Source organism: Planotetraspora kaengkrachanensis (assembly GCF_016862895.1).
Lineage (GTDB): Bacteria > Actinomycetota > Actinomycetes > Streptosporangiales > Streptosporangiaceae > Planotetraspora > Planotetraspora kaengkrachanensis.
Genome location: NZ_BONV01000002.1, coordinates 339,437 through 395,102, shown reverse-complemented (window position 1 = coordinate 395,102; position 55,666 = coordinate 339,437). Strand labels below are relative to the sequence as shown.

Below are 55,666 nucleotides of genomic sequence, written 5' to 3'. Positions count from 1 at the left end.
GGTATCCGTCGGCCTCCACGGGGGCGGAGTTCTTCGGGCCGCAGAGGGCGACGTAGACGAACAGCACGCCCATGACGGCGACGCCGGCCCACATGGCCTGCTGCCAGCCGTCGACGAAAGACTGCTGGGCGGCGTGAACCAGGTCCTGTGCGTGCGAGCCTGCACCGCCCGCGGCCTCGACCGCGTTGGCGACGCCTTCCCGTGCGGTGTCTGCGGAAGCTTGCGGGATGCCGTGCAGTCTGTCGTCGATGGCGCTGCGGTAGCCGGCGGACAGGAGAGAGCCGAGCATGGCGACACCGAGCGCGGTGCCGAACTCGCGGGTGACGTCGTTGAGGGCGGAGGCGACGCCCTGCTTCTCGCGCGGCAGGGAACTGGTGATCGCTTCGGTGGAGGGCGTCATCGACAGGCCCATGGCAATGCCCATGACGAGCATGCCGGGAAGGACGGACAGGTAACCACCGTCGACAGAGACGAAGACGGCCATGAGGGCCAGACCGATGCCGCCCAGCGCGATTCCCACCGTCATGGTCGAGCGGGCGCCGACGCGGGCCACCAGTTTGGGGGCCAGACCGGACGTCATCATCATCGTCACCGCCATGGGCATCTGCGCCACCGTGGACGCCAGTCCCGACCAGCCGAGCACGGCCTGGAAGAACGGGAAGAGGACCACGGCGATACCCGCCTGCACGCCGAAGACCACCAGCAGCGTGATCGAGCCGCCGGCCAGGCCGCGCTCATGGAACAGGCGTACGTCCAGCAGCGATGCGTCCCGGCGGTGCAGCTCCCAGACCACGAAACCGGCAGCGGCGACGAGGCCGACGGCAAGGCTGATCAGCGTCGCGGGTGCGGTCCAGCCGTGCTCCGGCCCCTCCTGCAGGACGAAGATCAGCCCGACCACCGCGACGGCCGACACCAGTACGCCGACGGTGTCGAAGGAATGGGCGGACCTCTCGCGGGAGTCGGGAACCGACTTCAGCGTCGTGGCCAGGGCCACGACGACCAGGACCACGGGCAGGACGAACAACCAGCGCCAGTCCGCGACGTCGACGAGGAGGGCGGACAGGAACATGCCCAGGATGCCGCCGCCGCCGGCGACGCCGGTCCACACACCGATCGCCTTTCCGCGCTCCTCCTCGGGGAAGGTGGAGGTGATGACGGCGAGAGTGATGGGCATGATCATCGCGGCGCCGACACCGCCGGCCGCGCGCGCGGCGAGCATCAACTCGGCGGTCGGGGCCAGGCCCGCCGCACCGCTTGCGACGCCGAAGACGACCAATCCGGCGATCAGCATCGGCTTGCGGCCCAAGCGGTCACCGACGGCGCCGAGCGGCAGCAGCAGCGCGGCCAGGGCGAGGGTGTAGATGTTGACGATCCACAGGACCGTGCTCTGCGAGGCGCCGAACTCGACGGCCAGATCGGTCTGGGCGACGTTCAGCCCAGACACTGACGCGACGACGGCCATCAGCGCAACGGAGACCGAAATCAGGATCGAGCGCAGCTGATGGGCATCCGGCGCATCATCGCCACTCGCGTCAGCGACGGTCGCCTGCGGGGACTGGTTCCTATTCATGGATTCCTCTCAAAAAGGGCATGCGGATTCAGCGCCGGAGCATGGCCGGTCGCGTTTGGATGAGGGCGGCCGCGCATGCCGCCTGGTGCGGCCGCGCGGTCGGCCCGGGTGTCGTGTCAGGCGGTGATGGTGTCGCCTTGTGCTGCGGCGAGCGCCACGTCAGTCGGGCAGGTCCTCCACCCTTGGGTGTGGTCCTGCCGTTCTGGACCACCTACGAGGACCGTAAGCCGACGTTGCGTTGAAGGCATACCATCTTGCCTATGACGCAAGATGATGGCGACCTGGACGGCCTCGTGCGCAAACGCATCCGCGCTCTGCGAGTGGCGCAGGGCTGGTCCCTGGAGGAACTGGCCACCCGCGCCAATGTCAGCCAGTCGACGCTCTCCCGCATCGAGAACGGTCAGCGCCGCCTCGCATTGGATCTGCTGGTCACCCTCGCTCGCGCCCTGGACACGTCCCTGGACCAGCTGGTGGAGACCGCAACCGACGATGTCGTCACCAGCCCGATGATCGACGCGACCCACGGGCTGATGCGCTGGCCGGTCAAGGGCGACCCGGGCATGAGCGTCGTGCGCCAGCGGATGACCGAACCGCCCCCGGACAATCCCGCGCGCATGCGCGCACACCCCGGCAGGGAATGGCTCGTCGTCCTGTCCGGTACCGCGATCCTCATGCTCGGCAACCGCCGCTTCCGCGTCGAGACCAACCAGGCCGCCGAGTTCCCCACCATGCTCCCGCACGCCATCGGCGCCGAAGGCGGCCCCTGCGAGATCCTGGGCATCTTCGACCGCGACGCCCGCCGGGGCCACCAGCGCGACAGCGGCGGCAAGAGTGCCGGCGGCGACGGAGAATCAGACGGCTCCCGCGCGTGACCTCCCGCTCTCGGCAGGCGTTTTGCGTGTTCGGCACCACGGATGGCCATCTGCTTGCGGATACGGCAAGCGATCGTGCTGCCCACGCATGATCGTCCTAGGGTGAATCCATGGCCCACGAACACCCGCACACGCCCCACCAGGGCGCGCGCCACGCCCCCCAGGGCGTCGCCGACTCCGGCAGCCAGGCAGAGATCCTCGACCTGGACGCGGAAGTCCTCTCCGAGCACATCGCCGCCATCACCGCATGGCTGCCCGTCGAGGCGGCCCCGCACGAGATCGTGGACCTGGGCTGCGGGACGGGCGCCGGCACGTTCGTCCTCCTCGACCGCTTTCCCGAGGCGCACGTCATCGCCGTCGACTCCTCAGCCGAGCACCTTCACCGCTTACGGGAGAAGGCATGCGCCGAGGGGGTGCAGGAGCGAGTGCACACCGTGCAGGCCGATCTTGACGCCGCCGACTGGCCTCACCTCGGCACTCCAGACCTGGTGTGGGCCTCTGCCTCGATGCACCACATGGCCGACCCCCACCGCACCCTGCGTACCGTCCACGACGTCCTCGCGCCCGGCGGGCTGTTCGCCGTCGTCGAATTGGCAGGCTTCCCCCGCTTCCTGCCGGACGACGCCCCAGAAGACCGGCCCGGCCTGGAAGAACGCTGCCATGCCGCCGGCGAGCGCCGCCATGCGGAACACATGCCCCACCGCGGAGCCGACTGGGGACCCATGTTGACCGCCGCCGGATTCGCGATCGAAGGCGAACGCACCCTCACTGTCGACATCGAGGGCTCCCGCAGCGCTGCCGTCGGCCGCTACGCGCTCGCCACCCTGCGGCGCCTGCGCGACAGTACGGCTGACGCACTGTCCACCGACGACCTCGCCGCGCTCGACCGGCTGCTCGACACCGACAGCCCTCATGGCATCCTGCGCCGCGGCGACCTCGCAGTCCGCACTGAACGCACCGTCTGGGCCGCACGCCGGTAACGGCTGAACCCAGGCCGCCGGCGACGGTCAGGGCCGGCCGGCGTTTGCGCGCCACGCGGTGTGGTCCGCCCGCTGAGTCACACGAAACCGCCTCGTCATGCGTGGAAGGTCGTGGTCGACTCGAGCACGGCCCGCTCGATCGCGACCCGGTTCACCGGCGCGGCCTCGTCGGCGTAGCCGGTCGCGCCATGGTGCTGGGCGAAGCGGACTATGGCCGGCACGCACGGGCAGCGGCAGAGGTCTCCTTGAACATGCTCTGCCGGGCACGAACTGACGAGGAAGACGTCAGCGGTGAACAGTCCGACGGCCGTGTGGGTTCAGGCGGCCCGGTAGCGCGTGGCGAGCTCGGGGCTCTGCGCCCCGAAGGCGGCGAGGTCGGCTTGGAAGACCGCGTCCAGGAGGCCGGCGTTCTCGACGCCCGGGGCGCAGACGGTCTCGCCCAGCTCCAGGCCGCGCAGGCTCGCGGTGACGACGTCGTCGGCCGTCATGCGGGGCACCCTGCTCATGTCGAGGCCCTGGCGCTCGTGGAACTCGGTGGCCACCACGCCCGGGCACACGACCTGGACGTTGACCCCCGTGCCCTCGAGTTCTGCGCTCAGGGTCTGGGACATCGCGACGAGATAGGCCAGGCTCCCGCCGTAGACGGCGCGGCGGGGCATCTGGGAGTGCGGGGCGGGACCGCTGAAGGCGATCATGCCGGCCACGTTGATGATCGTGCCTTCGCCGCGCTCCTGCATGCCCGCGACCACGGCGCGGGTGAGCATCGTGGGGGCGAGGACCTTGACGCTGACGAGTTCCGCGGCCTTGTCGGCGGGAAGCTCGGCGAGCGGCATGTAGTGGGCGACACCGGCGTTGTTCACGAGCATTGTCAGCGGCTCGGTCGCGCAGATCTCGGCGACCGTGGCCATGCCCGCGGCGGTGGACAGGTCGGCGGCCACGGCCTTGATCTTGATGTCGGGGTGCGAGGCGGCGAACTCTTCAAGCCGTTCCAGACGCCGGCCCACGAGCACCAAGTCGTAGCCGTCGGCGGCCAGGCGTTCGGCGAAGGCCTGGCCGATTCCGGAGGTGGCACCGGTGACGAGTGCGAGCTTGCTCACTGTTGTTCCTTGTCTATTGGAGATCAATTGGAGTCCGTGAGGCAGGGGTGCGGCCTACCGACGGCCCGGGAGCATCGCGAGTGCCTGCGACCGCTGGGCGACCAGCTCGTCGTAGGTGCCGTCGCGCTCGGCCCACCGGTGCATCAGCACGCCCTTGACGAGGATCTCCTGCGGAGTGGGGTCGGCCTGGAGCAGGTCCATCACCTCGGTGGCGAACTCGGCCAGTTTCAGCGCGCGGGGGTTGCGCCGTGCCTGCTCAGGCGTGGTGGCGACAGCCGGGGGGACGAGTTCGCAGACCTCGATGCCGGTGCCGTCCAGTTGCGCGCGCAACGCCTCGGAGTAGGCATGCACGCCGGCCTTCGAGGCGGCGTAGGTCGGCATGACCGGGAACGGCAGGAACCCGATGCCCGAGGTGACCGTGATGATGGTGCTGGTGCCGCGTCCGATCAGGTGCGGGGTGAACGCGTCGATGACGCGGACGGTACCGAGGAGGTTGATGTCGATCGTCTTCTCCGCGGCACTGAAGTGCGCGGGATCGCGCAGGTCCTCGGGGATCATGACCCCGGACATCGTCACGATCGTGTCGAGGCCCGGGTGCCTGTGGAGGATCGTGTCGCGGGCACGGTCGACGCTGTCCTGGCCGGTCACGTCGATGGGAACGGTGGCGAACCCTTCAGCCGCGAGTCGGTCGAGCAGGTCGGTTCGTCGGCCGCCGACGATCACGGCGCTGCCGGCCGCGGCGAAGCGGCGAGCGAGTTCAAGACCGATTCCCGAGGTGGCGCCGGCGATGAAGACGGTGCGGTTGGTGATGTCCATTTGATTGCTCCTGCTCAGGGCACCGGCGGCGACAAGCGGGTCTCCGGTGCGGCGACGCCTTCAGTGTCGGCCTGCTCTCCGGCCGGAGGCAGTACCCCCGTCTTCCGGGGTCCCAGCAGGGCCCCCCTTGGCTCAGGGGGCCTGAAATACGATGCTCAGATGAGCGACGACAACCGCGCCAACCTGCTCGGCGGTTACCTCCGTGCCCGGCGGGCGCTGGTCACTCCGGAGCAGGTCGGGCTTCCTGCGGGTGCGAATCGCCGCGTTCCCGGGCTTCGCCGTGAAGAAGTCGCCATGCTCGCGGGCATCAGCGGCGACTACTACCTGCGGCTGGAGCGCGGCCGCGACAAGAACCCCTCACCCCAGGTCCTCGAATCGCTCGCACGGGTCCTGCACCTTGACGATCTCGAAAAGGAATACCTCCTCGGCCTGGCCGCCCAGCGCCCGAAGCCGCGGCGGCGCCCGAAGCCTGAACGCGTGCCCGAACGGTTGCACCAGCTCCTGGCGAGCGTGCAGGTTCCCGCGTTCGTGGAAGGGCACGCGTTCGACGTGCTCGCATCCAACCAGCTCGCGGTCGCGCTCTCTCCGCGCCTTCAGCCCGGGCACAACCGCCTCCGATCACTGCTCCTCGATCCTGAGGAGCAGGCGTTCCAGCAGGACTGGACGCGTTCCACGGAGGAATTCATCGCCGCCTTCAGAAAGACCATCGGCGACGACATCGACAACCCGAGATTCGTGGAACTGGTGGGCGAGCTGGCCCTGTCGAGCGAGCGGTTCCGAACCCTCTGGGCGCGGCACGACGTCCGCAGCCTCGAAGGCGGCACCACTACCGTGAACCATCCCGTCGTCGGCGAGCTGCGCCTGCACCGAGACAAGCTCCCCGTCGACGATCTGATCCTGGTCCTCTACTACGCCGACCAGGGGAGCGAGAGCGATGAGAAACTACGCCTCCTCGCCTCCATGGCCCAGACCACAGCCCAGACCACAGCCCAGACCACGCCACTCCGCCGTCGGACGCGAAGTGCGGAGCGCAGGCCCGGATGACGTCGATCAGCTCCGGGTGGCGAGCAGCGGCGTAGATCTTCTTGGCCTCCCGGTAGGGAAAGAGCGCAGGTGGCGCCTCAGCTGGCCTCCTCCAGTTCGGGGTGGGGACCGCTGTCGGACATCAGGCGCAGAAACGATCGGATGCGGGTGTTGGCGGGGTTGCTGAAGAACACGCTCGGACTCTGCTCTTCGAGGATGTAGCCCTTGTCCATGAACACGACCCGGTCGGCCACTTCGCGTGCGAAGGCGATCTCATGGGTGACGATCACCATCGTCATCCCGTGGGCCGCGAGGTTCTTGATGGCCTGAAGGACCTCGGCGCGTAGCTCGGGGTCGAGGGCGGAGGTGGGCTCGTCGAAGAGGATCACCTCGGGTTCCATCGCGAGTGCCCTGGCGATCGCGACCCGCTGCTTCTGGCCGCCCGACAACCGTGCGGGGTGCTCGTCCCGCTTGTCGGTGAGCCCGACCCGAGCCAGAAGGCGTTCGCCGACCTCTATGGCGTAGGGCCGGGGCAGCCGCCGTACGTGGATGGGACCTTCGATGACGTTCTGCAGGGCCGTCATGTGCGGGAACAGGTTGAACTGCTGGAAGACCATCGCGGTGCGGACCCGGATGTCGCGGATCAGTCGCCTCCGGTTGCGGCTGTGACGCGGGCCTGCGCAGTTCACGGTGCGCCCCCGGACGGTGATGCTTCCCGCGTCGGGCTCCTCGAGGAGGTTCAGACAACGCAATAGCGTTGTCTTGCCGGCCCCGGACGGACCCATGATCACGACTACTTCGCCGGTACGGACGGTCAGGTCCACGCTCTTCAGCACTTCGAGATCACCGAAGCTCTTGTGGAGTCCCTGTGCGTGAATCGCCACGTCGTCGCTGGTCATGCGTATGCCCTTCCCATCCTTCGTTCGAGGAGTTCCTGCCCGACGGACAGGACTGAATTGATGAGCCAGTAGACGGCGCCGGCCACCACGAACGCCTCCACATAGCGGAAGGTCGAACTGCCGACGCTTTCCGCGACGCGGGTGAGCTCGACGACGGTGACCACGGAGGCGAGGGAGGTGTCCTTCATCAGAGCGATGAACCGGTTGCCGATCGCCGGGGTGGCGATGCGCAACGCCTGCGGGAAGACGACTCGCCTGAGCGTCCGGCTGTAGGTCATGCCCATCGAGCCGGCCGCCTCCCACTGGCCCTTCTCGACGGCGAGGATGCCGCCGCGGAAGTTCTCACTCAGGTACGCCGCCGAGTACAGCGTGAAGGTGAGAATGGCCGACGGCACCGGCGACAGCTGGATCCCGAGCTGAGGAAGCCCGAAGTACACCAGCATGATCTGGATGAGGAGTGGTGTCCCGCGGAACACCGAGACGTAAACGATCGCCAGTGCCTTGAGCAGGGCGAAGCGGGAGATCCTCGCCAGCGCGATGAGGCCGCCCAGCCAGAAGCCGAGGACGAACGACGTCACACCCAGGAAGATCGTGATGGCCATGCCCTTCAGCAGGATGGGCACGGATTGTGCGAGCAGATCCATGAGGTTCGCTCCTTTGCTGGGTGGGTTCAGGGATATCGGCCCGGCGGTACTTCCCGCAGTTCGGCGGCCATGTCGATGCCGTTCAGCCATCGGCGGGAGATCGCCGACAACGTGCCGTCGGCGATCATCGCGTCGATCGCCTGGTCCACGGCCTGCTTGAAGGGCAGAGAGCCTTTCCTGAACGACATGCCGAGCACCTCCGTCTGCAGGGTCGGGCCCACGGGTTTCACCGAAAGGCCCTTCTGCTGGGCCAGATAGCCACCCAGGAACCGCGACACCAGGGCGGCGTCGGCGCGTCCCCGGGCCAGATCGGTGAGGCCGAGCGTCGCGTTCTTGTAGGTCCGGACATCCGCGTCCGGGATGCCGGTGCGCGCGAACTCGGCCTGCGTGGTGCCTTCGGAGACCGCGACCCTCTTGCCGGTCAGATCCTTGACTCCGGAGATCGCACCGTCGTCCTTCCGGACGAAGACGGAGACCTCGTTCACGGCATAGGGACGGGAGAAGTCGACCTGCTTCCGCCGCTCGGCCGTGATCGTCTGGCCGGAAATCACGATGTCGAATCTGTCGGCCCGGATTCCGCCGACGAAGCTCGCGAAGTCGGACCCCACGAAGTCCACCTTGCCGATCTTCAGGCGCCTGGCCAGCTCGTTGGCGACGTCCGCGTCGTAGCCGACCGGATGGTCACCGCCGTTGAGAAAGTTCCACGGAGGGTTGGCCTGCGTGAGGGCGACGCGAAGCGTCCCGGCGGTTCGAGCGCGTGTCAGGACGTCATCGTTCGGTCGGGAACACCCGAGGCCCGCCAGCGGCAGCAGGACGCACATGAGCGCGGCACGCACGGTCGCGACTCGGAGCCGGCGACGGCCGTGTTCTGCCGCCGAGCCGTTCATCGGCGGCGGGATCCGCTTCCCGGCTCCGCTGGATTCGCGGACCTCCACAGCGGGATGTCCGTCCACTAGTGCCCCCCTCACCACTGCTGTGCACCGAATACGAGATCTGCGGGTCAGTCGACGGCCGGGGCTCAGTCGTGTGGCGACAGGAAATGGGGCCCGTGCGGATCAGGGCAGTGGGCGATGTCGACGCAGGCGACGTCCCCGCTCGCGATCCGGGCGATCTGGTCGACCTGGAGGGTGGTGTGCATGATGCCGTAGGAGTCGGCGAGGAGATTCTGGAGCGAGCGCCGGACGGAGTCGACGTCGCCCCGAGGATGGACGAACACGTGCGCGGACAGCGTGGAGTACCCGGAGGTGAGCTCCCAGACGTGGAGATCATGAACCTCGGAGACGTCCGGTTGCGTCGCCAGCCGTGCACCGATCTCCGCCGGGACCAAGCCGGACGGCGCCGCCTGAAGGAAGATCCGGGCGGTGTCGCGCATGAGTCCGTAGCCGGCCTTGAGCATGAGCGTCGCGACGATCAGAGTCGCGATCGCGTCGGCCCGGACGAAGCCGGTCAGCACGACGATCAGCCCGGACACCGCGGTGGCGATGAAGGCGTACAGGTCGTTGAGGATGTGCTGGAAGGCGCCTTCGACGTTGAGGCTGCTGCGGTCCGCCTTGCTCAGCAGCCACGTCGCCCCGACGTTGACCACGATGCCCACCAGTGCGGTGACGAGCACCAGGCCGCCTTCGACCTCCGCTGGAGATATGAGGCGGCGGATCGCCTCGACGAAGAAGAAGATTCCCAGTGCCACCAGGGTCGCGCCGTTCAGCTGCGCCGACAGGATCTCTGCCCGTTTGAAGCCGAACGTGAAGATGCCGCGTGCCGGGCGTACGGCCAGCCTCATCGCCACCAGCGCGAACACGATCGAAGCGGAGTCGGTCAGCATGTGCCCGGCGTCGGAGATGAGCGCGAGTGACCGTGCGACGAACCCGACCACCAGTTCCCCGGCCATGAACGCCACCAGAAGAGCCAGCGCAGCGGTCAGGTAGCGCCGGTCCGCGTCGGCGGAGATCGCGTGTCCGTGTCCGTGTCCGTGTCCTTGGCCGTGTCCTTGGCCGTGTCCTTGGCCGTGTCCTTGGCCGTGTCCAGGCCCGTGTCCTTCGCCGTGGCCGGGTGCGTGCGAGAGACCTGGGCGCCGTTCGTTCCCGTGGTCATGTGACGGCTCGTTCGGTGCGTGACCGGCGCCATGCTCATCCTCGTCTCCATGCGCGTGGTCGTGCGAGGCTGCGCGCAGGTCTGGTCCGTGAGGTTGTGAGATCGCCATGATGAGTACCTCCTCCTACAGTCGCGGGCTACTGGGCGCCGTCAGTGGAATGCGCCGCCGGGACGTGCGTGATGTGCGACAGTCCAAGATCGAGGAGCATGCGGACGTGTGAGTCGGCCAGGCGGTAGTAGGCCAGCCGTCCGGACCGGCGCACACGTACGACGTGGTGGGCGCGCAGCAGGCGCAGCGCGTGTGAGACCGCCGATTCCCGGTGCCCGGACACGGCCGCGATGTCGCACACGCACATCTCCCCGCCGCGCAGCAGCGCGATGATCAAGCGCATCCTCGGCGGATCGGACAGCAGCCCGAAAATCTGCGCCAACTCCTCGATCGACTCCGAGGTCGGCATCGCCGCCAGCGCCGAGGCCACACGCTCGGGGTCCACCGGGCGGGTCGCCTCAGCCTCCTGCGGTGCGACATCTGAACGCTTGCTCACATGTCGAATGGTAGAGACGCCATTTCCTTTTCACTAGTCCGTCGTTTGCTCTCAATCGAAATTTTGCAAATGGACTTGGCGGGTTTCGCGTTGTTTGTCGCGAACCTCAAGTTGAATGCCGACCGGACGGGACTGGAAGATCAAAGGTCGTGGCCCGTCGTGTACGGGACCTGCGGGCAGTTCGATAAGAATTACCCGTTTCGGTCGTATTTCGTTGATTCGTGTCTCTGGAGGGTGGCCGCGTCGGAGTCGACGGTCTGTGCGGGATCCTTCCTACGTGCGGATGGCGGCCATCTACGAAATGCCTCATATCCGGAAGATGTGAAATGACCATTCATGCCGGTTCTCCTCAGGTGAGATCTCCTGAACGGGCGACTTCGTCGGCAGCCGTCATCGGCAACACACCCACGCTGTACGTCGATCAACCGTTCGTCCCGGACGGGAGAGGGTTCTGGGCGAAACTGGAGGGATTCAACCCGGGAGGAATCAAGGACCGGGCCGCACTGCACGTGATCCATCAGGCCCGCATACGTGGAGAACTTCCGCCCGGCGGAGTGATCGTCGAGTCGACGAGCGGGACGTTCGGCCTCGGACTTGCGCTCGCGGGCGCGGTCTACCGGCACCCGGTGACCCTGGTCGCCGACGTGGGCCTGGAGCCCATCATGCGGCAGATGCTGCAGGCCTACGGCGCACGGGTGGAGATCGTCGACAGGCCGCACCCACGTGGGGGCTGGCAGCAGGCGCGTCGCGACCGGGTGGCCGAGCTGATGCGGGAGCTGCCAGGTTCCTACTGGCCCGACCAGTACAACAACCCGGATCTGGTCGAGGCGTACGCGGGGCTCGCCGGCGAACTGGCTGAGCGGTTTCCGCGCATCGACGTTCTGGTCTGCTCAGTGGGAACCGGAGCGCACAGCTCGGGGATTCACCGCGCCCTTCGCCGGAGCTTCCCCGGCCTCCGGCTCGTCGGCGTCGACGCCGTGGGATCGACCATCTTCGGCCAGCCTCCCCGCGACCGCCTCATGCGCGGGCTGGGCAGCAGCATCCACCCGCGCAATGTCGCCTACGACGCCTTCAGGGAGGTGCACTGGGTCGGCCCGGCCGAGGCCGTATGGGCGTGCAGGCGGCTCGCGGCAGGCCTCAACATCTCCGGCGGCTGGAGCACCGGTGCGGTAGCACTGGTGGCCCGTTGGCTGGCCGGGACTCTGAGCGCGGACCGCGTCATCGTCGCGGTGTTCCCCGATGGGCCCTGGCGTTACTGGGACACCGTCTACAGCGACGACTACTGCTCGAGGCACGACCTGCTGGCGACGCCCGCCGACGAGCCGGACGAGGTCGGCAACCCCGGCGAACGAGAAGTCACCCGCTGGACCCGCTGCCGGGTGGTCACCGACCCACTGGAGCGGATCCGTTGATCGGCACACTGCGGGCGTCGGGTTCGTTCAGTCCAGCCGCCCGGGTCCTGTTCGTGAACCAGCTCGGCATCAACATCGGCTTCTACATGCTCATGCCGTACCTCGCCGACCACCTGACCGCCCAGGCGGGCATGGCGATCTGGACGGCAGGGCTGGTCCTCGGGCTGCGCAACGTGAGCCAGCAGGGGATGTTCCTCGTCGGCGGCACCATGGCCGACCGGCTCGGCTACCGGCCGCTCATCATGGCCGGCTGCGCCCTCCGTACCGTCGCCTTCGCGATGTTCGCCCTCTCGGCGGCCGTGCCCGCCGTGATCACCGCCGCGGTGCTGACGGGCTTCGCGGGCGCCCTGTTCAACCCCGCCGCGCGTGCGTACCTGGCCCACGAGGCAGGGGAGCGCAAGGTTGAGGCCTTCGCGCTGTTCAACGTCTACTACCAGACCGGGATCCTCGTCGGGCCGTTGATCGGCATGGCGCTGATCAGCCTGGACTTCCGGATCATGTGCCTCACCGCCGCCGCTGTCTTCGCGGCCCTCACCGTGCTGCAATGGCGTCATCTGCCCCCCCGCACCGGGGCCGCCGCAGGCTCGGGGCCGGTGCTCGCCGACTGGCGCGAAGCCATTAGCAATCGCACCTTTTCCCGCTTCGCCGTGACGATGTTCGCCTACTACGCCCTGTCGTATCAGATCTATCTTGGGCTGCCGCTGGAGGTACGGCGGCTCACCGGCAGTGAGTCAGGCGTTCCGGTGCTGTATGTGATCTCCGCGTTGCTGGGGATCTTCGCCCAACTCCCTGTCACGGCCTGGTGCGAGCGCAGATGGCGACCCGCCCAGGCCATGTCCGTCGGACTCGCTCTGATGGGCCTGGCGTTCACGCTGCTGATTCCCGCAGATCACCTGCCCGGCCTCGTCGGCCTGATGCTCGTCATCGCGTGCGTCACCGTTCTCACCCTCGGCACGCTGCTGGTCTTCCCGTTCGAGATGGCGACCATCGCGCGACTGGCCGGGGAGCGATTGGTCGGCACCTATTACGGCCTCTACAACCTGATCTCCGGGATCGGCATCCTCATCGGAAACCTGCTCATCGGCCTCTCGCTCGACGTCACCAACGGAACCAGCTCGCACGCCCTGCCGTGGCTGTTCCTGGCGCTCGCCGGCCTGGCGTCCGCCTACGGCATGCACGCCCTGCATCACAGCGGCCGCCTCACGGAACAGGCGCACGCCCAACCTGCCCTGCACAAGCCCTGAGGCGTCGCGGATCCGCGGGTGCCTAGCCCACCTGAGTGATTTCAGCATGTTGGAGCGGTTTGTTCCGTCCGTTCCCGATCTTTGTTCAGCCTGTGTTCAGCGTGCCCTCAGAGAGTTCTCAGGTCGGTTACCCACGACAGACGAACGAGGGGCAATACATGCAGGGCAAGAAGAGCGAAGATTCCGAGCGGTCGGCGCTTTCGCGGCGTCAGCTGGTCAAGTACGCGGGTGTGGGCGCGACGTTCGTCGCCGCCGCCCCGTTCGTCGGCGGTGGCACGGCACAGGCGCACGACCGCGACGACGACAAGAACCAGGGCAACGGCGACTCGCGTAACCGGGTGTGGCGCGCCGGCGACCACCACGTGCACTCCGAATACAGCGGCGAGTTCGACACCACCAAGAACCCCCCGGTGTTCCACAAGGGCGCGGACGCGGTGTACCCGATCGTCACCAACGCGATCATGGCGAAGAACTTCGGCCTCACCTGGGCGATGTGCACCGACCACGGCGGTCCGACGCACTCGAAGGTGAACCTGGAGCAGGCCTACCCCGATCTGTTGCGTTCGCGCAGGCTGGTTCCCGAGGTGCTGCAGTTCTGGGGCATGGAGTTCGACACCCCCAACCTGGACCACCACACCCTGATGATCCCCCGCCACGACGACGAGGCGCAGCAGCTGTTCGAGCTGGAGAGCCGCTTCGCCAAGAACGACCCGTTCCCCGCCGATCCTGGCCGCGACACCGAGGCCAAGATGATCGAGTTCCTGAAGGCCGCCAAGAGCATGCGGCACAAGCCGCTGGTGATCGCCCACCACGCCGCACGGTCGGCCACCGGCCTGGGCGTCTACGGCCAGGACACCCCGCACGAGTTCCGCAACGGCAACAACGTGGCCCCCGACATCTACGTCGGCTTCGAGGGCGCCCCCGGCCACCAGGCCGGCCCGCTCAACGGCGGCGCGCGCGGCGGCTACGGCAACCACCCGACCTATGGTGGCTTCGACCAGATGACGGCCCGCGTCGGCGGCCTGTGGGACTCGCTGCTCGGCGAGGGCAGGCGCTGGTGGATCACCGCCACCTCCGACTCGCACGTCCACTGGACCCGCGGCGGATCCGACTTCTGGCCGGGCGAGTACAGCAAGACCTACGTGCACGCCAGGCAGGACTACGCCGACATCATGGACGGCCTGCGCAACGGCCGCATCTGGGTCACCACCGGTGACCTCATCACCAGCCTCGACGTCACGGCCAAGGGCCAGGGACGCGACGCCGCTTCGGGTGAGACGCTCGTCGTGAGCCGCCGCAACCGCAGTGACGTCGAGATCGAGATCCGGTTCCGGCCGCTGCAGGGCAATAACGCCAACGGCGACCGCCCGGAGGTCCGGCGCGTCGACCTCATCGTCGGCCAGGTCACCGGTCCGGCGGCCAACCTGGACTCCGACACCAACCCCACCACGAAGGTCGTGGCGCGGTTCGGCCCCCGCGACTGGCACAAGCAGGGCAGCGAGTACGTGATCAAGTACACGCTGCGCAACGTGGAGACCGACCTGTACGCCCGCGTCCGTGGCACGAGCACCGACGAGGCCGAGCCCCTCGCCGACGGCAAGGAGAGCCCGTGGGACGACCTGTGGTTCTACTCCAACCCGGTCTTCGTCGAGGTCCGCTAGTCGGCTGACCAGGCCGGGCTTTCCCCTGCGGGTAGGCCTGGCCGTGGTCACATGATCAGCCGCATGACGGCGAAGCGGAGCCCGGCCCCTCCCACACATGCCCCTGTCCAGGAGGGGCCGGGTTCACCCGCGAGTTCGCGAGTCCTCCGCCATCCGATGCGTCGGCCGGATGTCTCAAGGCGCGATGGACGCGCGCGAGAGCACGACGGCGATGCCGTACGCGATCGCCATCACCGTCACTTCGGCGAACGCCCAGGCGAACAGGGACGTCCTTTCTCCTCGCCTGATCCACGGCATCAGCCTCCACCGGATCTTCGCCCCGAGGACCGCCACCACCACGAGGCATGCCGTCTTCGCGATGACCAACTGCCCGTAGGGAGACGTGAGCAGGGATCCGGGGAGTTCGGTATCCAGAGCCAGTTGGGTCAAGCCGTTGACCAGCCCGGACGCCCCCACGACGAGCAGGCAGACGGTGGCGAGCTTGGAGAATCGGGGGAGCGCGTCGACCAGGAGGTCCCGCCTGGCGGCCACCAGCACGGTCATCGCGAAAAGCCCTCCCGCCCACAGAGCGGCTCCGGTGATGTGCAACTCCATCGACACCATGCTGAGGTCGTGCCAGTACCACTGCGCGGCGTGGCCCGTGACAGGCAACGGAAGCAGGCCGAACAGGCTCACGACGATGCGCAGCTCAGCCGGCACGCTTTCCCCGTACCGGATGGCGAGCTTGCAGAAGGCCGCCGCGAGCATGCCGAACGCGGCGCTGGCCAGCAACCCCTTGGGCGAACTGATCTGCCCGACGTAAGCCGCGAGCTGCGCAAGGCTGGGGAACTCGCTGGGACTCATCGCCTCCGACGCCTGCAGGACGACGGCGACGACCGCGCTGCAGGCCCAGACGAACGCGGCACGCACCGCCCAGCGGCGAGCCGTGCGCATCACAGGTTCGGTGAGTTCGGGCCGGTCGAATCCGAGCAGCTTCGCAAGCAGGCTCAGTCCCACGACGGCTGTGGCAGCCACGTCCACAAGGACGCGCGCCGCCGGAAGGCCGAGCCGCACGACGGGGCCCGGCGGCGGAAGGCCCGGCACCGCCTCCGGAGCGGTCAGTGACACCGCCACCGCGGCGGATCCCACGGAGATCACGAGCAGCCAGGCCATCAGCCCGCGGTGCCCGAACGATCGCAGCCGTGAGGTGCCACGCCTGCGTGATGACGTCGTGATCATGCGTCGGCCGATCCACCTTTCTACGGGCCCCGGAGAAACCGGACCCAACTTCGACATAATGTAGAAGATGATTTGAGTGGATCTTTCCCATGTGTCGGAGACCATCCGCAAGGGCCGGATCCTCGCTCCACCTCGAGAGAAGAAGGGGCGCCCATGCTCGCCCGTTGGTCTGCGGTGCTCGTCGCCGTTCTCGTGGCCGCTCTGTGGCCGATCACCGCCGCCCAGGCCCACGACGCCCTGAAGTCGAGCACGCCGAAGAAGAACGCGAAGGTCGCCACCGTCGACAAGGTGACGCTGGAGTTCACCGCCTCGGTGAAGTTCCCGAAGATCGTGGTGCGAGCCGCAGGAGGCGAGACCTACCAACAGGGGAAAGCGGAGGTGAATCAGGGCAGGGTGGAGCAGGCGGTCTCCGGCCCGTTGCCGTCGGGCGAATACACGATCGCCTATCGGGTGGTCTCCTCCGACGGTCACCCGTTGACCGGTGAGATCCCGTTCACGGTGGAAGCGCCCCCGAGTCCCGGCCCCAGCGCTACGCCGGCCGCCTCTCCCAGCGCGAACACGGCAGTCGCCGCACCATCGTCCACGGCGCCGACCGCACCGCAATCGCCGTCCGGCGTCACAGAATCCGCCTCGCCGGTGGCATCGACCACCGGCGAGTCCTTAAGTCTCCTGTGGCTGCTCATCGGAGCGGCACTACTGGCGGCTGCGGCGCTGTTCGCGCTGTCTGGTCGGAAGAAGAAGACGCCGAACGATTCCTGCGGCCGGTGACAGTCTCAGGCCGGCCAGACGGTGAGACAGAGCAGGGGCGCCATGAGAACGGCGAGGGGGCCGCTGACCAGCATGCCCGCCGCGGGGTAGACGACCAGGGGTGCCCATCGTGCCCCGTGTGGATGCCTGCGGAGAAGCCTTTCCACGCGGTCGAGCGCGCCCACCTCGGCAAGGGCCGGCGCGCCTGCGGTCACCTGTCCGGAGATCGCCGTGGCCATCCGCACCAGAGTCTCCGCGAGAATCGCCTCCCCGTGCCGTCGCTTGGCCCGGTCGTCGGCGAGCATCTCCAGCAACAGGGGGACGGCCCGCCGGGCGATCTTCGCCGCCGGCAACCACGGGAATGCTCGAGCGAACGCGAGGAAGGGCAGCAGGACCAGGTCGTGATGGCCCCGCGCATGAGCACGTTCGTGCGCCAGGACCGCTCCGAGTTGCCGCTCGTCGAGAAGATCGAGCGTCCCCTGGCTGAGCACCACGCGCGCCCGCCTGCCGGGAACGCAGTAGGCCACAGGTCGCGAATCAGGAAGCACGTACGCGTCGAGCTCTGCCGAGTGCTCGCCGACCACGTCCACCATGAGACGCAGGCGGCGTTGCTCGCGAACGACCTTCGCCGTCATGCGGATGGTGTGAGCGACCAGCCACACGATCAGGCCGGCCGACCACGCCAAGGCGGCCATGTGGCCAGGCCCGAGCCCATGCAGGCCGTTTCCATCGAGAAGCTGCCTGGCCAGCACGTGCATCCCGTGCGGGAAGATCGCAGCGAGCGGCCCGACCGCCGCCACCAGGCCGATTCCGACGGCTCCGAGGCCGGCGGCGAGGCCCATCGCCTGCCACGAGACGAGGGCGGCCCGGGGGTGGCGCCGGGTCCAGCGTGCGGAGTCCAGCCTGGCCGCCACCTCTCCGCCGAGCAGGACGGGCACCAGCGCGACGCCGGCGGCGGCCAGCCAGAGGGTCACGGGCCCTCCTCGTGCTCCACCTGATCGGTAAGTGCCTCGCGCAGCGCCTGGGCGACCTCCGGTGAGACCGTGCCGACGAAACGGCTCACCGCGGCCTCCACGTCCTGCGCCTCCTCCAGGGCGGCGCGCATGGTCTCGGCGACGAAGGCGTCCTTGTCGGCCGCCGCGTAGTAGACGTGTGCCCGTCCGTTGCGGGCCCGGGTCACCATGCCCTTGCGCGAAAGCCGTACGAGTACGGTCAGGACGGTCGTCACGGCGGGATCCGACGGAAGCTCGGCGGCCAGATCCTGCGCGAGCATCCCTTGCGGATGCCTCCACAGCACTTCCATGATCGAACGCTCTAGATGGCCCAGCCGCACCGGTCCGGTCTCCGCCCCGCTCGGTTCTACGTCGTGTCGAAGGCTACCCGCCGCCGAGCAGGCCGACCAATGAGTTCGCCCCGCACACCGGCTCAAGGCAGTCCCTTCGCGGTCCAGCCAACTTCTACGTCTGGTAGAAAGTCAGTCATGGCCAGTCTCGATACTTCACTCGGAAGCGGGAAATGACCACCAATCTGAAGATCACACTTGTCGTCGCCGCCGTCGTCGCAGCGGTCGTCGCCGCGTTCATGCTGTTCGCCGGCCCGGCCGAAGCGCCGGGTTCGGCGGCCGGCAGCCTGAGTCCGGGGCAGGCCGCACCCGCTGAACTCCTGGTGCGGGCGGACAGCCACAAGCTCAGTGCCGCGGACGGCAAGGTCACCCTTGTCGAGTTTCTCGACTTCGAATGCGAGGCATGCGGTGCGACCTTCCCCCACATGGAGCGGGTCCGCGCCGAGTACAACGGCAGAATCGACGTGGTCGTGCGGTACTTCCCCCTGCCCGGCCACCGCAACGGTCAGCTCGCCGCCCAGGTGGCAGAGGCCGCGGCCAAGCAGGGCAAGTTCGAGACGATGTACGCCAAGCTGTTCGAGACCCAGGCCCAGTGGGGCGAGGCCCAGACGTCCAGAAGGGACTTCTTCCTCGACCTGGCCACGCGAACGGGACTCGACATGACGGCCTTCCAGCGCGATCTGGACGCTCCCGAGACCGTGGCCCGCGTGGTGCGGGACCAACAGGACGGCATCGCACTGGGTGTGCAGGCCACCCCGACCATCTTCCTCAACGGCCGCCCGCTCGAGACCGACCCCACGTACGCGAACCTGAAGTCGCAGATCGACGCGGCACTCGCCTCATGACCGGGTCCGGCACCGATCGCGTCGACCCGACAACCGAAGGCACACGACGGTCGATCGTCATGAAGGCACTGCCCTTCATCCTCGCCGTCGGCGGCGGCGTCGGCGCCGTCATGTCCTTCGTGCTGATGGGGGAGCGGCTGCGATTGGCGGCGGACCCGGACTACGTTCCGAGCTGCAGCATCAACCCGGTCCTGAGCTGCGGATCAGTCATGAAGACCGAGCAGGCGTCGCTCTTCGGCTTCCCCAACCCGTTGATCGGAATCGCGGCGTTCTCCCTGGTCGCCACCGTAGGGATGGCCCTGCTCGCCGGAGCCAGGTTCCGCGCCTGGTTCTGGTACGGCCTGCAGTCGGGAGTTCTCGCCGGCGTGGTCCTCGTTCATTGGCTCATCTTCCAGAGCCTGTACCGGATCGGCGCCCTGTGCCCTTACTGCATGGTCGTCTGGGTCGTGACGATCACCGTCTTCTGGTACGCGACCCTGGCCAATCTGGAGACCGGCAGAATCCCAGGAGGGTCGAGCCGGATCGCCCGGATGGCAGGCCGCTATCACACGATCGTGCTGACGGTCTGGCTGCTCGCCGTCGCGGGTCTCATCCTGCAGCGCTTCTGGTCGTACTGGGTGACACTGCTCTGAAGGCCACGCCCGAAAGCGGGCAGGGTCATCGTGCGTCAATGAGCCCCGTGTGGTCGGTGGATAGGACCATGCGGGTCGGCGCAATGACGCTCGGCACGGTCGTCGGCGGGCCGTCCTGCGATGGCGTGGTCGACCTGGAAGGTCGTATGGCCGATGCCGTATTCGTCGTGCACGAGCCGCTCGGCCGCCTGCCGTACCAGGTGACAGTCGGCTTGCGGTTCGACCAGGATGTGGGCGGACATGGCGGAGTAACCCGAGGTGACCTCCCAGATGTGCAGGTCGTGCACCTCGGTGACCTGGTCGAGGGTGGCGGTCCTCTGACCGATCTCCGCCGGGTTCATGCCGGCAGGCGCGGCTTCCATGAACACCCGGCCTGAGTCGCGGACGAGAGCCCACCCGGCCTTGAGCATCAGTGCGGCGACGACCAGGGCGGCGATGGCGTCGGCCCTTCCCCACCCGGTGAGCCAGATGACCGCGCCGGCCGCCGTGGTTGCGATGAAGGCGTACAGGTCGTTCAGGATGTGCTGGAAGGCGCCTTCGACGTTGAGGCTGGCACGGTCGGCCTTGCTGAGCAGCCAGGTCGCGGCGAGGTTGACGGCGATGCCGGCCACTCCCGTGACGACCACGTACAGGCCTTCGACCTCGGGCGGGACGATCAGCCGCCGGATGCCTTCGTAGACGAAATAGGCACTGAGCAGCAGCAGAGTGATGCCGTTGATCTGCGCGGAGATGATCTCGGCACGTTTGAGGCCGTAGGTGAAGCCGCCTTGTGGGGGCCGGGCGGCGATCCTCATCGCGATCAGGGCGAAGACGATCGCGATGGCGTCGGTCAGCATGTGGGCCGCGTCGGAGATCAGCGCGAGCGACTGGGCGATGAAGCCGATGACCACTTCAACGGCCATGAATCCCACGATCAGCGCGAGGGCCCCGGAGAGATGGCGCCGGTCTGCCTGTGCACTGACACCGTGCCCATGCCCATGGGCGTGATCGCTTCGAAAGGTGGCTCTCCCGCCGTCGCCCGGCCGGTCAGTCATCGCCGCGTTCTCCGTCCTCGTGCCCGATATGGGTGATGGCCAGATCGAACAACATCCGTACGTGTGAGTCGGCCAGCCGGTAGTAGGCCATCCGCCCCGCTCGGCGGACCTTCACCACTCGGTCGGCACGTAGCAGTCGCAAAGCGTGTGAGGCGGCCGACATGCTCTGTCCGGTCGCGGCCGCCAGGTCGCACACGCACATCTCGCCGCCCTCCAACAGCGCGGAGATGAGGCGCAGCCGTCCTGGGTCGGCGAGCAGCCCGAAGACGTGCGCGAGGTTCTGCACGCACTCCTCGGACGGCAGTGCCCTCTGGATCGCGGCCACCCGATCGGCGTCCGCAACGGGCACCGCGCACGCATCCGAGGCGATCGGCACAACATTTGAACGACTATTCACATGTACAAGCTTAGATCCAGCCCGCAGCATGTCAAGACTTTCAGTGAACGGACAGTTGCACATGGTTATCGCTGCAAGTGCCCCGCAGGTAAAAGAAACGATTGAACGATTGCTCAAATGTGTAATCGTAGGGTAATCAGAGAACTACACATAGTGAGCATCGCGGAGTCAGGTCTCCTGGCCTCGACCACCACACTGGCCTCCCCAGGCAAAGCGATGCGAGCAGAAGGGAGTCATCGTGAACATCACCAAGCGGGTCACCCCCGCTATGGCCGTCCGCGCCCCCGCAGGCCGGGTCGCGGTCACCGTCCGCCCTCATCCGGGGTGAGGCCACCTACCGGATCGCAGCCCTCCGTGTCTCCCGTTCGGCGGACGGGAGACGGGCGCGCGCAATGCGAAATCGCATCTGAAATGGAGGTTCCAATGGAATCAGAAAGCCATGACAAGCACGCGCATTCGTCATGCATGGACACCCCCTGCACCGAACCCGGCCAGGCGGATCCTCACGTCGATCACGGCCACGAACACCAGGGAGATCACCACGACGAGCACGGGCACTGCCACGCCGACGACTAGCCGGCCCACACCCGAACCGCCGGGAACCGCCTCCGGATAGCGGGCCGAACCTGCCGGCAAGAAACGGGTTGCTTTGTCGAACGGGGCCCGCTTCCGCGATTTGCATGTCCCAGAAGCGGGTCCAGTCCCTGGGAATGCGCGAAATCATCGTCCGGCGCCGCACAGGAAATACCGCTCAGCATTCGGCCATAACGGCATAACGCAAGGGATCGGTGAACTCGTCATGGGCGAAGGCCACGGACATGGACACGGCCATGCCGCGGACGCGGCACTGAACGGATCGGCCGGAGAGACCCTGGACCCACCAGGACCAGATGGGCTGCTGGATCCGGTGGCCGTACGCAATCAGGTGTTCACAGTGGTGCGCCTTCGCGAAGGCTACGACCTGGCCGAGGTGGACGTGTTCCTGGGCCTGGTGGAGGCCACCCTGAACGCGGTCCTTCAGGAGAACCGAGAACTCCGGGCGCGCCCGCTTGAACCTGATGAAGGTCCCCAGCCGGCCCGGTCGGGTGACAGCGCGACCCGGATCATCGAACTCGCCCACGAAGCCGCCGAACGAACCGTCGCCAAGGCCCACCAGGAAGCGAACGCCATCCTCGGTCAGGCACGCGCACGCGCCGAACAGTTGCGACACGACGCGCTGAACACAGGTGCGGCCCTCCAACGTGCGACCACGCACGAGGCCCACAAACAGGCGATGGGCCGCGGGATCCAGACACTGCACGCCTTCATCGCCGACTTCGACACCCATATGAAGCAGACGCTCGACGGCCGAATCACTCACATGCGGACCTTGCTCGACCAGCTCCACCACAACGGCGAATCCCCGACACCGCAGGTCCACGGCGACGGCACGATCGGCGAAGCCGCCCAACGCCCTGCGCCCTAAGGCTCCACGACCGACCTCCGCACGTGTATGACCACGACCTCACGACCGCCCGGGATCCATCCGCGCCGCCGATCCTTGGCGGACAGATTCACCAGAGGTGATCATCAATGTCCCCATCCGCCTGGGCACAGGCCATGGAGCCGGTGCTGGAAGGACAACCCGCCCGGCAGGAGGCCTGGGCAGCGGTGTTGCTCGTCTGCGCCTCCACCCTCGCCGGCGCATGGCTCGCACGACGCAACAGCCGGCGGATGACGCTGTGGCTGGCGATCGCCTCGGCCATGATGATCGTCACGGCTCTCGTCGACTTGCTGCCCGACGCGTACGCCGAAGCCGGAGAGACCGGCGTCCCTCTGTGGGAGCCGGCGCTCGCGGCCGCGTTCGGATTCCTCGTCATCACCTACTTCACCCGCAAGGGTTGCGCCTGTCCCGAGGACGAACCGCCCCGCAACGGTCGGCACGCCCCCGGCATCCATCGGCGGGTGAAGCAGGGTGTCGACGCCGCCGTGTACGGCGGCATGGGAACCGCGGCGGCATTGACCACGCACCGTGCCATCGAAGGCGCCACCCTGGCACTGACGGCCTCGATCGTGGTGGTGATCGCCCTCACCGTTCACTCCGCCAGTGAAGGACTCGCACTGGCCGCGCTGCTGGACATCGCACGGCGGCGCCTCACGCCCTGGCTCGTCGTCTCCTGCGTCAGCCCCGCGGTCGGTGTCGCGACCGCCACCTTCAGCCCGCTGCCTCCCCAGATGGTCCCCATCCTGCTGAGCATGGTGATGGGCGTCCTTCTCCGCACCGCGATCGTCGGCATGAAACTGGCCGCAAGCAAGCAACGCAACGGACGCCTGTCCACGCGTCAGATCGCCATCGCCGCCACGGCCGCCACGACGGCCGGAGTGCTGCTCGCCACCGCCCACACGTTCAACGAAGAAGAACCGGCGGAGGCCACGTCGACCTCAGCCGGCCAGACGACGAAGGCGTCCGTGGACTCCTCACCTCGTCCGACCCCACGGCCCACGACGCCAACGGGGGAGACCGACTCCTTCCACTCGCAAAACCATCGCCCTCACGCATGCGCTGTTTCCGGCGATCATTGCTGATCGAGGCCGGTGTCCCGGTGGTGCAGCCATGTCCGGAGGTCGTATCGGCTGTTCTTCCTGGTCACCAGTGGCAGGTCACTGAGGTGGAAGCCGGCCGCGCGAGCTACGGCGGTACTGGCCTGGTTCTGCGTTCAGGAGAGCTCACCCTTTCGGTGTCGCTTCTTCGTGTCTGAATGTTGCCAGGCCGCTGTTCGTAGAAGGCGTAGACCGTTGAGCCCGACGATGATGGTGGACCCTTCGTGCCCGGCGACGCCCAGCGGTAGCGGCAGGTCTCCCAGCAGGTCCCAGGCCACCAGGACCGAGATGAACGCCGAAGCGATGATCAGGTTCGCGGTGACGAGCCGTCGGGCCCGGCGGGACAGGGCGATGATTGCGGGAATCGTCGACAGGTCGTCCCGGACGATGACCGCGTCGGCTGTCTGCAGCGCGAGGTCGGATCCTGCCCGTCCCATGGCGAGTCCGGTGTGCGCCGCTGCGAGTGCCGGTGCGTCGTTGATGCCGTCTCCGACCAGCATGACCTTGTGCCCGCCGGCTTCCAGCGCGCGTACGGCGTCGACCTTCTCGTGGGGGAGCAGGCCGGCGTGGACATCGGTGATGCCGAGCTGGGATGCGATCCGACGTGCCGCGCGCGGGTTGTCGCCGGTGAGCACGACCGGGCCGGTCCCGGTGAGGGTGGCGATCTGCTCGACGGCTTGGGCGGCCCCGGGCCTCAGATGATCGGCGAGGCCCACGACCCCGGCGACGCGCCCGTCCACCCGCACGACCACCGCGGTCTGGCCATCGAGTTCAAGGCTCGCGACGTCCGTGACGACGACGTCGTCAGGCTCGGTCGTGCCGAGCAGATGTGCCGGGCTGCCGACCTCGACCAAGCGGCCGGCGACGCGGGCACGGACACCGCGGCCCGGCAGGGCGGAGAACTCCTCCGCATGCTCCAGGGAAAGACCGGCCTTGTGGGCGGCGGCCACCACCGCTCGGGCGAGGAGATGCTCTGACGGGTTCTCGGCGGAGGCGGCCAGAGCCAGCAATTCGCTGTCGCTCCCGACGACGCCCGGCAGGATGCGGACTTCCGTTACGCGGGGAGTGCCCTCGGTCAGGGTGCCGGTCTTGTCGAACGCGACCACGCTGCTCGCGCCCAGTCGTTCGAGGACGACGGCGGATTTGACGAGGACGCCGTGCCGTCCGGCGTTGGCGATCGCCGACAGCAGGGGCGGCATGGTGGCCAGGACGACCGCGCAGGGCGAGGCGACGATCATGAACGTCATCGCGCGCAACAGGGTCGGCTGGAAGTCCGCGCCGAAGGACAACGGCACGGCGAACAGCAGCAGAGTCGCGATGACCATGCCGACCGAGTAACGCTGCTCGACCTTCTCGATGAACAGTTGAGTCCGGGCCTTGGTGGTGCCGGCTTCCTGCACCATGGCGACGATCCGGGCGAGGACGGTGTCGCCCGCCGGTCGTTCGACCCGCACGCGAAGGGCTCCCGTGCCGTTCACGGTCCCGGCGAACACCTCGTCCCCGACCTGCTTGGGGGAGGGGAGTGGCTCTCCGGTGATGGTGGCCTGGTCGACGTCACTCGCCCCATCGAGGACCTGGCCGTCCGCTCCGACACGTTCTCCCGGCCGGACGAGAACCACGTCACCGACGGCCAGGTCCGAGGCGGGCACGACATGTTCGGTCCCATCGCCACGGAGGACGGTCGCCGTATCCGGGGTCAGGTCGAGGAGCCCACGCACCGAGTCCTGTGTCCGTTGCGTGGCGTAGGACTCCAGCGCTCCCGACGTGGCGAAGATGACGATCAGCAGGGCGCCGTCGGTGATCTGCCCGATCGCGGCGGCGCCGAGGGCCGCGGCCACCATGAGCAGGTCGACGTCCAGGCGTCGTTCCGTGAGTGCGCGCAGCCCGGACAGGGTCGGTTCCCACCCCCCTGCGGCGTAACAGGCCGCGTACAGGGCCCACCACACCCACATGGGAGTCCCGGCCAACTGCCCTATGCCGCCCCCCGCGAAGAGCACAGTCGCCGCAAGCGCCCATCTGACTTCCGCCAAACGCAGTAAGCGGGTACGGCGTGGCTGCGCTGACACGACTTCTCTCGGCCTCTGTCGATGTTCGAGCACGTCAGCGCCCTTACTCGCTATCACCGCATCATCATATATGCGTAGTCACGCAGGTATTCAAGTAGTCGACTATGGCGTACGCTGAGGACATGCACACGTCTCTATCGGACTTCCAGATGCCGAGCGAGGAGCAGGTGCACCTGGCGGCCGAGTCACTGCGGCTGCTGGCCGACCCCACCCGGATGAAGATCTTGTGGGCGCTGCTGCAGGGCGAATCGTCCGTGGCCTGCCTCGCCGAGCTCGTCGGCGCCACGCCCACCACGGTCAGCCAGCACCTCGCCAAGCTGCGGCTGGCCGGCCTCGTCAAAGGCCGCCGCGAAGGCACCTTCGTCTACTACTCCGCCGCGGACGTCCACGTACGGCGGCTGCTGGACGAAGCGCTGTTCCACGCCGACCACGCCGACCGAGATCTCCCCGACCACCCGGGCAATGACACCAGCGTTCACGAGGCCCACCCCGTGGCCGGTGGTTGACGCCTGAAAAGCCGAAGGCCGCCAGCTCGGCCTGCCCCCGACCACGACACCTGAACAGCACTAACGCCCCGAGCCGATCACGGCCGGGGCGTTTTCGATCTCCGGGTGCGACAACGATGCCAAGATCGAAGGCAACACGAGAACCGAAGAATCGGTCTGGATGGACTGGACCCGAGACGGTGGTCGCAGCTGGTTACAGTGCGGGCCCTTCCCAGTCGACCATGGGGACCTCTAAGACTTCCGCGGCCAAAGCCACCAGCAATGATCCGTCGTATCAGTTTCGCGCCTGCGGATACACACTCAACCAGGTGACCACCTGCACCAGTTGGTGGTAGAGCCGGTGCCTCCGGCGGGCGCCGGCGGGCGCCGGCGGGCGCCGGCGGCCGGGAGGCTGACCGTGGTGACGAACATCCGGCTGAGTGCCGGGCATGAGTGTGTCAGAAGTAGTGCTTTCTGCCTCCGACGGGCTTGCCTACGCGGCCCATCAGCATGAGCACCAATCCAATGACGAGGACGATGATCCCGATGGTCCACAGAATGGAGATGCCGGTCAGGAATCCGATGATCAGCAGGATGATTCCAACGATGATCATGGCTGCCTTCTTTCGAGGGTGGTGAACGCGAGGCATCGGCTTGTGGGTCGCGCCGACGCTGCGGTGAACAGTCAATGTTCGAAGGCGTCCCCCAAAGGTCGCTGTATTTCATATCTACCCTGGATGAAGAGTGCAGTCCGGATGTCGGAAACGGATGCCTTAAACCGGCAAATTATTTCCTATTTCGTGAATGCATCGTGACGAAACCGTCGAGCAGCTCTGAGGTCCGTGACGGCGCTCATGACCCATGCCCGGTCAGCCGTCGTGGCCGGCCGCCAACTCGGAAACCTCCAGTAGACAGGGTTGGCCGAGACCGTGGACGCCCGCGTACTCTCGCGCTCCTGCGCCGACGGTTGCAGTCATGCGTGGCATCAGCTGGGGACAGCGAAGTGACCGAACCCGTCTCCGTAGCTCCGGGCAGTTCCAACGGATTGATCACGTGAAGATCCGGTCCATGGCTTCGGCTCCGCCGAGCAGTGCCGGGCGGATCTGCTTACGGTAGACGGCTTCGGTGCCGCCAGTGCCGCCTTATCCGCATTTGGCGTACAGATTGGTGCGAAGTACGCGTTCTCGCTGAGTATGCGTACTCATCACCAGTTCCTCTCCCTGTCCGAGACTCGGATCGATGACGACGCCGAGGCGGTGAGATCGTCCTGAAGGGCCGTCGGTCTCCTGAGAGGGCGCCTTCTCGGCGTGTGAGTGCGAGAGGAAGGGCGGGATGGAATTCACGCGGCGTGTTCCCGTTCGACGCCTGGCCTGGCTACGGGCCGAGTTGGCCCGATGGCAGGCCGAGGGCCTCATCGACGAAGGCGCCGCACGGCGCATCGAGGCCGGATACGTCCCGAGCCGGTGGCTCAGCCTGGAGAGGCTGGCGCTTCTGCTCGGCGGGGGCTTCCTGGGCGTCGGGCTGATCTGGCTCGTCACGGCCAACCTCGACCAGTTGTCACCGCTGCTCCGGTTCGTGGGCATCACGGTGATCTGGATCGCCGCTGCAGTCGTGGGTGAGACCGTTCCTTCCCGGGGCGGACGGCAGGCGGCAAGGCTGGTCAGCGTGTTCGCCGCAGGCGGGGTGATCTTCCAGGCGGCGCAGAGCCTGCAGGTCCCCGCCTACAGCTCCAGCCTGCTCGGTGTGTGGGCGGGCGGCGCGCTGGCGTACGCGTACGCCACGGCTGCCATGGGCCCCCTCGTCATGGCCCTGGCGCTCGCATCAGCGTGGTACGGCTGGCTTATCGGTGAGCAGAACGGCGGGGCCGCCGCGATCGCCGTCGGCATGCTCGCCGCCGGTGGGGTGTCGTCCGCGATCGCGAACCTCCACGACGGCGGACGCCTGGCCCGATTCGCCGGGCCGTGGCGACTGGCCGGGGTGGTGGCGGCACTGTTCGGGCTGTTCGTCGCCGCCTTCCCCGGTGTGAGCGCCGGCCCCTCGTTCTGGTCGCCCGCGCTGTGGGCGGGGCTTGCCGCCGCGGGAATCGCCATCGGCGCAGCCGTCTTCCTGGCCGGCAGGGATGGACGGCGGGAGGTCCTCGCCGTCGTGAGCATGATCGTGGTCGCGCTGCTCCTGGTGGCGTGGGCCCCGCTGGGCACCTCCTGGCACACCGGCGAATTCAGCGCCGAGCAGACGGCGCGGGCCGTGGAGGGCACGTTGGCCTACGTGCTGGCGGCCGCCTGGTTCGCCGTCGTCGCGGCACGGCGTGATCTGTCCCACCTCGTCTACCTGGTCACCGCCGCGCTGGTGCTCTTCGTCATCATCCAGAGCTTCGCCGTCTTCCAGCCCCTGCTCACCGGGGCGGCGCTGTTCCTGGCACTCGGCGTGGTGTTCATCGGGTCGGGCCTCCTGGTGAACCACGGCCGCCGGCGCCTGATGGAGGCCATGCGATGACCGGCCCGAACGCCGGGCGCGCGATGGACGGTCCCGGCCACACGCTGTCCGGAAGAACGCCACGACATGAGCAGAGCCGGTCATGGGCGCCTGGAGAGGATCCCATGAACAGCCGATCAGTGTTCTCGTCCCACCCGGTGCCGGTCGCCGGGGCCCTCGTCCTCCAGGCCGTGCTGCTGGTGGCAGCCGTGGCCCCGCGGCTGTCGGCGAGGGTGACCGGCATGGAGTACCGGCTGGCCGTCGGCCTGGTCGACCCGATCGACCCACTGCGTGGCGCGTACGCCCAGCTGGACTATCCGGGCCTGCCCAGGGCCGATGGCCGGCCGGGCCCGGTGTACGTTCCGCTGGCGCGGGACGGCGGCCTGTGGAAGGGATCGGGCGTCATGCGGCAGCGACCGGCGAGCGGCCCCTACATCGCCTGTGAATCCGCAGGCCACGCACGGCTGTCGTGCGGCATCGACAGCCTGTTCCTCTCGCAGGCCGAGGCCCTGCGGGCGCAGAACGAACTGGCGGACGACCGCATGGCGGCCATAGTCAAGATCGATGCCGGCGGCAACGCCGCCGTGGTGGAGTTGGCACCCCGCTGACCCTGCCGGGCGCCGCGGTTCTCGAGATCCTTCGCTACGCGTACGGCTCCACCGCGCGCAGGGCACCGGGCCGGCGCCCGTTGAGGCGGTCGAGCGCGGCGGCGGTGGCGTCGTCAGCGGGGAGATGGACGACCAGGCGCTGGCCCTCGGCGTCGAGGGTCTCGTAGGCCAGTCGCAGTTCCCCGACCTCGGGGTGGATGAGCCGTTCGACACCGGTGCGGTGAGGTGCGACCGGTATGGCGTTCAGCCGTTCGGCGAACGAGGCGCCTGCCACGATGGTCAGTTCGTCGACGAGGTGAGCGAGGTGCGGATCGTCGCGGGAGGACTCGGCGAGGAGCGCGGCCGGAGTGGGGTTCCAGCCGGTCCAGCAGCGTCCGCATCGTGGGGCGCACCTCCCGCTCGGGCGGCAGGCCCCCGGGGCACAGGACGTCGGCGCCGGAGGCCGTCTTGGCCAGGTTGCGAAGCTGGACGCGCTCACCGACGGACAGGTGCAGGGCGTCCGCGAGCGCGGCGAGGACCTGCGGAGACGGGTGCCGATCGCGCCCCTGCTCCAGCCGTGTCAGGTAGTCCACGCTGACGCCGGAGATGGTGGCCAGTTCGGCTCGCCGCAGGCCCGGCGTGCGGCGACGCTGTCCGGTGGGCAGTCCCACCCGGCTCGGGGTGACGGCCTCTCTGCGACTGCGCAGGAATGTCCCCAAATCGGCGCTCACAGCCAGAGTGTACGGCTGAAGCCATGAGCGGATCATGGCCGTGCGAGGGCTGGTCTCGCCCCGGCCTCCCCAGCGTGCGCCCGGCTCCACAGACTGGGTTCATGACCTTCACCGACAACGAGATCGAGTATCTGAAGAGCCAGCCGCTCGGACGTCTGGCCACGGTCGGGCCCGGCGGCCGGCCGCACATCGTGCCCGTTGGGGTCTTCTACGACCCGGAGACCCAGACCATCGTGATCGCCGGGCACGCCGGCACCGGCATGGCCGCGAGTAAGAAGTTCCGCGACGCGGAACGCCACCCTGACGTCGCGTTCGTCGTCGACGACCTGGCTTCTGTCGACCCCTGGACTCCGCGCGGCATCGAGATCCGGGGACGCGCGGAGACGCACACCACCGGCGGCGAGGCGGTCGGCGAACGCATCGGAGCCACCATGCCGTTCGATTCCGCGTGGATCCGCATCCACCCGCGGCGCATCCTGGCCCGCGGGATCGACACGGGATCCTTCGAACTGTCCGCAAGAGACGTGGCGTGATGCGATACCGGCTGCTCGGTCCGACCGGGCGGCGTCAGAGGACTTCGAGCAGTCGTTCAGCCAGGACGGCTGCCGAGGCAGGGTTCTGCCTGGTGAACAGGTTGCGGTCGACCACCGTGTGGGGCTTCCACTTCTCGCCCTGGGTGAAGTCGACGCCCAGGTCGATTGGCATGAGTCGCATAGCGGCCGGTTAGAGGGAACTCATCGCGCGGCTAATTGGATCAAACAGAACCTTTCCGGCATTCTGGCCCAGTGCGAGTTGAGGTTCTCGGCCCCGTCAAGGCCTATCTGGACGGCGGCGAGCCCGCGGAGATCAGCGGAGTACGGCTCCGCATGCTGCTGTCTCGGCTCGCACTGGAGCCCGGCCGGCCCGTCTCCGCCGAGACGCTGATCGACGACCTGTGGGGCGAAGAGGCGCCCGCGGGAGCCTCCGCCGCCCTGCACAGCCTCGTCGCACGGCTGCGCAAGGCCCTGGGCGGAGCCGCGACCCTGGAGCTGGTCGCCGGTGGCTACCGGCTTCCCGTGCGCGCGCAGGACGTCGACGCCTGCCAGTTCGAGGAGCTGGTCGCCCGGGGACGGCGCGAGCTGGTCGCGGGCACGCACAAAGAGGCCGCGTCCCTGCTCGGTGCGGCCCTGCGCCTGTGGCACGGCGCCGCCCTGGCCGACGTGCAGGAGGCGCCCTTCGCCGACCCGGTCGTCACCAGGCTGCACAACCTCCGCCACGCGGCCGCTGAGGACCGCATCGACGCCGAACTCCACCTGGGCAGGCATGCCGAGGTCCTGGCCGACCTGGAATCGCTGGCCGCGGCCCACCCGCTGAGCGAGCGTCTGGCCGGGCTGCGGATGCGTGCCCTGACCGCGGCCGGCCGCCAGGGCGACGCCCTGGCGGCGTACGCGGAGATCCGGGGCAGGCTGGCCGACGAGCTGGGCGTGGATCCCGCGCAGGAGCTGCAGGAGATCCACCTGGCGTTGCTGCGCGGGGAAATCGAGCGGCCCGCGGCGCCCGCGGAGTCGGCTCCCAGCCGGCTGCCCGCCCAGCTCACCAGCTTCGTGGGCCGGGAGCCGGAGCTGGCACAGCTCGGCAGCCTGCTGTCGGTGGGCCGCCTGGTCACCATCGTCGGCCCCGGCGGCTCGGGCAAGACCCGGCTCTCGCTGGAGGCCGTGGCCAGGGACCCGGCCCACGCGCGCGGGCGCGTCTGGTTCGTCTCGCTGGCCGGGGTGAGCGCGGCAGACCAGATCGTCGACGCGGTGCTGGGCGCGCTCAACGGCCGCCTCTACGAGGGAGGCGAAGCCGCGCCCCTTGAGCGGATAAGCGAACTGCTCGACGTCGGCGACGCCCTTCTCCTGCTGGACAACTGCGAGCACCTGGTGGAGGCCGCGGCCGAGCTGGTCGACCAGCTCCTGGTACGGCTGCCGCAGCTGCGGATCCTGGCCACCAGCCGTGAGGCGCTGGCCATCACCGGGGAGGCCCTGTGCCACCTCGGCCCGCTCGACGTGCCCAGAGACTCGACGGCGGCGGCGGAGGCGACAGCGGTGCGCCTGTTCGTCGACCGCGCATCGAGCGTGCGGCCGGGCTTCGCGCTCGACGCCTCCACGGTGGAGGCAGTCGTGGAGATCTGCTGGCGGCTGGACGGTATGCCGCTGGCCTTGGAGCTGGCGGCCGCCAAGCTCCGCTCGATGAGCGTCGAGCAGATCGCCGGGCGCCTCGACGACCGCTTCCGCCTGCTCTCCTCGGGCAGCAGAGCGGCCCTGCCGCGCCAGCGCACGCTGCTCGCTGTCGTGGAGTGGAGCTGGGACCTGCTGGACGAGCAGGAGCGGGCGCTGGCCAGGCGCCTGGCCTTCTTCCCCGGCGGCGCGGACCTGCCCGCGCTGGAGACGGTCTGCGCGGGCGCGCAGCTTCCCGTCGAGGAGATCGTCTACGTGATCGGCTCCCTGGTGGAGAAGTCCATCGTCCAGGAGACCGGCGACCGGTACCGCATGCTGGAGACCGTCCGCGCCTACGCGCTGGGCAGGCTCGCCGAGTCGGGTGACGACCTCGCCGTGCCGTACTCCGACTACTTCCTCGCCCTGGCCGAGAGGAACGAGCCGCTGCTGCGGACCAGGGAGCAGCTGGCCGCGATCGCCGTCTTCGACGCCGAGTACGACAACCTGATGCACGGCCTGCGCCAGGCCGCCGACCCCTCCCGGTTCGTGGGCGCCCTCTTCTGGTACTGGGGCATCAGCGGCAGGAACGCGCAGTTCGAGAGCTACCTCCAGTACGGCGGAGCGCTGCCCGAGCAGGCCAAGGCGGCCTTCGGCGTGGCACGGGCGAGCATGGACGTCGACTCGGCGGGAGCCAGGGAATTCCACCCCGCCAGGCCGCTGATGCGGATGGCGCAGCTGGCCACCGCCTCGGCAGGGGAGTCCGATCTGGAGGACGCCCTGGTCTCGCCCGACCCCTGGGTGCGGGCCAGCGCCCACTGGGCCCGCGACTTCCTCCTGACCGAGCAGGGAGACCTGCAGTCCGGAGCCGCCTCCCGCCAGGAGGCGATGCGCGGCTTCGAGGAGATCGGCGACCGCTGGGGACTGGTGATCAGTCTGCTGCCGCTGGCCCGCGACCACTCCATGCGCGGCGAGCACGGCCCGGCCATCGCCGCGCTCGAGCGCGCTGTGGCATTGAGCTCCGAGCTCGGCACGGAGGACCACCTCTACCTCAGCCGGGCCAGGCTGGCGCGCGAACGCAGGCGCAGCGGCGACCTCGACGGCGCACTCCGCGACATCCAGGCCACTCACCGCCGGGCCAGGGAGCTCGGCCACCGGCGCATGGAGGTGAACATCCTGGTGGGCCTGGCCAACGTCCACCGGCTCTCGGGCGACCTGGTGCAGGCCGACCGGATCCTGGACGAGCTGGCGGCCGCCCAGGGGGAGTCGGCCAGGGACCTGCTCGTCAGCACCCGCCTGGAGAACCTGCTCGCCCGCGGCGACGCCGTCCGGGCCAGGAAGCTGCTGCCCGAGGCCGTCGGCTCGCTGATCACCCAGAGCTACAGCGCGGGCCTGGCCTGGGCCGCCGAACTGCTGGCAGGAGTGCTTGCGCTGGAGGGCGACCCGGAGGGGGCGGCCGCCGCGCTCGGCATGAGCCAGGCCATCCGCGGCGAGTTCGACCACGGTGAACCGGAGCTGCGTGCCCTGGCCGACCGGCTCACCGAGCGCCTGGGCGAGGAGGGCTACGCCCAGGCTTATCGCCTGGGCGCCGAGACGCCTCGCCAGGAGGCGATCGACCGGGTGGCCGGCCTCGTCCTGGCCGATCAGGAGGCGTTCCCGCGGTAGGCGCGGCATCGCCGGTGGGAAGGAATCGGCGACCGCGCCGGCCGTCCAGGCCAAGGCGCCGAGCGGCGAGCCGGGCTCATGCTGCGTTCCTCCTGGCGGCCGCGGTGAGCGCCAGGAAGACCTCGTCCAGGCTGGGCAGGCGCAACCCCAGCTCGTCGGCCGGGATTCCGGCCTGCTCGAGCCTTCTGACCAGGGCTGAGACCAGCATGGGATCGTCGGCGGGCGCGCTCAGCAGCCACGTGTTCTCGTCGCAGGCGGGAGTCCTGCCGGTGAGCTCGGCCAGGATGCGCGCGACCGCGTCCAGGTCGTTCCGCAGGGTGGGGCGGACGTGCAGGATCTGCCCCCCGATGCGGCGCTTCAGCTCGGCGGGGCGGCCCTCGGCGGCCACCTTGCCGCGGTCGATGACGGTGATGCGGTCGGCGAGCTGGTCGGCCTCCTCCAGGTACTGGGTCGTGAGCAGGACGGTGGTGCCGTCGGCGACCAACTCGCGGACCACTCCCCACAACTCGCCGCGGGTGTGCGGGTCCAGGCCGGCGGTCGGCTCGTCCAGGAAGAGGATCCGCGGCCGGCCGACGAGGCTTGCGGCCAGGTCCAGGCGGCGGCGCATGCCGCCGGAGAAGGTGGCGACCGGCCGGCCGGCGGCCTCGGTGAGTTCGAAACGCTCCAGCAACTCGGAGGCCCGTGCCCTCGCCTGCGTCTTGGACAGCTTGAGCAGGCGCCCCAGCAACACCAGGTTCTCGGTGCCGGACAGGCCCTCGTCGACCGAGGCGTACTGCCCGGTCAGGCCGATCAGGCCGCGCACCCGGACCGGGTCGCGCACCACGTCGTGACCGCCGACCTCGGCCCGCCCTCCGTCGGGGCGGAGCAAGGTGGCCAGGATCCGGACCGCGGTGGTCTTGCCGGCCCCGTTGGGTCCCAGGATGCCGATGACCTTGCCCACGGGGACCTCCAGGTCCACCCCGTCCAGCGCGGTCGTCCCGCCGTACCTCTTGATCAGCCCTTCGGCTCGGATCGCGTGCATCGCCGTCTCCTCATCGTTCGACGGGCACGACGATGCCGGGGGCCGCTGACACGGCGCGGACACCGCGCTAACAGCGGTCCCCGAAACAGTCGGCGCGGGCGTCTAGGGAACCTTGTCCTTCTTCCACGGGCTGACGCCGAGTTTCCCTGTGGTGCCGAGATCGAGCTCCGGCGTCACCATCACAGGACGAGCACCTGTCTTCGCGTTCACCCTGACGTACGGCACGTTCACGGGAGTGCCGTCAGTGACGGTGTTGCGCCACATCAGGCCGGCGGACGCGCTCTGGCCGGGCTTCAGGGTCACCGGCTTGGGCGGGTCGTCGAAGCCGGTCACGGTGGAGATGCCGCCGCTGCCGCGCAGGACCTCGACGCCGGTGACGGGCTTTCTGTCCTCGTCGAGGAGCTGGAGCTGCGGGTAGCCGTTGATGCGGTAGGCGCGGGTCGAACAGTTCTCCAGATGGAGCCCCACGACGCGGAGCCCCATGGCGGCGTCACCGTCATCGGTTGTGACCCGGATGCCGGAGGCCGGGCAGGGACCTGCCGGGGCGGGTGCCTCGTCCGCCGGGACACTTCTGACCTCGGCGATTCCCACCCGCACAGCGATGGGCGCCGGTGAATGAAGCTCGCCCATGTCGACTGTGCCCTTCACGGTCTGACCGGGCTTGACCGATGGGACCGTCTGCTTGGTGTATGCCAGCGCCTCTCCGGAATCGGACAGGGACTTGAAGGTGATGGTGTACGTGAAGGGTTCTGACTCGTGGTTGGTGACCCGAAACTCGGCGGAGAGAGGGTGGCGGTCGCAGTTGCGGGACCGTTCGTTCAGGCCGGTCATCTTGACGCCGTCCTGCTCCAGATCCGCGGAGTCGCCGGGAACCACCGAAGTGCCGGACGTGGGTGACATGCCGGTGGACGGGGCGGCGCATGAGGGGTCGCCGCGCCGGTCCGCGGAGTCGGGCTCCTGGGTCTGCTGCGAGCCGTCGATCCGTGCGATGGCCCTCTCCGTTCCACACGCCGAGATGAGCAGGACGCCGGCGAGTACGGCGGGAAGGCTGAGGGCAGTGATACGCATCCGACCTTGACGCATACCAAACCTTAGAACCGAACCGATGGGAAACAGGCTGCCGAGCGCCCCTCGGGGCGGACGGTGCGCCTTTCTGAGGCGGGAATGCGGACGTTTGACGTGGTCGTCCTGGGTCATGATCGACGAATGGAGTCGGGGGGAATAGATCACGTGCTCGCCCGGGCGCGGCGGGGGCTGCAGCGCCTGACCGCAGTCCAGGCCCACCACGCGGTACGGCGGGGCGCTCTGATCGTCGACACGCGACCGGAGTTCCAGCGGGCCGCCGACGGCGAGATCCCGGAGGGCATCGTCGTCGAACGCAACCACCTGGAGTGGCGGCTCGACCCCCTGAGCCCGCACCGCATCCAGGAGGCGGCCGCGCACGACATCCACTGGATCGTGCTCTGCGACGAGGGGTACTCCTCCTCGCTCGCCGCGGCCTCCCTCAGGCTTCTGGGCCTGGCCCGGGCGACGGACGTGATCGGCGGATTCCAGTCCTGGCGCACCTCGGGCCTGCCCGTCGTACACTCGTCCGTCCCGACATCCCCACGGCGCCCGGGCACCTGAGCCGGTTCGAGCTCAGGATGTCACTCAGCCTGGGTCGTGGTCGCGTCGAGGAACCTGCTCAGGAGCTCGCCCACCGTGTCCGGCGCGTCCTCGATGCTGTAGTGCCCGACTCGCGGCAGTTCGGTGACGGTCCCGTCCGGAAAGGCGGTCTCGAACAGGGGGAGGACATACGTGCTGTTCAGGGTCCGGTCTGCGCCGGATGCCCTGAGGCGAGGCAGATCCCGACGCCATCGCACGTGGTCCGGCAGCGCGGCGGTTCCTGTCGGATTCACGGATGCGCTCAGCGCGTGAACCAGCGGCGTTTGCGGGCGCTCCCATAACGGATGCGGACCTTCCCGTACCCGAGCTTGCCGGTCACCCGCACATGGAGCTGACCGGGCCGGGGCGCTCCCGGGACCTTCGACAACACCCTGCCCCACTCGCAGTTCACGCCGTCCGCGTCGGCGCTCGCGCCTTGCGGCAGGATGATGCGGGCGGAGCCGTACATGAGGTTGAGGTCCAAGGTGATCTCCGGGTATTCGATCACCGCTTCGCTCAGGTCGAGGCGCGGACCGCCGTACACGGACTTGATACGCAGCACCCGGGGCCCCCGCCACCGGCCGGTGCGCACGATCTTGCCCGTCCCCGAGGTGAGGTTCACCACCTCGCCGGCGCGCTCGGGGAGGTCGGTGGTCAACGTGGCCAGATCGCCGTGGGGGGCGACCGTTGTGCTGGGCTCTCGCCGGCAGGGCCTGCCTCTCTTCCACGCTGATGCGGATCAAGACAGGCTCGGGTCGGCGTGGCCTAGGAGATCTTGCGGCGGTAGGCGTTCATGGCGAAGGCGTACGCGACGATGAGGATGGCGACGCACCAGCCGAGGGCGATCCAGATGTCGGTGCCGACGGGCTGCTGGGTGAACAGGGCGCGGATGGCGTTGACGATGGAGGTGACCGGCTGGTTGTCGGCGAAGGCGCGCACCGGGCCGGGCATGGTGTCGGTGGGCACGAAGGCCGAGCTGATGAACGGCAGGAAGATGAGCGGGTAGGAGAACGCGCTCGCGCCGTCCACGGTCTTGGCGGTGAGGCCGGTGATGACGGCGAGCCACGTCAACGCGAGGGTGAACAGGATGAGGATGCCGGCGACCGCGAGCCAGGCCAGCACTCCGGCGCCCGATCGGAAGCCCATGAGCAGGGCGACGAGCACGACGACCACGAGCGAGATCAGATTGGCGACCAGCGAGGTCAGCACGTGCGCCCACAAAACCGACGAGCGGGCGATCGGCATGGACTGGAACCGCTCGAAGATGCCGCCCTTCATGTCCAGGAAAAGCCGGAACGCGGTGTAGGCGATGCCCGAGGCGATCGTGATGAGCAGGATGCCGGGCAGCAGGTACGTCACATACGAATCCGATCCTGATTTGATCGCGCCGCCTAACACGTAGACGAACAGCAGCATCATGGCGATCGGCGTGATCGCGGTCGTGATGATGGTGTCCACGCTGCGGGTGATGTGGCGCAGGGACCGTCCCAGCAGGACGGTGGTGTCGCCGAAGAAGTGCTTGCTCATCGTCGTTCCTTACTTGTCGCTCGTCGATGCCGACGCCGCGGTCGTCGCCGCCTGGTCGCCGCGCTTGCCGTCCTTGCTGTCCTTGCCGTTCTTGCTGTCGGCGCCGACGAGCGTGAGGAAGACGTCCTCGAGGGTCGGCTGCTTTTCGACGTATTCGACCTTGGCGGGCGGGAGCAGCTGCTTGAGCTCGGCCAGGGTGCCGTTCACGATGATCCGGCCCTCGTGCAGGATCGCGATCCGGTCGGCGAGCTGTTCGGCCTCGTCCAGGTACTGCGTGGTGAGCAGCACGGTCGTGCCGTGTTCGGCGAGTTCCTTGACGGTCTGCCACACCTCGATGCGTGCCTGGGGGTCGAGCCCGGTGGTCGGCTCGTCGAGGAAGATGATCGGCGGGTTGCCGATGAGGCTCATCGCGATGTCCAGGCGGCGGCGCATGCCACCGGAGTACGTCGCCGCCTTCCGCGCGCCCGCCTCGGTCAGCGAGAAACGCTCGAGCAGGTCGTCGGCGATCTTGCCCGGATTCTTGAGGTGCCGTAACCGGGCCACCAGCACGAGGTTCTCCCGCCCGGTGAGGATCTCGTCGACGGCCGCGAACTGCCCGGTGAGGCTGATCGACTCCCGCACGTTCGACGCCTGCGTGGCCACATCGAACCCGTCGACCCGGGCGGTCCCCGCGTCGGCCTTCAGCAGCGTGGACAGGATCTTCACGGCCGTGGTCTTGCCCGCCCCGTTCGAGCCGAGCAGGGCGAAGATGCTGCCCCGCGCCACCTCGAAGTCCACCCCGCGCAGCACCTGCAGTTCCTTGTACGACTTCTCCAAGCCCTGCACCTGAATCGCAGGACCCTGGACCTGACTGGTTGTCATCCGGATATCCGTTCTCTCGTTACTGTTTGTCGCTCGCGACACGATCGATGGCGTTGGTCAGCCGTTCGCGCTCCCGGCTGATCCACTGACCCTCCGGGTAGTTCCGAAGAAACTCCTCGGCGAACTCCACGGGGTCTTCCCCGACGACTGCGCGGAGCGGGGTTCCGTTCGCCGCGCTCTGCTCGAAGAGATCGGCGAGATCCTCGAGCATGACCAGCAGGCTGTCCGCCTTCCCCGGCCCGAAGAACAACATGTAGCGCTGCAGCGCGTCGATCGCCGTGTGGTAGTCGGTGGGAAGCTGCTCCGTGCGCGCCTTGTACTGCCGGTAGCGCCTCTTGTCCTCGATCGGCCCGGTGAGGACCTCCAGGTACTGCCGGTAGCGACTCTTCGGCTCGTTCGACCCTGTGGCCATGTCTAGTTACCTCCTTCGCGGAGCTGTTCGAGCCGCTCTGCGAGGAAGCTCCAGGTCCTCCAGAACTCTTCGAGGTACTCCCGTCCCTGAGCGTTCAGGGAGTACACCTTGCGCGGCGGCCCCTTCTCGGACGGGACCTTCTCCACGTCGACGAGGCCGCGCTGCTCGATCCTGATGAGCAGGGCATAGACGGTGCCCTCGGCGATGTCGGTGAAGCCCTGATCCCGCAGCCACGCCGTGATCTCGTAGCCGTACGCGGACCGGCCGGCCAGGATCGCGAGGACGATGCCCTCCAACGTTCCCTTGAGCATCTCCGTCACCTGCTTGCCCATGGAGCACCCTCCTCTCAGCTACTCAGTGATATTGACTACTGGTACATAGTAACGCTGAATAGTGGCGGCGCAAGCTCCAAATCGCGATGGGAGATGCCGGCTCTGGCCGCCTGAAGGTCCGAACGGCGGGGAACGCCAGGCCATCAGCGGCTTCGAAACGGCCCACGACGGACTGGAAGAGGTAGAAGGTCAGCGAGCGCGGCATGGTCGTGATGCGGCCGCCGTGCTCGGCTCCGTCTACGGAGCCGGCTTGGAAGACCCGCACAGGGACCCTGTTGATGCCGTCGGGCACGGTCTCGTCTTTGTGCGCCTTACGCGGCCCCGAGGGCGCGATGGCTGAACCCTTCATGACGTCGACCATCGCCGACTGCTCTGACACGGGGCCGTCGCCGTGCTGACGCGGCAGCTGACGCGACATCGCGGCAGGCCTGAGCGCCCGCGCCGGAGGGCTGCGACTGCGGGCCGTTCAGGGTGGTCAGGGCGCTAAAGGGCGCCGTCTCGCCATGCTTGAATCTCCGATTCAAGCGCTGCTTCGTTGAGAGGAGGAACCTTCGCGACCGATGCCCACGTGTGAATGAGGTCCGCGGCCTGTCGCAGATTCGCGTCCGTGACTTCGGCGTTGACGGTGAACCAGGCGATCAAAGCGCCCGCTTCCGGTTCGCCGATGTCACAGCCCTGGCAGAGAACGACGACGGCGAATCCCCGCACGGATTCGCCGCGCGCGTTCGTCAGAGCGTGCGGAAGCCGGGCGGAGAGTATGCCTTCTCTGCCGCACCGGCCGCACTCTGGAGGATCGCCTGCAAGCGTCACCTCGACGCGTGCTGAAGCGCTGAGCCTCCTGTCATGGTCCAACCAGCGCGCCTGCGCCGAGAAGGACCTTGATGTCTCCCGCGAATGCTCCGTTGCTGATGTTGACCGTATAGTCGGGGAGCTCGACGAGGCTGATCCTGCGATTGAGGCGTTCCACACGGATACGGACCGGCGTATCACCGGGATGCACCGTCAAGATCCGTTTGAGTTCACTGACGAGATCTTCAGTCACGCGTTCCTCGCGAAGGGCGATGACCACAGGTTCACGCCCGTCCGCCTGGATTCCGGAGATGTCCAGGAACGAGATGTCCATGGCGTTGAACGACACCGTCGTCTCCTCACCGTCGCCGCGTGAGCGGATCCGGCCGGTGACGGAGACGACCAGGTCGGGTGCGAGGTTCGTCCCATACAACTGGTAGGTCTGGGGGAAGCAGGGCACCTCGATGGACGCGTCGTGGTCCTCGATCTTGAGGATCGCCCAGACGTCGCCCTTCTTGGTGACCTTCTTGTCGACGCCGGAAATGATGCCGGCGATGCGAACGTTGCCGAAGCCCGCCTGACCGTCGAGGACTTGGGCGATGGTCAGATCGCGATTGCGCTCGAGGACGCGTTCCGCTCCATTGAGCGGGTGATCGGACACGTAGAGGCCGAGCATCTCCCGTTCGAAGGCGAGCTTGGTCTTCTTGTCCCACTCTCCAGCGGGAACCAGGACGTGGAAGACGCTGCCGTTTTCGCTGCCGTCGTCGTCGAACGCGCCGAACAGCGAGTCCTGGCCGAGGGCCTCTTTCCGTTTGACGTCGATGACCGAGTCCACCGCCTGGTCATGGATCTGGACCAGGCCCATCCGGGAGTGGCCGAGCTCGTCGAACGCGCCGGCCTTGATCAGCGATTCGATGGTGCGCTTGTTGCAGACGACCTGCGGAACCTTCGTCAGGAAGTCATTGAAATCGGTGAAGGCGCCCTTGGCGGTGCGGGCCGAGATGATGCCGTTGATGGCGTTCTCGCCGACGTTCTGGACGGCGCCGAGCCCGAACCGCACGTCCTCACCGACAGCGCTGAAACGCAGGCCGGATTCGTTGACGTCCGGCGGCAGGACCTTCAGCTTCATACGACGGCACTCAGCGAGGTAGAGCGCCATCCGATCCTTGTTCGTGCCGACCGAGGTGAGCAGGGCGGCCATGTACTCGGCCTGGTAGTTGGCCTTGAGGTAGGCGGTCCAGTAGGAGACGAGCCCGTAGCCGGCGGTGTGGGACTTGTTGAATCCGTAGGAGCTGAACGGTTCCAGGACGTCCCAGACGGCCTTGGCGGATTCTTCGGTGTATCCCCTGTTGACCATTCCGGAGGAGAAGGTGGCCCATTGCTTGTCCATCTCCTCCTTCTTCTTCTTGCCCATCGCTCTGCGCAGGATGTCGGCGCCGCCGAGGGTGTACCCGGCCAGTTGCTGCGCGATGGCCATGACTTGCTCTTGGTAGACCACCAGGTGGTAGGTCGTGCCGAGGATCGGCTCGAGCGCCTCGGCGAGCGACGGGTGGATCGGTTTGATCTCCTGCTGCCCGGCCTTGCGCAGCGCGTAGTTGGTATGGGCGTTGGCTCCCATGGGACCGGGACGGCCAAGCGCCAGGACCGACGAGATGTCTTCGAACCGAGCCGGGGCGATCAGCTTGGTGAGATCGCGCATCATCGAGCTGTCGAGCTGGAACACCCCGAGCGTGTCGCCACGTGCCAGCAGTTCGTAGGTGTTCTTGTCGTCCAGTGACAGAGAGAGCATGTCCAGGTCGATGCCGCGGTTGGCCTTGACGTTCTGGACGGCGTCGCCGATGACGGTCAGGTTGCGCAGGCCGAGGAAGTCCATCTTCAGCGCGCCCATGTTCTCGCTGCTGGGCCCGTCGAAGCCGGTGATGCGGGCGCCGTCGTCGGCCCGCATGAAGATCGGCATCACGTCGATCAGGGGCTGGGAGGACAAGATGACACCCGCGGCGTGCACGCCGGTGCCCCGGGTGAGTCCCTCCAGGCCGAGAGCGGTGTCGATGACCTGCTTGACGTCCTGGTCGTCCTCGTACAGCTTTCTGAGCTCGGTCGCCTCGGGGTATCGAGGGTGTTTGTCGTCGAAGATGCCGGTGAGCGGGATCTCCTTGCCCATGACGGCGGGCGGGAACGCCTTGGTGATCTTCTCCCCGACCATGAAGGGGTAGCCGAGGACGCGAGCGGCGTCCTTGACCGCGGCCTTCGACTTGATCGTCATGTAGGTGATGATCAGCGAGACGTTGTCCTCGCCGTACCGCTCGGTGACGTAGCGGATCATGTCGCCGCGACGACGCTCGTCGAAGTCGAGGTCGACGTCGGGCATGGAGATGCGCTCGGGATTCAGAAACCGCTCGAACAGCAGGGAATGCTCAATGGGGTCGAGCTCGGTGATGCCGGTGACGTAGGCCACCATGGAGCCCGTGGCCGATCCTCGGCCGGGGCCGATCCAGATTCCGTTGTCGCGCGCGTATTTGCAGATGTCGGCGACGACGAGGAAGTAGCCGGGGAACCCCATGTTCTCGATGACGCCGAGTTCGTACTCGATGCGTTCCAGCACGTCGGCCGGAACGGGGTCGCCGTAACGGCGGACCGCACCGCGCTGGGCCTCCTTGCGGAGCCAGCTCATCTCGGTCTCCCCCTCGGGGACCGGGAACTTGGCGGCGAGGTCACGGTGCGCGAACACCTCGTCGTAGGACTCGACACGTTCGGCGATCAGCAGGGTGTTCTTGCAGCCCTGTGCCCACACCTCCGAGTTCGGGTCGAGCGCCCACATCTCCTCGGCGGAGCGCACGTAGTAGCCGTTGCCGGAGAACCGGAACCGGCTCGGGTCGCTGATCTGGGAGTTCGTTCCCACGCACAGCAACGCGTCGTGGGCGGTCGACTGGTCTTCGGTGACGTAGTGGGAGTCGTTGGTGACCAGCGGAGGGATGCCGAGCGTCTCACCGATACGCAGGAGGTCGCTGCGGACCCCCGTCTCGATCGGGATCCCGCCGTGATCCATGATCTCCAGGAAGTAGTTGTCGCGCCCGAAGATCTCCTGGTACTTGGCGGCGTGCTCCAGAGCCTTGTCGTACTGGCCGAGCCGGAGCCTCGTCTGGACCGCGCCGGAGGGGCAGCCGGTGGTGGCGACGATCCCCTCGTGGTACTGCTCGAAGAGTTCGTCGTCCATGCGCGGATACTTCTTCATGTGGCCCTCGAGCGAGGCCAGCGAAGAGATCCGGAACAGGTTGCGCAGCCCCTGGGCGTTGACCGCCCACATCGTCTTGTGCAGGTAGGTGCCGCTGGCCGACACGTCGCCGCCCAGTCCGGTCCGCTCGTCGGACTTGCGCTGGTGGGGTTCCCCCCAGAACACCGCATGTTTGTAGAAGCGGGATTCGGGGCTGACGTAGCCCTCGATCCCGATGATCGGCTTCACCCCGGCGGCGGTCATCTTCTGCTGGAACTCGTAGGCGCCGAACATGTTGCCGTGATCGCTCATCGCGATCGCCGGCATCCCCAGCTCAGCCGCCCGCGTGGCCAATTTGCCGATCTTCGCCGCGCCATCCAGCATCGAGTACTCAGTGTGAACATGCAGATGAACGAACGAATCAGCCACGGGTGATCTTGGCCTTTCGGGTGGGGCGCATGAGGCGACCAACTCTACCGATCGAGCCGCCGTGGCCGGTCGTGCTCAACCGGAAAAGGACGCAATCGGTGGCCGGACCGAGACGTCGGCCAACGTGACCGGGCCGCGCGGCCGATTCGGTGCCGTCCGCCGACGCCTCGGATGCCGGTCGGCCGGTGGCGGGCCCGGGCCGCCACGTCCTCGCCGCCCGCTTCGGCCTTAGGCGAGGCTCCCGCAGGTGAATCCCTTCTCACGCTCGGGGTCGAGCTGCAGGTCGCTCAGGTTGGCGTGATCCATGGGGATGCGCATGGTCGCCATCTTGTCGCAGTCGTAGAAGAGGTAGGTGCCCTCGCTCTCCCCGAGCAACATCATCCACCTGCCGTCGTAGAGCGGCTTGTCGTCGTCGGCGTTCTTCAGCACCGCCCACTGGTCCTGGAAGCCCACGGTGCTCAGCAGCAGGTTGGCCTTGCCGGTCTCCTGCACCTCCACCGCTCCGTTCGCCATCTGCAGGATGAGCACGAATCCGAGGCCGAGACCGGTCAGGCTGCCGATGAGCACCTTCATCCCCGCACGGCCGACCGGCTTGCGGCGCAGCAGCCGGAACGGGATCAGGAAGGCCAGCACGCCCAGCACCACGGCGATGACGACCATGACGGTGAGGTCGAGGTCGCCGAAGAAGTTGAAGAACCCCCAGTAGGTGGCGCCGCACCACAACGCGGCCACCAGGGCGATCACCCAGGGCCGCTCTCTGACGCCTCGCACCACCCTGCCCGCCATGCCGAGGGTCACCTTGTCGAGCAGCCACCCCAGCCCGACGACCAGGCCGACGAGAGGGATGCCGAGCAGCAGCACGAGCACCAGCGTCCCGGTTAGCCGGCCGAACAGAACCGACTGGTCGATCCCCGCCTGCTGCGGACTGATGCCGAACACCGCGTACATCTCTTCGACGCCGATGTAGAGGACTGCGTAGAGCGCGACGCCGACGGGCAGCACGATCGAGCCGATGCGTTCGAGGAGTTCGATGACGCTGCCGCCGGACTCCGACTCGACTGGGGCGGCATTGTCGACCGCCGGCGAATTGGAGTTATGTTCTGCCACTATTTCCTGATTTATCACGGCGCGATCATAGCGGTCATTCCGCGCATCATTGACCAGCGCCACATGACTTCACTTATAAGAGCAAATTTGCGAGTAAGGCGAACCCCTCTCGTTTCCGGTGTCAAATTATGACGGCCATCAATTCATGCTCCCGGTGTAATGATTCGCGCATTGTCGCTGGTAGGGAAATGGCAAGTGGCATCGGACACATTTTTCTCCGGAGCCTCGCCGTGATCGGCGACTCTCTCGCGAGAACCCTTCCCTCGTGACACTTCACCGGGGCGCCTCACAATTCGGCGGAGGCAGATGTGCGGCCTGATGTGGCTTTGCTCTAGGGCGCATGCTTCCGGCCGGGTCGGCCGGAACCCCTTGAATGGGCGTGCTGTTCCCACGTTGCACGAAGGCCCCGGTCCACTTAGGACCGGGGCCTTCGTCGTTACCGGAATCGACGGATCAGCGGACGTAGACGGGCGAGGTCATCGCGACCATCGCGGCGTCGTACGGGCACAGGTTCACGCCGGCGTTGATCGGTCCGCACAGCGGGGTCTGCTCGAGCAGGTCGTTGCCGAGGCGCAACTCGGCACGCACCCAGCCCGGCTGGGCCGGGGCGGTGAACTCGATCGCGCCGTCGCGCGTGAGGTGCTGGTCGAGCAGCTTCTGGCCGTTGGCGACGACGCGCAGCGAGCCGTCGGTGAGCGCGTCGAGCGAGCGCACGCGAAGCTCCTCGCCCGGACGGACGTCATCGCCGATGACGGACACGAAGTGCCCGCCGCGCTTTGCCTCGATCACGAGCGGGCGCCCGCCGACGGACGGCGGCAGCGCGGACACGCTGGTGCGGCCGGCCCGCAGCGCCTCGAGCACGGCTCCCTGCGAGCGGTTGCGCGCGAGCACCCAGGTGGTGGGATAGCCGGCGCCCTGCGGCTGCCCGTACTGCGTCTGGGCGTCGCTGCCGCCGGTCAGCGCGACGCGTGCGCCGCGCTGGAGCCAGCAGTCGAGGTAGTCCTCGGCGGCGCGGATGCTCGAGCTCGGGTTCCAGACCTCGATCGTGTCCGGTCGTACGTCGAAGCCGTAGCCCCAGGTGAGCGTCGAAGCGTCGCAGCCGGTGAACGGCTTGGTGATCTTGGAGCCGGGGTGGTCGATCTGGAAGACGCCGCCCTTCGCGCGCGCCTTGTCGGCCAGCGCGTTGATCGCGGCGGCGGAACCGTCGCCGTTGTCGAGCAGCTTGTCCACGCCGAGCACGTGGGCGTCGCCCTTGACCTGGTCCTCGTAGCCGGGGATCGCGAGCACACCGTGGCTGCCGGAGCCCCGCGCGCTCGCCGAGCGGATGTCGTCGTCATCGGTGACCGCGAGGTAGTCGAGCCCGCGGCTGTCCGCCTCGTCGAAGCGCGAGCGGACGTCGACGCCCTGGCGGAACGGGTCGGCCTCGCTCGCGTCGTCGGTGCCGGCGCAGTAGACGTCGCTGGAGAAGCAGCTGTGGACGTTCAGGTCGCCCGCCAGCCAGCGGCCGCCCGTGGTGCTCAGATCGCCCTTCGGCGCCTTCGGCGCTCCGGCCTGCTTGTCGTCGTTGACCCAGATCGGGCTGGAGTACGCGACCGGGCGCCCGTCGCGCAGGACCCGGAGGAAGTACCAGGTGTCGTCGGCCGCCTTCAGCGAGGCGTCGAGCCGGTCGCCGGTCGCGCCGGCGACCACCGTGCCGCCGTTGCTGACAAGCTCAAGCTGCAGCGGCGTGCTCGAGCCGCGGACGTGCGCGTCGACCGCCAGCGGGCGCTTGCCGTTGGTGTGGATCCGCTCGCCCATGCCGTGCCCGTCGACCGTGAAGTCCAGTCGCAGCGCGTTGTCGAGCACCGCGTAGAAGCGGCGGTCGGCCATCGAGCCCTTGATGTCCTTCTCGGTGTTGGCCTTGGCCAGGACGACGGTCTTGGCGTACTGCGAGCCGCCCCAGTCGTCCGTCCGGTCGTGCCCGTTGTCCTCGGCGCCGATCGCGCCGACGTGCCAGCCCTTGTCCAGCGCGTGGGCGTACCAGCCCTCCGGCGGGGCGTTGTGGCCGGGCGGCGTGCCGAAGTCTCCGCCGCCGTTGAAGACCTCGATGCCGACCATCTGGTCGTCGGCCTTCGGGAAGTACTTGAAGTCCTCCCAGCCGAAGCCGAGGTCGCTGCGGACGTCGCAGCGCAGCGGGCCGCACAGCGTCTTGTCGCCGGGGTGGTTGAACACCGCCAGCCCGTCCTTGCCGGTGGTCGTCAGCCAGTCGTAGAAGCGATCCATCGCGATGTTGCCGCCGTCGGTCTCGGGCAGCGAGTTCTCGCGCGAAAAGTAGACGTTGATGTGGCCCATGCGGTCCGAGGTCCACTCGAACCCGCGGAAGCCGACGAAGTCCTTGGCGGGGTCGGTCGCGGCGTGGGCCTGCTCAAGCTCCGCGTCCCACTTGCGCAGCGCGTCGAGCGGGTTGACCGGATCGGCGTTCAGGCAGCTCGGCGCGACCCTCGGGTCCAGGCACTCCTCGTTGAAGACGAGCGGCGAGTTGACGTTCGAGGTGTGCTCGCTCGAGCCGACGAAGTTCAGGTCGTGCTTGTCGCGCCCAGACGCGAAGTAGTCGGCGGGCCGGGAGCCGGGCCATCCGTCCGAGTAGCCGCTGTGCTCGTGCAGCGCGCCGATGAGCTCGCGCTCATGGGGCGCCCCAGGGTGGGGCTTCGCGACGACCGAGGCCGCCTCAATCTGGGCGTCGTCTGCCGCGCCCGGGGTTGCGAGAGCGGGGCCCGCGGCGCCTAAGAGGACGAGCGTGCCCGCGGCGGCGGTGGCGAACAGCGCGCGGATGCGCATGTACTTCTCCGTCTGTTGGGTAGGGACGTCCTGCCTCGGAGAGAGAGGCGGACGCGTACCACCCTTCACGCGAGCGATGGCCCCCGGATTGCCTGGACCTGAACGTCGGGTGAGGCTTGCCTTCGCGGATTGATCGCCACCGCACGAACATGGTGCCTTGGCCTGGGCGGGTGGCGCTCACCAGGCAGGCCTGCGGTGCTTTGTCCGGCGGCACCGGCACGATCGTACGGATTCCGAAGGCTGGCCGCGGGTGCGATCAGTCCGCTGCTGAGGGGGCCGGCGGAAGGGGGACGGTGGTGATGCCGACGCCGAACGCGCGCAGGCGGTCCAGCGCGCGCACCGGGTCGATCGCCGTTTCGGGAAGGACCACACCGGGCTCCGGGGGCGCGGCGCCGTCCAGGCCGAGGAGGCGCTCGATGCCGATGAGCACTCCGAGGGCGGTCAGATGGGCCTGCCCTCGCGGGTCGCTGACCACCGTGCGGAGTGCCGCCGGCACGTCGTGCTCGTCCCGGCCCCACAGGTCGGCGTAGATCTCATGGGACGCCGTCCCGCCGGAGAGCGTGCCGAAGGAGTCTCCGATCCCCAGGTCGAAGCGGACGTTCGGCGCACCGGTGAAGCCGCCAGCGCCGGCACGTCGAGGACGCCCATGGGTTGCGCGCCGAACGCCGGAAGGCCGTCCCGATCGACGGTGCGGATGTCGTTCGCCGGTTCGACGTTCTCCCAACGTCCGTCGCGGCGGAGGAGTGCGCGGTTGAAGAATGCCTCGCTGTCGTCGGCGGTCATCGGTCCGGTGGGGTCGGCCCGGTCGAACACGGCGGCCAGCTCGATGCGCTCGACCCGGCCGAACTCCTGCGCGGCGGCCAGCGCGGCGAACGTCGTGACCCCCGCCTGCCAGTGGCCCATGATCAAAGCTGGGCGCTGCGCCAGGTCGGCCGCGGCGATCATGGTGCGTCCGACGTTGTCCGCCTTGCGCACGATCCCGAGGTGCGCGGATCCGGCCCGCAGCGCCGCTCTCAGCAGATTGTCGTCCGGGTCCTGCACCACGGAGACGACCAGGTCGAACGGCCCTGCGGCGGCCGGCCCGGTCTCGGCGTCGCCGACGTCGAACTTCACGACGCTCGCTCCCCGATCGCGAGCCGTCGCGGCGGCCTCGGCGGGCCGCCGTCCGCCGATCACCACGTCGATGTCGTGTCCTGCCGTGCGCAGGTGACGGACGGCCATCCGCCGACGAGCCCGTAGCCGCCGATGACAAGTATGCGATGCATCATGTGTTTCCAGAGGGAGAGAAGGAGAGGTACGCAGCCGCCCGGCGCGAGGCGCGCACCGGCTGCTCCGTGCGCCGGGCTACGGGAGCGCCGGGATCGCGTGCCGGGGCGGGCGGCGGAGCTAACTTACTCTTAGTAAGTTACCATTGGTAGGTTACTTGTCAAGGCCATGCCCGAGGGCATGCGCCAGGGGCGTCGTCCGCCTCTGTGGGAGCGACCTCGCCGGGCGAAGGACGGGGCGGAAGCGGCGACGCGTGCGAAGTAAGCTACTTTCCGTAGGTTGTCGGCGACGGGCGGAGGACCACGTGGCCGGACGTCGGCTGGCGCGCGAGGAACGACGCCTGCAACTGCTCGACACGGCGATGGCGATCGTCCGGGCCGAGGGCGCCGAGGCGCTGACGCTCGCCCGGGTCGCCGAGGAGGCCGGCGTCACGAAGCCGGTCGCCTATGAGCACTTCGAGACGCGGACGGGACTGCTGACGGAGCTCTACCGGCGCATCGACGACCAGCAGACCGAAGCGGCGACCACGGCGCTGCGCGCGCGGGTGCGTTCGCTTGAGGAGACCGTGCGGATCCTGGCCGAGGCGTACGTCGACTGTGTGCTGCACATCGGCAAGGAGTTCGGTGCGGTGACCGCGGCGCTCTCCTCGATCGCCGGTACCGAGGAACTGCTGAGAGAGGGGCGCGAGCGCTACGCCGTGCTCTACCTGCGCGCCGTGGAGCGCTTCGTGTCGCTGCCGGAAGGCGAGGGGAAGGCGCTGATGCTCGGCGTCGTCGGCGCGGGCGAGGCGCTGGCCCGCGAGGCCACCGGCGGTCGCCTGAGCCGGGCGGAGGCCGTCCGCGCGGCAGAAAGAATCATGCTGGGAGCCGTGAGCACACCCGGACGCGCCGTGGCGGAACCCAGGGCGACGCCCCGCTAGTCCTCGCCCGCGTTCCTGGCCCGAGTCGCCGCTGCCGTCGCGCCGTGACATCCCGCTGTCCGAGAAGGCCGTCTGCCGGCCGCGCGGCGTTGCCGACATCGGCAAGTAATGGCCCCACCAGGCCGGTTCACTCAGTGAACTAACGCGTGCTACGGTGTCTGACCAGGTGCAGTTCAGTAAGTGAACCATTCGGGTATTGCGGAAGCTGCGACGCCGCTCTCCCTTTGCCTGGCGGCACGTAGTCCTACGAAAGGTGTTCAGATGGCCAACGACGACAGGCTGTTCCTGGTCACCGCCGCGACCGGTAGGACCGGGAGCGGCACGATCCGCCTGCTGCTGCAGCACGGTCACCGCGTCCGCGCAATGGTGCACCGCGAGGACGAGCGCTCCCGCTCGCTGGCCGAAGCCGGCGCCGAGGTGGTCGTCTCGGACTTTCACGACCTGGACGGTGTGACCGCGGCGCTGCAGGGCGTCACCGGCGCCTACCTGTGCCACCCGATCGCCCCGGGCCTCATCGAGGCGACCACCTACTTCGCCCAGGCGGCGACCGAGGCCGGCGTCCGGTCCGTGGTCAACATGTCGCAGATCTCCGCCCGCCGTGAGGCGGGCAGCGACGCCGCCCGGCAGCACTGGCTGTGCGAGCGCTTACTCGACCGGACCGGCATGCTCACCGCGCACCTGCGGCCGACGTTCTTCGCCGAATGGCTGAAGTTGTGGTGGGAGCTGCGAGACGGCGAGGGGTATCTGCGGCTTCCGTTCGGCGAAGGCCGGCACGCGCCGATCGCCTCGGTCGACCAGGCGCACGTGATCGCCACGGTGCTGATCGACCCCGAACCGCACGACCGCGCGGTCTACACCCTGCACGGCCCGGTCGAACTGAACCACCATGGCATCGCCGGGGCCATGTCCGGCACGCTCGGCATCCCGGTGCACTACGAGCCGATCAGCGTCGAGGAGTTCGCCTCGGCCATGGCGGAACGCGGCCTGACCGCGCACCGCATCCAGCACCTGAGCAACGTCGCCGTCGATTACCAGAACGGCGTGTTCGCCGGCACGAACGACAACATCGAGAAGATCGGTCAGCGCGCCCCGCTGTCCGTCGAGCAGTTCGTCCTCGACAACAAGCCCGACTTCGAAATCAGCGGCCCCTACTTCGTCCCCGCTCCCTGACCCGCCGGCCCGTGTGATTCACAGGGCGGGCTCCATACAGGGGAGAGCTCACCGCACCGGGTGGACCTGCGCCGCGAGAGTCTCGGCGGTGGTCGGCCGGATCGTCTCGGCGGCCGCCAGGAGGGCCGTCTCCTCGACGCCATGGCTTTCGAGTTCGACCAACGAGCCACCGCTTTGGGTGAACACCGCGACCCGCCCCTCCCATCCGTAGCGGACCCACCGATCCCGGGAGGCTGCGCGGCAGGGTCCGCTCCCGTCCTGCCACGACTCGGCGTAGTACGGCGTCGCGCACGCCTCCGCGGCGGTCGCGGCCGAGACCCGGCGTACGATCACCTGGATGGCCAGGCGACTCCCGCCCGCCGTCTCCGCACCGACGCGTCGGTATTCCAGCTGGATCACCGGTTCGCCCGCCCCGCCGACGGTCGGCGCTTGAACCTCGGACAACCTGTGCCCCGCGATGCCGGGCGCCACCAGTGGGACTTCGAGCAACTCGAAGGCGCGGGCCAGGTGCCAGCGCCGGGCGGGCTCCTCCAAGGGAACGGCCAGCACGCAGAGTGCGGCGAGTACCCCGAGCACGGCGATCCTGGACCACCACCGCCTTGTGGAAGCCGGCGCCCAGGCGGCGACGGTGAACCCGGCCACCGCCGACATCAGGTGCACGCCACCGAGCAGTGACCGGTCGAAGCCATAGAAGGTGGTCTCAGGCACGAACCTCCATAGAGCCTGGCCCAGGGCCAGTGTGGCGATTTCGCCGGCGAACGCGACGAGGGGCCAGCGGCGCAACCGGACCAGGGCCGCCACGACCGAGCCGATCAGGAAAACCGCCGACATCATCCCGAGGGAATAAGGGCCGCGCACGCCCGAGTGCCCGTCCCAATCTGCGCCTGCCGCCCACATGACGGCCTCCACAGCCCCGACCGCCAGCCCGACCAGCGCACCCCTGCCCATCTCCCTCATACGGCCATGATTCCGAACTCTCCCTCCCATGGACCCCGTCTCCGTCAACTCCTCGCACGCCCGGCAGCGGCGTCGGGGATCCTCCCCGCCGGATGCGGCGGCATGATGTGGGCATGGCGTTGTCGACGGCGTTCACGGAACTGCTCGGCGTGCGGCACCCGATCGCGCTGGCGCCGATGGGCGGGTCGGCCGGTGGCGCGCTTGCCGCAGCCGTCTCCCGCGGCGGCGGGTTCGGAATTCTGGGCGGTGCGTACGGTGACCCGGAGTGGCTGGCACGTGAGGTGCCGATCGTCGCGAGCACTGAATGGCCGTGGGGTGTCGGATTCCTGACCTGGGGGATCGATCTCGCCGCGGTGGAGCTGGCACTGAGCTACGGCCCGAGCGCCGTGATGTTGTCCTTCGGCGATCCGAGCCCATACGCGGAGCATGTCCGCAGGGCAGGCGCCCTGCTGATCCTCCAGGTCACCGATCTGGATGAGGCCAGGCTGGCGGTGGACCTGGGCGCCGACGTGATCGTGGCGCAGGGAACCGAGAGCGGGGGGCACGGAGCCGCGCGCGGGCGGTCCACCTTGCCGTTCGTGCCCGCGGTGGTGGATCTCGTGGCTCCGGTGCCGGTACTGGCGGCGGGCGGGATCGCCGACGGACGCGGTGTGGCGGCGGCTCTCGTGCTGGGCGCCGCCGGAGCGCTCATCGGCACCCGCTTCCAGGCCACCACCGAGGCCCTGGTCGACCCCGTGATCACCAAGGCGATCATCGAGGGCCGGGGGCAGGACACCGAGCGCAGCACCGTGCTGGACATCGCGCGCGGCTCCCGATGGCCGTCGAAGTACCCCGCCCGTACCCTCGGCCATCCTTACCTCGACCGCTGGCGCGGCCGGGAGGCCGAGCTCGCCGCCGATCCGCAAGCCCGTCAGGCCTACCAGGACGACGTGGCACGCGGCGCGGTGCCCCCGCTGCCGGTATGGGCGGGCGAGGCCGTCGACCTCATCACCGACCTGCCCTCGGCGGAGGAACTGGTCGCCGCCATGGCCGCCCAGGCGCAGGACGCCCTGACCCGAGCGGGACGCCGCTGACACCCAGCCGTCGGCGCCGTTCCGAATGGTCGGACAGGGTCACGGCGGCCCTCCCCATCTCACGATGCGGGAGGGCCGCCGCGGCCGGAGTTCACCTACCGGGCTTGACGCCTCGGCCGGTCATCTCGTCCGTCTACAGCCTGGCGCACTGCCCAGACTTCGGGCCGGACACGGTGTTGGGCCGGCCGTCGTTGCTCGGCGCGGGGGAGTTCCCCGCGCACGACAGCGGCCCGCCGATGTGGTTGCCGGCGACGGTCGTCGCCGCCGTGTTGTTCTGCAGGACGAGCGGGCCGGCGACCGTCGAGCCGTCGATCGTCACGTGACCCGTCGTGCCGGTGACCGTCACCGGACCCTTGATCGTCGCCGGGGCGCAGTCCCCGTTGTGGTTGCCGAGCCAGACCCGCGCTCCACCGTTCAGGGCGGCCGGCCCGGACACCGTGGTACCGCACAGCAGAACGTCGACGGCCCCGGACGCCGTCAGCGGACCGCGTACCTCGGACCCGGACGCGTAAAGCCCGGCGCCTGAACGCACGGTCACCGGTCCGGTGATCGTCGCGTCTTCGAGGCACGTGAAACCCGACGAGACGGTCAACGGGCCAGAGTGGGTCCCGGTGATCATCGTTGTGCAGGCCGGGACGCTGGTCGCTGTGAACGGCACGGCCCAGGTCTGGTCCTGGTAACTGTAGGTGACGGTTCCGTGGTACACCTCGTCCGCCGGATAGGTGTGGCTGCCGCTGACCGACATCAGGCTTCTGCCCTGCCGTTGGCTCGCCACGTAATCACGTCCCGCGATGGCGGCCGATTCCGTCGGGGATCCGTCGCCCCAATCGATGACGGCCGTGGACGCACCGGGCGGAATCGAGCCGGCGGCCAGACGCGCCAGGGGCGCGTCGCTCAGGGTCCTGTCCGCGCCGAAACGGGTGAGCGTCCCCATCGCCGCCGTGCCCCAGCTGACCTGGGAGATGGAGCCGTAGTTCACGTTCGCGAACGCCCACCGGGTCCCGGCGACGCTGAGCCGCTGCCGGTATGCGTCGTAGTCCTGGGAGAGCACCTTGGGGGACCAGGCCTTCTCGAAGATTCCCGCCAGCCTCGGGAAGACCATGTACTCGTTGGTGGCCAGTCCACGCATCTGCTCGCCCCAGATGGGCGCCTCGATACCGAGGATGTCCTCAGCCTTCGGACCGCCGTAGGCGGGTTGGGCCCAGACTGACCGGTACTTCTCGTACACCCATTCCGGGTCCCACGAGTAGGCCTGGAGCAGTTCCGTTCGCGGCGTCCTGCCGGGCGACCCGTCATACCCGAAGTCGAGGTAGGCGTTCCATTCCGGGGTCACGATGACGTCCCGGCCCTGGTTGAACCACTCAGGCTTGATGAGAGCGGGACCACCGCCGGTGTAGTCGGACCAGTAGTGGTTGATGGAGGTGGAACCGGGTGCGTATCCCTCGAGCGCCGGGTTCCAGCCCATCAGCCGCTTGCCGTTGTCGTTGACGATGATCTCCATCTGCCGGATCCACCACTTGTAGTCCTCGTGGGGCATCCCGATGGCTTCGTCCCCACCGATGTGGATGATGGAGGAGGGAGAGATCGCGGCAAGCTGCGCGATCGCGTCTCGCCAGAACGCGAGGGCCCGCGCACTGGCCGGGTCGTTCGGATTGGTGCAGAACCGGTCGCTCTGGGTCTGGCCCTGGCAACCCATGACCGCGCGGCCGCCCAGGGCCGTGACCGCAGCCGTGGCATGGGCCGGGCCCTCCAGTTCGGGGACGACCTCGATGAACCGGTCGGCCGCGTACTTGACGATGCCCTTGAAGTCCTCCTGCGTGTAGAAACCCGCGATGCAGTTCGCGCCGTTGCACCCGGTGCCGTCCAGCGTCGGGTAGCCCTTGATCTCAAGGCGCCAGGACTGGCTGTCGCTCAGGTGCAGGTGCAGGCGGTCGCCCTTCAACGCCGCCACCTGGTCGATCATGGACTTCACTTCGGCCACCGTCATGAAGTTACGGGCGGGATCGAGTTGGAGGCCTCGGTGCGCATAGCGGGGATAGTCCACGACCGTTATCGGCTGTGCCGTCCACGGCCCCACGCCGACAGAAGGCGAGTAGGTCGCCGCGGGCAACAACTGCCGAAGGCTCTGGAAGCCGTTGAACAGGCCGTGCGCCTTCGGGGCCACGATCTTCACGCCCGCACTCGACACCGTGAGGGAGTAGCCCTCGGCCGCGGCGACCTCGTTGCCCTGTGGGACGCCGGGCACCGGCCCGAGGGCGAGGGCGATGTCGGCGGCGGTGGCGGAACCTGTCACCACGGGGAG

Annotated in this window: 57 protein-coding genes and 1 pseudogene (1 of these 58 only partly in view); 20 read left to right on the top strand and 38 right to left on the bottom strand. The window is 68.3% G+C overall.

Features of this window, described 5'->3' with window-relative positions; translation table 11 throughout:
* A partial coding sequence (locus Pka01_RS04635) for an MFS transporter (RefSeq protein WP_239114729.1) occupies positions 1-1,444 on the bottom strand: 1,444 nt, incomplete at its 3' end.
* Between the two features lie 386 nt (positions 1,445-1,830).
* Here Pka01_RS04635 and Pka01_RS04630 point away from each other — a divergent pair.
* Complete coding sequence (locus tag Pka01_RS04630; protein ID WP_203881291.1) at positions 1,831-2,442, top strand: XRE family transcriptional regulator; 612 nt, start codon at positions 1,831-1,833, stop codon at positions 2,440-2,442.
* Positions 2,443-2,552: 110 nt separating this feature from the next.
* Entirely contained in the window at positions 2,553-3,422 is an 870-nt protein-coding gene (locus tag Pka01_RS04625; RefSeq protein WP_203881290.1) for a class I SAM-dependent methyltransferase, read from the top strand.
* Positions 3,423-3,517: 95 nt separating this feature from the next.
* Here Pka01_RS04625 and Pka01_RS41145 read toward each other — a convergent pair whose 3' ends face one another.
* The 3 genes from Pka01_RS41145 to Pka01_RS04615 all read right to left on the bottom strand — a co-directional run bounded on the left by Pka01_RS41145 (position 3,518) and on the right by Pka01_RS04615 (position 5,335).
* A complete protein-coding gene (locus Pka01_RS41145; protein WP_275414425.1) occupies positions 3,518-3,643 on the bottom strand; it encodes a hypothetical protein in 126 nt (41 codons plus the stop codon).
* A gap of 96 nt (positions 3,644-3,739) precedes the next feature.
* Positions 3,740-4,519 (bottom strand): SDR family NAD(P)-dependent oxidoreductase, encoded by a 780-nt coding sequence (locus Pka01_RS04620; protein WP_203881289.1) that lies wholly within the window; start codon positions 4,517-4,519, stop codon positions 3,740-3,742.
* A gap of 54 nt (positions 4,520-4,573) precedes the next feature.
* Positions 4,574-5,335, bottom strand: a complete 762-nt coding sequence (locus Pka01_RS04615) for an SDR family oxidoreductase (protein WP_203881288.1) — start codon at positions 5,333-5,335, stop codon at positions 4,574-4,576.
* A gap of 159 nt (positions 5,336-5,494) precedes the next feature.
* Here Pka01_RS04615 and Pka01_RS04610 point away from each other — a divergent pair, with 159 nt between their 5' ends.
* Positions 5,495-6,379, top strand: coding sequence for a helix-turn-helix transcriptional regulator (locus Pka01_RS04610; RefSeq protein ID WP_203881287.1), 885 nt, complete (start codon positions 5,495-5,497; stop codon positions 6,377-6,379).
* 77 nt (positions 6,380-6,456) lie between these two features.
* On the opposite strand, the gene Pka01_RS04605 is transcribed toward Pka01_RS04610, so the two are convergent.
* The 6 genes from Pka01_RS04605 to Pka01_RS04585 all read right to left on the bottom strand — a co-directional run bounded on the left by Pka01_RS04605 (position 6,457) and on the right by Pka01_RS04585 (position 10,537).
* Positions 6,457-7,257 (bottom strand): amino acid ABC transporter ATP-binding protein, encoded by an 801-nt coding sequence (locus Pka01_RS04605; RefSeq protein WP_203881286.1) that lies wholly within the window; start codon positions 7,255-7,257, stop codon positions 6,457-6,459.
* Positions 7,254-7,901, bottom strand: coding sequence for an amino acid ABC transporter permease (locus tag Pka01_RS04600; protein ID WP_203881285.1), 648 nt, complete (start codon positions 7,899-7,901; stop codon positions 7,254-7,256). The genes Pka01_RS04605 and Pka01_RS04600 overlap by 4 nt, the downstream gene beginning before the upstream one ends.
* Before the next feature lie 26 nt (positions 7,902-7,927).
* Positions 7,928-8,854: a transporter substrate-binding domain-containing protein gene (locus Pka01_RS04595; RefSeq protein ID WP_203881284.1), complete on the bottom strand. Its 927-nt coding sequence runs from the start codon at positions 8,852-8,854 to the stop codon at positions 7,928-7,930.
* A 65-nt stretch (positions 8,855-8,919) separates the two neighbouring features.
* Positions 8,920-9,789: a cation diffusion facilitator family transporter gene (locus Pka01_RS04590; protein ID WP_239114733.1), complete on the bottom strand. Its 870-nt coding sequence runs from the start codon at positions 9,787-9,789 to the stop codon at positions 8,920-8,922.
* 29 nt (positions 9,790-9,818) lie between these two features.
* Positions 9,819-9,992, bottom strand: coding sequence for a hypothetical protein (locus Pka01_RS40610; protein WP_239114735.1), 174 nt, complete (start codon positions 9,990-9,992; stop codon positions 9,819-9,821).
* Positions 9,993-10,129: 137 nt separating this feature from the next.
* Positions 10,130-10,537: an ArsR/SmtB family transcription factor gene (locus Pka01_RS04585; RefSeq protein ID WP_239114728.1), complete on the bottom strand. Its 408-nt coding sequence runs from the start codon at positions 10,535-10,537 to the stop codon at positions 10,130-10,132.
* A 353-nt stretch (positions 10,538-10,890) separates the two neighbouring features.
* Here Pka01_RS04585 and Pka01_RS04580 point away from each other — a divergent pair, with 353 nt between their 5' ends.
* The 3 genes from Pka01_RS04580 to Pka01_RS04570 all read left to right on the top strand — a co-directional run bounded on the left by Pka01_RS04580 (position 10,891) and on the right by Pka01_RS04570 (position 14,854).
* Positions 10,891-11,949, top strand: coding sequence for a PLP-dependent cysteine synthase family protein (locus Pka01_RS04580; protein WP_275414424.1), 1,059 nt, complete (start codon positions 10,891-10,893; stop codon positions 11,947-11,949).
* Entirely contained in the window at positions 11,946-13,193 is a 1,248-nt protein-coding gene (locus tag Pka01_RS04575) for an MDR family MFS transporter (protein ID WP_203881281.1), read from the top strand. Before Pka01_RS04580 ends, Pka01_RS04575 begins: the two co-directional genes overlap by 4 nt.
* 158 nt (positions 13,194-13,351) lie before the next feature.
* Positions 13,352-14,854 carry a CehA/McbA family metallohydrolase domain-containing protein gene (locus Pka01_RS04570; RefSeq protein WP_203881280.1) on the top strand — a complete coding sequence of 501 codons (1,503 nt, stop codon included), beginning with the start codon at positions 13,352-13,354 and terminating at the stop codon, positions 14,852-14,854.
* Between the two features lie 174 nt (positions 14,855-15,028).
* On the opposite strand, the gene Pka01_RS04565 is transcribed toward Pka01_RS04570, so the two are convergent.
* Positions 15,029-16,072 (bottom strand): CopD family protein, encoded by a 1,044-nt coding sequence (locus tag Pka01_RS04565; RefSeq protein ID WP_203881279.1) that lies wholly within the window; start codon positions 16,070-16,072, stop codon positions 15,029-15,031.
* Positions 16,073-16,225: 153 nt separating this feature from the next.
* On the opposite strand from Pka01_RS04565, the gene Pka01_RS04560 reads away from it, so the two are divergent.
* Positions 16,226-16,840 (top strand): copper resistance CopC family protein, encoded by a 615-nt coding sequence (locus Pka01_RS04560; RefSeq protein WP_203881278.1) that lies wholly within the window; start codon positions 16,226-16,228, stop codon positions 16,838-16,840.
* Between the two features lie 5 nt (positions 16,841-16,845).
* Here Pka01_RS04560 and Pka01_RS04555 read toward each other — a convergent pair whose 3' ends face one another.
* Together Pka01_RS04555 and Pka01_RS04550 are read right to left on the bottom strand one after the other, a co-directional pair.
* Entirely contained in the window at positions 16,846-17,793 is a 948-nt protein-coding gene (locus Pka01_RS04555; protein WP_203881277.1) for a M56 family metallopeptidase, read from the bottom strand.
* Positions 17,790-18,152: a BlaI/MecI/CopY family transcriptional regulator gene (locus Pka01_RS04550; protein ID WP_203881276.1), complete on the bottom strand. Its 363-nt coding sequence runs from the start codon at positions 18,150-18,152 to the stop codon at positions 17,790-17,792. Before Pka01_RS04550 ends, Pka01_RS04555 begins: the two co-directional genes overlap by 4 nt.
* A 182-nt stretch (positions 18,153-18,334) precedes the next feature.
* Between Pka01_RS04550 and Pka01_RS04545 the strand changes: the two genes are divergently transcribed.
* Positions 18,335-19,006, top strand: a complete 672-nt coding sequence (locus Pka01_RS04545; RefSeq protein WP_203881275.1) for a DsbA family protein — start codon at positions 18,335-18,337, stop codon at positions 19,004-19,006.
* 59 nt (positions 19,007-19,065) lie between these two features.
* A complete protein-coding gene (locus Pka01_RS04540; RefSeq protein ID WP_308442197.1) occupies positions 19,066-19,638 on the top strand; it encodes a vitamin K epoxide reductase family protein in 573 nt (190 codons plus the stop codon).
* 35 nt (positions 19,639-19,673) lie between these two features.
* Here Pka01_RS04540 and Pka01_RS04535 read toward each other — a convergent pair whose 3' ends face one another.
* The 3 genes from Pka01_RS04535 to Pka01_RS04525 form a co-directional block, all read right to left on the bottom strand.
* A complete protein-coding gene (locus tag Pka01_RS04535; protein ID WP_203881273.1) occupies positions 19,674-20,672 on the bottom strand; it encodes a cation diffusion facilitator family transporter in 999 nt (332 codons plus the stop codon).
* Positions 20,665-21,021, bottom strand: a complete 357-nt coding sequence (locus tag Pka01_RS04530) for an ArsR/SmtB family transcription factor (protein WP_239114725.1) — start codon at positions 21,019-21,021, stop codon at positions 20,665-20,667. The genes Pka01_RS04535 and Pka01_RS04530 overlap by 8 nt, the downstream gene beginning before the upstream one ends.
* A 507-nt stretch (positions 21,022-21,528) precedes the next feature.
* Positions 21,529-21,705 carry a hypothetical protein gene (locus Pka01_RS04525; protein ID WP_203881272.1) on the bottom strand — a complete coding sequence of 59 codons (177 nt, stop codon included), beginning with the start codon at positions 21,703-21,705 and terminating at the stop codon, positions 21,529-21,531.
* A gap of 163 nt (positions 21,706-21,868) precedes the next feature.
* Between Pka01_RS04525 and Pka01_RS41530 the strand changes: the two genes are divergently transcribed.
* Both Pka01_RS41530 and Pka01_RS04515 read left to right on the top strand, forming a co-directional pair.
* Positions 21,869-22,534, top strand: coding sequence for a DivIVA domain-containing protein (locus Pka01_RS41530; RefSeq protein ID WP_373318095.1), 666 nt, complete (start codon positions 21,869-21,871; stop codon positions 22,532-22,534).
* A gap of 107 nt (positions 22,535-22,641) precedes the next feature.
* A complete protein-coding gene (locus Pka01_RS04515) occupies positions 22,642-23,634 on the top strand; it encodes a ZIP family metal transporter (RefSeq protein ID WP_203881270.1) in 993 nt (330 codons plus the stop codon).
* A gap of 131 nt (positions 23,635-23,765) precedes the next feature.
* Here the strand turns inward: Pka01_RS04515 and Pka01_RS04510 are convergent, their stop codons facing one another.
* Positions 23,766-25,616 (bottom strand): heavy metal translocating P-type ATPase, encoded by a 1,851-nt coding sequence (locus tag Pka01_RS04510; RefSeq protein WP_308442196.1) that lies wholly within the window; start codon positions 25,614-25,616, stop codon positions 23,766-23,768.
* Positions 25,617-25,837: 221 nt separating this feature from the next.
* On the opposite strand from Pka01_RS04510, the gene Pka01_RS04505 reads away from it, so the two are divergent.
* On the top strand, positions 25,838-26,221 hold the full coding sequence (locus Pka01_RS04505) for an ArsR/SmtB family transcription factor (RefSeq protein WP_203881269.1): 384 nt from the start codon (positions 25,838-25,840) through the stop codon (positions 26,219-26,221).
* Between the two features lie 437 nt (positions 26,222-26,658).
* Here Pka01_RS04505 and Pka01_RS04500 read toward each other — a convergent pair whose 3' ends face one another.
* On the bottom strand, positions 26,659-26,814 hold the full coding sequence (locus Pka01_RS04500) for a DUF6131 family protein (RefSeq protein ID WP_203881268.1): 156 nt from the start codon (positions 26,812-26,814) through the stop codon (positions 26,659-26,661).
* A gap of 718 nt (positions 26,815-27,532) precedes the next feature.
* Between Pka01_RS04500 and Pka01_RS04495 the strand changes: the two genes are divergently transcribed.
* A complete protein-coding gene (locus Pka01_RS04495) occupies positions 27,533-28,693 on the top strand; it encodes a DUF2157 domain-containing protein (protein ID WP_203881267.1) in 1,161 nt (386 codons plus the stop codon).
* Between the two features lie 104 nt (positions 28,694-28,797).
* On the top strand, positions 28,798-29,280 hold the full coding sequence (locus Pka01_RS04490; protein WP_203881266.1) for a GDYXXLXY domain-containing protein: 483 nt from the start codon (positions 28,798-28,800) through the stop codon (positions 29,278-29,280).
* A 34-nt stretch (positions 29,281-29,314) separates the two neighbouring features.
* On the opposite strand, the gene Pka01_RS41440 is transcribed toward Pka01_RS04490, so the two are convergent.
* Both Pka01_RS41440 and Pka01_RS41435 read right to left on the bottom strand, forming a co-directional pair.
* On the bottom strand, positions 29,315-29,554 hold the full coding sequence (locus Pka01_RS41440) for an MmyB family transcriptional regulator (protein ID WP_308442195.1): 240 nt from the start codon (positions 29,552-29,554) through the stop codon (positions 29,315-29,317).
* Between the two features lie 256 nt (positions 29,555-29,810).
* Positions 29,811-30,026: pseudogene (locus Pka01_RS41435) on the bottom strand (helix-turn-helix domain-containing protein); the annotation flags it as partial.
* A gap of 65 nt (positions 30,027-30,091) precedes the next feature.
* On the opposite strand from Pka01_RS41435, the gene Pka01_RS04480 reads away from it, so the two are divergent.
* Positions 30,092-30,523 (top strand): PPOX class F420-dependent oxidoreductase, encoded by a 432-nt coding sequence (locus Pka01_RS04480; protein WP_203881265.1) that lies wholly within the window; start codon positions 30,092-30,094, stop codon positions 30,521-30,523.
* A 34-nt stretch (positions 30,524-30,557) separates the two neighbouring features.
* Here the strand turns inward: Pka01_RS04480 and Pka01_RS04475 are convergent, their stop codons facing one another.
* On the bottom strand, positions 30,558-30,704 hold the full coding sequence (locus Pka01_RS04475; protein ID WP_203881264.1) for a hypothetical protein: 147 nt from the start codon (positions 30,702-30,704) through the stop codon (positions 30,558-30,560).
* A 71-nt stretch (positions 30,705-30,775) separates the two neighbouring features.
* On the opposite strand from Pka01_RS04475, the gene Pka01_RS04470 reads away from it, so the two are divergent.
* The gene (locus Pka01_RS04470) at positions 30,776-33,829 is read left to right on the top strand and encodes an AfsR/SARP family transcriptional regulator (protein WP_203881263.1); all 3,054 of its coding nucleotides are present in this window, start codon (positions 30,776-30,778) and stop codon (positions 33,827-33,829) included.
* Between the two features lie 76 nt (positions 33,830-33,905).
* Here the strand turns inward: Pka01_RS04470 and Pka01_RS04465 are convergent, their stop codons facing one another.
* A complete protein-coding gene (locus Pka01_RS04465; protein WP_203881262.1) occupies positions 33,906-34,850 on the bottom strand; it encodes an ATP-binding cassette domain-containing protein in 945 nt (314 codons plus the stop codon).
* Between the two features lie 102 nt (positions 34,851-34,952).
* Complete coding sequence (locus tag Pka01_RS04460) at positions 34,953-35,918, bottom strand: DUF4232 domain-containing protein (protein WP_203881261.1); 966 nt, start codon at positions 35,916-35,918, stop codon at positions 34,953-34,955.
* Positions 35,919-36,056: 138 nt separating this feature from the next.
* Here Pka01_RS04460 and Pka01_RS04455 point away from each other — a divergent pair, with 138 nt between their 5' ends.
* Positions 36,057-36,476 carry a rhodanese-like domain-containing protein gene (locus Pka01_RS04455; RefSeq protein WP_203881260.1) on the top strand — a complete coding sequence of 140 codons (420 nt, stop codon included), beginning with the start codon at positions 36,057-36,059 and terminating at the stop codon, positions 36,474-36,476.
* 20 nt (positions 36,477-36,496) lie between these two features.
* Here Pka01_RS04455 and Pka01_RS04450 read toward each other — a convergent pair whose 3' ends face one another.
* The 13 genes from Pka01_RS04450 to Pka01_RS04390 all read right to left on the bottom strand — a co-directional run bounded on the left by Pka01_RS04450 (position 36,497) and on the right by Pka01_RS04390 (position 49,200).
* Positions 36,497-36,748 carry an alpha/beta fold hydrolase gene (locus tag Pka01_RS04450; RefSeq protein WP_203881259.1) on the bottom strand — a complete coding sequence of 84 codons (252 nt, stop codon included), beginning with the start codon at positions 36,746-36,748 and terminating at the stop codon, positions 36,497-36,499.
* Positions 36,749-36,756: 8 nt separating this feature from the next.
* Positions 36,757-37,152 (bottom strand): DUF1707 domain-containing protein, encoded by a 396-nt coding sequence (locus Pka01_RS04445; RefSeq protein ID WP_203881258.1) that lies wholly within the window; start codon positions 37,150-37,152, stop codon positions 36,757-36,759.
* A gap of 107 nt (positions 37,153-37,259) precedes the next feature.
* Positions 37,260-38,021 carry an ABC transporter permease gene (locus Pka01_RS04440; RefSeq protein WP_203881257.1) on the bottom strand — a complete coding sequence of 254 codons (762 nt, stop codon included), beginning with the start codon at positions 38,019-38,021 and terminating at the stop codon, positions 37,260-37,262.
* Positions 38,022-38,030: 9 nt separating this feature from the next.
* Positions 38,031-38,882, bottom strand: coding sequence for an ABC transporter ATP-binding protein (locus Pka01_RS04435; RefSeq protein WP_239114722.1), 852 nt, complete (start codon positions 38,880-38,882; stop codon positions 38,031-38,033).
* Positions 38,883-38,901: 19 nt separating this feature from the next.
* Positions 38,902-39,294, bottom strand: a complete 393-nt coding sequence (locus Pka01_RS04430; protein WP_203881256.1) for a DUF1048 domain-containing protein — start codon at positions 39,292-39,294, stop codon at positions 38,902-38,904.
* A 2-nt stretch (positions 39,295-39,296) separates the two neighbouring features.
* A complete protein-coding gene (locus Pka01_RS04425; protein WP_203881255.1) occupies positions 39,297-39,626 on the bottom strand; it encodes a PadR family transcriptional regulator in 330 nt (109 codons plus the stop codon).
* 22 nt (positions 39,627-39,648) lie between these two features.
* Entirely contained in the window at positions 39,649-40,044 is a 396-nt protein-coding gene (locus Pka01_RS04420; protein ID WP_203881254.1) for a hypothetical protein, read from the bottom strand.
* Positions 40,045-40,109: 65 nt separating this feature from the next.
* The gene (locus Pka01_RS04415; protein ID WP_203881253.1) at positions 40,110-40,478 is read right to left on the bottom strand and encodes a DUF6300 family protein; all 369 of its coding nucleotides are present in this window, start codon (positions 40,476-40,478) and stop codon (positions 40,110-40,112) included.
* Positions 40,468-44,055: a DNA polymerase III subunit alpha gene (gene dnaE, locus Pka01_RS04410; RefSeq protein WP_203881252.1), complete on the bottom strand. Its 3,588-nt coding sequence runs from the start codon at positions 44,053-44,055 to the stop codon at positions 40,468-40,470. The genes Pka01_RS04415 and dnaE overlap by 11 nt, the downstream gene beginning before the upstream one ends.
* Before the next feature lie 228 nt (positions 44,056-44,283).
* Positions 44,284-45,162, bottom strand: coding sequence for a hypothetical protein (locus Pka01_RS04405; protein WP_203881251.1), 879 nt, complete (start codon positions 45,160-45,162; stop codon positions 44,284-44,286).
* 453 nt (positions 45,163-45,615) lie between these two features.
* Positions 45,616-47,979 carry a CehA/McbA family metallohydrolase gene (locus tag Pka01_RS04400; protein WP_203881250.1) on the bottom strand — a complete coding sequence of 788 codons (2,364 nt, stop codon included), beginning with the start codon at positions 47,977-47,979 and terminating at the stop codon, positions 45,616-45,618.
* A 256-nt stretch (positions 47,980-48,235) separates the two neighbouring features.
* Positions 48,236-48,475 carry a hypothetical protein gene (locus Pka01_RS04395; protein ID WP_203881249.1) on the bottom strand — a complete coding sequence of 80 codons (240 nt, stop codon included), beginning with the start codon at positions 48,473-48,475 and terminating at the stop codon, positions 48,236-48,238.
* On the bottom strand, positions 48,421-49,200 hold the full coding sequence (locus Pka01_RS04390; protein WP_203881248.1) for a saccharopine dehydrogenase family protein: 780 nt from the start codon (positions 49,198-49,200) through the stop codon (positions 48,421-48,423). The genes Pka01_RS04395 and Pka01_RS04390 overlap by 55 nt, the downstream gene beginning before the upstream one ends.
* Positions 49,201-49,549: 349 nt before the next feature.
* Between Pka01_RS04390 and Pka01_RS04385 the strand changes: the two genes are divergently transcribed.
* A complete protein-coding gene (locus tag Pka01_RS04385) occupies positions 49,550-50,164 on the top strand; it encodes a TetR/AcrR family transcriptional regulator (protein WP_203881247.1) in 615 nt (204 codons plus the stop codon).
* A gap of 261 nt (positions 50,165-50,425) precedes the next feature.
* On the top strand, positions 50,426-51,334 hold the full coding sequence (locus Pka01_RS04380; protein ID WP_203881246.1) for an NmrA family NAD(P)-binding protein: 909 nt from the start codon (positions 50,426-50,428) through the stop codon (positions 51,332-51,334).
* 48 nt (positions 51,335-51,382) lie between these two features.
* On the opposite strand, the gene Pka01_RS04375 is transcribed toward Pka01_RS04380, so the two are convergent.
* Positions 51,383-52,291, bottom strand: a complete 909-nt coding sequence (locus Pka01_RS04375) for a hypothetical protein (protein ID WP_203881245.1) — start codon at positions 52,289-52,291, stop codon at positions 51,383-51,385.
* A gap of 113 nt (positions 52,292-52,404) precedes the next feature.
* Between Pka01_RS04375 and Pka01_RS04370 the strand changes: the two genes are divergently transcribed.
* The gene (locus tag Pka01_RS04370; protein WP_203881244.1) at positions 52,405-53,364 is read left to right on the top strand and encodes an NAD(P)H-dependent flavin oxidoreductase; all 960 of its coding nucleotides are present in this window, start codon (positions 52,405-52,407) and stop codon (positions 53,362-53,364) included.
* A gap of 133 nt (positions 53,365-53,497) precedes the next feature.
* On the opposite strand, the gene Pka01_RS04365 is transcribed toward Pka01_RS04370, so the two are convergent.
* Positions 53,498-55,666: the 3' portion of a beta-N-acetylhexosaminidase gene (locus Pka01_RS04365; protein WP_203881243.1), read on the bottom strand. It continues 630 nt past the right edge of the window; the window shows 2,169 of its 2,799 coding nt (coding positions 631-2,799); its start codon lies off the right edge, out of view; the stop codon is at positions 53,498-53,500.

What these genes read in the sequence shown, in the direction of transcription:
- Pka01_RS04400 (WP_203881250.1), bottom strand. Translation starts at nt 47,979, where the DNA reads ATGCGCATCCGCGCGCTGTTCGCCACCGCCGCCGCGGGCACGCTCGTC.
- Pka01_RS04560 (WP_203881278.1), top strand. Translation starts at nt 16,226, where the DNA reads ATGCTCGCCCGTTGGTCTGCGGTGCTCGTCGCCGTTCTCGTGGCCGCT.
- Pka01_RS04565 (WP_203881279.1), bottom strand. Translation starts at nt 16,072, where the DNA reads ATGATCACGACGTCATCACGCAGGCGTGGCACCTCACGGCTGCGATCG.
- Pka01_RS04390 (WP_203881248.1), bottom strand. Translation starts at nt 49,200, where the DNA reads ATGGCCGTCCGTCACCTGCGCACGGCAGGACACGACATCGACGTGGTG.
- Pka01_RS04375 (WP_203881245.1), bottom strand. Translation starts at nt 52,291, where the DNA reads ATGAGGGAGATGGGCAGGGGTGCGCTGGTCGGGCTGGCGGTCGGGGCT.
- Pka01_RS04605 (WP_203881286.1), bottom strand. Translation starts at nt 7,257, where the DNA reads ATGACCAGCGACGACGTGGCGATTCACGCACAGGGACTCCACAAGAGC.
- Pka01_RS04480 (WP_203881265.1), top strand. Translation starts at nt 30,092, where the DNA reads ATGACCTTCACCGACAACGAGATCGAGTATCTGAAGAGCCAGCCGCTC.
- Pka01_RS04490 (WP_203881266.1), top strand. Translation starts at nt 28,798, where the DNA reads ATGAACAGCCGATCAGTGTTCTCGTCCCACCCGGTGCCGGTCGCCGGG.
- Pka01_RS04435 (WP_239114722.1), bottom strand. Translation starts at nt 38,882, where the DNA reads ATGACAACCAGTCAGGTCCAGGGTCCTGCGATTCAGGTGCAGGGCTTG.
- Pka01_RS04610 (WP_203881287.1), top strand. Translation starts at nt 5,495, where the DNA reads ATGAGCGACGACAACCGCGCCAACCTGCTCGGCGGTTACCTCCGTGCC.
- Pka01_RS04540 (WP_308442197.1), top strand. Translation starts at nt 19,066, where the DNA reads ATGAAGGCACTGCCCTTCATCCTCGCCGTCGGCGGCGGCGTCGGCGCC.
- Pka01_RS04570 (WP_203881280.1), top strand. Translation starts at nt 13,352, where the DNA reads ATGCAGGGCAAGAAGAGCGAAGATTCCGAGCGGTCGGCGCTTTCGCGG.
- Pka01_RS04600 (WP_203881285.1), bottom strand. Translation starts at nt 7,901, where the DNA reads ATGGATCTGCTCGCACAATCCGTGCCCATCCTGCTGAAGGGCATGGCC.
- Pka01_RS41530 (WP_373318095.1), top strand. Translation starts at nt 21,869, where the DNA reads ATGGGCGAAGGCCACGGACATGGACACGGCCATGCCGCGGACGCGGCA.
- Pka01_RS04425 (WP_203881255.1), bottom strand. Translation starts at nt 39,626, where the DNA reads ATGGGCAAGCAGGTGACGGAGATGCTCAAGGGAACGTTGGAGGGCATC.
- Pka01_RS04625 (WP_203881290.1), top strand. Translation starts at nt 2,553, where the DNA reads ATGGCCCACGAACACCCGCACACGCCCCACCAGGGCGCGCGCCACGCC.
- Pka01_RS04465 (WP_203881262.1), bottom strand. Translation starts at nt 34,850, where the DNA reads ATGCACGCGATCCGAGCCGAAGGGCTGATCAAGAGGTACGGCGGGACG.
- Pka01_RS04590 (WP_239114733.1), bottom strand. Translation starts at nt 9,789, where the DNA reads ATGGCCGGGGAACTGGTGGTCGGGTTCGTCGCACGGTCACTCGCGCTC.
- Pka01_RS04505 (WP_203881269.1), top strand. Translation starts at nt 25,838, where the DNA reads ATGCACACGTCTCTATCGGACTTCCAGATGCCGAGCGAGGAGCAGGTG.
- Pka01_RS04545 (WP_203881275.1), top strand. Translation starts at nt 18,335, where the DNA reads ATGACCACCAATCTGAAGATCACACTTGTCGTCGCCGCCGTCGTCGCA.
- Pka01_RS04500 (WP_203881268.1), bottom strand. Translation starts at nt 26,814, where the DNA reads ATGATCATCGTTGGAATCATCCTGCTGATCATCGGATTCCTGACCGGC.
- Pka01_RS04460 (WP_203881261.1), bottom strand. Translation starts at nt 35,918, where the DNA reads ATGCGTATCACTGCCCTCAGCCTTCCCGCCGTACTCGCCGGCGTCCTG.
- Pka01_RS04430 (WP_203881256.1), bottom strand. Translation starts at nt 39,294, where the DNA reads ATGGCCACAGGGTCGAACGAGCCGAAGAGTCGCTACCGGCAGTACCTG.
- Pka01_RS04370 (WP_203881244.1), top strand. Translation starts at nt 52,405, where the DNA reads ATGGCGTTGTCGACGGCGTTCACGGAACTGCTCGGCGTGCGGCACCCG.
- Pka01_RS04420 (WP_203881254.1), bottom strand. Translation starts at nt 40,044, where the DNA reads ATGTCGCGTCAGCTGCCGCGTCAGCACGGCGACGGCCCCGTGTCAGAG.
- Pka01_RS04535 (WP_203881273.1), bottom strand. Translation starts at nt 20,672, where the DNA reads ATGACTGACCGGCCGGGCGACGGCGGGAGAGCCACCTTTCGAAGCGAT.
- Pka01_RS04495 (WP_203881267.1), top strand. Translation starts at nt 27,533, where the DNA reads ATGGAATTCACGCGGCGTGTTCCCGTTCGACGCCTGGCCTGGCTACGG.
- Pka01_RS04615 (WP_203881288.1), bottom strand. Translation starts at nt 5,335, where the DNA reads ATGGACATCACCAACCGCACCGTCTTCATCGCCGGCGCCACCTCGGGA.
- Pka01_RS04630 (WP_203881291.1), top strand. Translation starts at nt 1,831, where the DNA reads ATGACGCAAGATGATGGCGACCTGGACGGCCTCGTGCGCAAACGCATC.
- Pka01_RS04455 (WP_203881260.1), top strand. Translation starts at nt 36,057, where the DNA reads ATGGAGTCGGGGGGAATAGATCACGTGCTCGCCCGGGCGCGGCGGGGG.
- Pka01_RS04475 (WP_203881264.1), bottom strand. Translation starts at nt 30,704, where the DNA reads ATGCGACTCATGCCAATCGACCTGGGCGTCGACTTCACCCAGGGCGAG.
- Pka01_RS40610 (WP_239114735.1), bottom strand. Translation starts at nt 9,992, where the DNA reads ATGACCACGGGAACGAACGGCGCCCAGGTCTCTCGCACGCACCCGGCC.
- Pka01_RS04380 (WP_203881246.1), top strand. Translation starts at nt 50,426, where the DNA reads ATGGCCAACGACGACAGGCTGTTCCTGGTCACCGCCGCGACCGGTAGG.
- Pka01_RS04440 (WP_203881257.1), bottom strand. Translation starts at nt 38,021, where the DNA reads ATGAGCAAGCACTTCTTCGGCGACACCACCGTCCTGCTGGGACGGTCC.
- Pka01_RS04515 (WP_203881270.1), top strand. Translation starts at nt 22,642, where the DNA reads ATGTCCCCATCCGCCTGGGCACAGGCCATGGAGCCGGTGCTGGAAGGA.